The sequence below is a fragment of the Pseudomonas putida genome (assembly GCF_002025705.1).
Taxonomy (GTDB): domain Bacteria; phylum Pseudomonadota; class Gammaproteobacteria; order Pseudomonadales; family Pseudomonadaceae; genus Aquipseudomonas; species Aquipseudomonas putida_J.
Map to the genome: position 1 here is coordinate 543941 of NZ_CP018846.1, position 55569 is coordinate 599509.

A 55569-nucleotide genomic window follows, 5' to 3' on the forward strand; every position below is an offset into this window, starting at 1 on the left:
CGCAGGCCGGGCTCGATATCGTCGAGTGCTTCAAGGCGGCTGCGGTCCAGTGGCTGCAGGCTGCCGGCACGCATCAGCCGTTCAGCCACGGTGTCGCCGGGGAACACCAGGTCATAACCACTTCGCCCGGACATCAGCTTGGCTTCGAGCACCTCGCTGCCGTCCATCACGTCATAGATCACCTGGATACCGGTTTCGGCGGTGAACTGCTTGAGGGTGTCCTCGGCGAAGTAATCGGCCCAGTTGTACAGGCGCAGGGTGGGTTGGTCGGCCTGGGCCTGGCTGGCGCAGATGGCCAGGGCCAGTGCGGCGAATACGTGGCGTTTCATGCTCAGGCCCTCAGGATGTGTGGGTGTTTGCCGTCCAGGGTCAACAACGGCGCGTACATTTCTGGGCGGCGGTCGCGGTAGATGCCCCAGGTCAGGCGGTCTTCGCGCATGCGGGCCAGGTCCAGGTCGTGCAGCCAGATGCCGCTGTTGTCGCGGTCGGCTTCGGCGAGCATGGCGCCCTTGTGGTCGCAGATGAACGACGAGCCATAGAAACGCATGCTCAGGGCTTGGTCGCTGCCTGCGACTTCCACACCGACACGGTTGGCTGCCACCACGGGCAACAGGTTGGCGGCCGCATGACCGCGCATGGCGACCTGCCAATGGTCGCGCGAGTCCAGCTCGGCGCAGCCGGGCTCGGAGCCAATGGCGGTGGGGAACAACAGCACTTCGGCGCCCATCAGCGCCAGGCAGCGGGCCGTTTCCGGAAACCACTGGTCCCAGCAGATGCCGATGCCCAGGCGGCCAAAGGCGGTGTCCCAGACTTTGAAACCGGTGTCGCCTGGGCTGAAATACTCCTTCTCCTGATAGCCGATGGCGTTGGGGATATGGGTTTTGCGATATACGCCCAACAGTTGGCCATCGGCGTCGGCCACGGTCAGCGAGTTGAAGAAGGCATTGCCGGCGCGCTCGTACCAGCTCAGCGGCAACACCACGCCCAGCTCGCCAGCCAAGGCGGCGAAGCGTTGCAGGATCGGGCTGCCCGGGTAGGGCTCGGCCAGCGCCTGGTGCTTGTGGTCCTGCTCGATGCAGAAGTAGGGCGTGGCGAACAGCTCTTGCAGCAGGATTACCTGCGCGCCATCGGCGGCGGCCTGGCGCACCAGTTGCTCGGCGCGGTCGAGGTTGTCTGGCAGGTTCCAGCTGCAGGGCATCTGGGTGGTGGCGATCCGCAGCAGGCTCATGGCTGGACCTCCGGCTGCTGCTGGGTAATGCAATGGATGCCGCCGCCACCGTGGGCGATGGCATCGATACGCACGGGCACGATTTCGCGCCCCGGGAAGGCATGGGCGAGTTGATCGGCGGCGTCCTGGTCGGCGGCGATGCCGTAGGCCGGCATGATGATCGCGCCGTTGGCGATGTAGAAGTTGGTGTAGGAAGCGCAGAACACTTCAGCGTCCTGATCGACTGCGGCGCTGGCCTCGAACAGGTCGAGCAGTTCGAAATGCCGGCCTTGGGCGTCGGTGGCGAGTTCCAGCGCGCGGCGGTTTTCCCGGACGACTTCGGCATAGACCGAGCCGTGCTCATGGGTGGCATCGACCAACAGCACACCCGGGCGGGCGAAGGCGCACACGCCGTCGACATGGCCGTCGGTCATGTCGCCTGTGACGTACTGCGGGTCGCCGGGCAGCCAGATGGTCTTGCTGATGCCCAGGTAGCGGGCGAAGCAGGCTTCGAATTCTGCCTTGTCGATACCTGGGTTGCGGTTGGCGTTGAGCAGCACCGATTCGGTGGTGATCAGCGTGCCTTCGCCATCGACATGAATGGCGCCACCTTCGTTGCACAACGGGGTGCTGAAACCGTCCACGCCCAGCCGGTCGAGGATGCGTCGGCCGAGGCTGCGGTCCTGGCTGTGTTGCGATTTACCGCCCCAGGCATTGAAGCGCCAGCTCAGCCCGGCCAGGCCGTGCTGCGGGTGGCTGATGAAGCTCGGGCCGCTATCTCGGCACCAGCTGTCGTCCACGGCCAGCTCGATCAGTTCGATGTTGGCGCCGCACAGGGCGCGGGCGCTTTGCAGGGCCGATGGATCGACGACCATCTTTACCGGCTCGAAGCGGGCGATGGCAGCTGCCACGCGGGCATAGTCGCGCTGCACATCGGCCAGGCTGACGCGCCAGCCGCTTTCCCACAGTGCCTGGTTGTGAGGCCAGACCATCCAGGTCGCCGCGTGGCGGGCCCATTCGGCAGGCATACGCCAGCCGCTGTCGAGGGACAGGTGCATAGTGAACTCCGATCTATTAAGGATTTTTATCAACGAAGCCCGCCGTCGCGGGTGTTGGTGTCCATGCTATGGCTATGAAGGGGTGGCGACAAACGATAGATTTAGTCGATATCTGATTAGCAGGGCTTATCGATCATGCTCAAACACTGGCCACCGCTCAATGCCCTGAGGGGCTTTGAAGCCGCCGCACGGCTTGGCAGTTTCCACAAGGCCGCCGAGGCCCTGAACCTCACCCAGTCGGCGATCAGCCAGCAGATCCGCAGCCTGGAAACCTACCTGGAACAGCCGCTGTTCCACCGCAGTGGCCGCAGCGTCAGCCTGACCGATGCCGGGCATGATCTGCTCAGCACCACCCAATCGCTGCTGCAGCATCTGGCAGTCGGCATTCGTCGCCTGGACCAGTACCGCAAGCCGAATCAACTGGTGGTCAACACCAGTCCGGCCTTCGCCCGGCACTGGTTGCTGCCGCGCCTGGCCGATTTTCATCAGCGCTGCCCGCAGGTCGATCTGTGGCTGTTCACCAGTTTCGAGGTGCCGGACATGGCCAGCGAAACCATTGACCTGGCCATTCGTGACGACCTCAGTGCCCAGGCCGAGTGCAGCTTTACCGTGCTCCACCAGGACACGCTGTATCCCGCCTGCCATCCTTCGTTGCTGCAGCACCCAGTGCAACAGCGCACCACCTTGCATGGCGAGCGCGAAATGGACTGGAGCCACTGGCAGCTGGAAGGCGGCGAGGATGTGGGGCAGCAGGGCAAGGGGCTGAATTTTTCCGACCCAGGGCTGTTGCTGGATGCCGCGAGCGAGGGGCTGGGCGTTGCCCTGGTCAGCCAGTTGCTGGCGCAGCGGGCGGTGGGAGAGGGGCGTCTGCAGGCACTGTCTGTACAGCGAGTGCGAGGGCCGGTGTGGGCTTGTCTGGTGCACCGGGACAGCCAGGATGATCCGCTGGCCCGGCAGTTTCTGGGGTGGTTGAAAGGGGTTTTGGCTGCGGATACATGACAGCCTGTACCGGGCTCTTCGCGGGCAAGCCCGCTCCTGCAGGTTCTGCACCAGGCTCAGGCTTGATGAGAACCCTGTGGGATCGGGCTGGCCCGCGAAGAGGCCGGTACAGCCGAACTCTGGTTTTGAATCCCTGGGTTCAGCCCTTAATATGTGTCGGATAACCTGCGGGGGTAGTCTCACCCTCTGATCAATCGGAATCGCCCTTGTGGCGCTTCCCCGGCATAAACCTGACGAGGTACAGACATTGGCCATCATTCATCCTAAGGTTCGCGGTTTCATCTGCACCACGACTCACCCGAAGGGCTGCGAGCTCAACGTCCGTGACCAGATCGAAGCCACCCGCAAGCTGGGCGTGCGCGAGGATGGCCCGAAGAAGGTCCTGGTCATCGGCGCTTCCAGCGGCTACGGCCTGGCAGCCCGCATCACCGCTGCCTTCGGCTTCAAGGCCGATACCCTGGGCGTGTTCTTCGAAAAGCCAGGCACCGAGACCAAGGCCGGCACCGCCGGCTGGTACAACTCCGCCGCATTCGACAAGTTCGCCAAGGCCGAGGGCCTGTACAGCAAGTCGATCAACGGTGACGCCTTCTCCGACGAAGCCCGCGCCAAGGTCATCGAGCTGATCAAGAACGAAATGGGCGGCAAGGTCGACCTGGTCATCTACTCGCTGGCTTCGCCTGTGCGCAAGCTGCCGCAGACCGGTGAAGTGATCCGCTCCGCGCTGAAACCGATCGGTGAGCCGTACAAGTCGACCGCCATCGACACCAACAAGGACACCATCATCGAGGCCAGCATCGAGCCGGCCACCGAGCAGGAAATCGCCGACACCGTCACTGTCATGGGTGGTCAGGACTGGCAGCTGTGGATCGACGCCCTGGCTGGCGCCGACGTGCTGGCCGAAGGCGCGCGCACCGTGGCCTTCAGCTACATCGGCAGCGATATCACCTGGCCAATCTACTGGCACGGCGCCCTGGGCCAGGCCAAGCAGGACCTGGACCAGACTGCACTGCGCCTGAACGAGAAGCTGGCCGGTGAAGTGAAGGGCGGCGCCAATGTGGCCGTGCTGAAGTCGGTGGTCACCCAGGCCAGCTCGGCCATCCCGGTGATGCCGCTGTACCTGTCGATGGTCTTCAAGATCATGCAGGAAAAGGGCGTTCATGAAGGCACCCAGGACCAGCTCGACCGCATGTTCCGCGAGCGTATGTTCCGTGCCGATGGCAAGCCTGCCGAAGTGGACGAGAAAGGCCGCCTGCGCCTGGACGACTGGGAACTGCGCGAAGATGTGCAGGGCGCTTGCAAGGCACTGTGGCCAACCGTGACCACCGAGAACCTGTTCGAGCTGACCGACTACGCCGGTTACAAGAAGCAGTTCCTCAACCTGTTCGGCTTCGAGCGCGCTGACGTCAACTATGACGAAGACGTGGCGACCGATGTGAAGTTCGACTGCATCGAGCTGTAATCGCTGCCGGCCTGTACCGGCCTCTTTGCGGGCAAGCCCGCTCCCACAGGTTCTCCACCAGCCTCAGGCTTGATGAGATCCCTGTGGGGGCGGGCTTGCCCGCGAAAGGGCCGGTACAGCCCGGAAATTTTTGCTAGTTTTGGCGCACAACAACAGGAAAGCGCGCCATGAGCAGCCTCACCCAACCCGCCACCGCCTTTCGCCAGGCCACGGCCGATGGCTACAGCCTCGGCGGCTTCTGCTGGCGCCACGCCCAGCCTGATCCTCAACGCCCGTTGGTGATCATCAATGCGGCCACTTCGGTACGCTGTCGCTACTACTCACGCTTTGCCGACTACCTGTTTGCCCAAGGTTGCGACGTGCTCACCTACGATTACCGTGGCATAGGCGAATCGCGCCCGGCGTCGCTGCGTGGCTTCCAGGCTTCCTGGAGTGACTGGGGGCGGCTGGACTTCGAGGCCATGCTGGCGCACGCCGCTGCGCATTTCCCCGGCCAGCCGGTAGATGTTGTGGGCCACAGTTTCGGTGGCTGCGCCGTGGGGCTGGCCCCCTCGGCGGGGCAGGTGCGGCGGGTGGTGATGGTCGGTGCACAGTTTGCCTACTGGCGCGACTATGCCGCAGACCAGCGCTGGCGGCTATTTGGCAAATGGCATGTGGTGATGCCGCTGCTGACCCGTGCCTTCGGCTACTTCCCCGGCAAGCGCCTTGGTTGGCTGGAAGACACCCCGGCCGGTGTGGTGCACGACTGGACCACGCGTACGCCGCTTTATGAACAGCGCCCGAGCGGGCGCGGCCTGGCGACACTGCCTTTTGCCCAGGTACGGGCTGCGACCTTGGCTATCAGCCTGACGGACGACCCGTTTGGCACGGTGGCGGCGACCGAGCGTTTGCTAGGGTATCTGCCTGCGGCGCAGCGGCGGCATCTGCGCATCGCACCTGTGGATATCTCGGTCAGCGAGATTGGCCATTTCGCGTTCTTCCATGATCGCTTCCGCGAAAGCCTGTGGCCGATTGCGTTGCAGTGGTTGCAGGAGGGCGGGCTGGCAGACGGAGTGCCGGGGACAACTATCCGTTGAAATTCTGGGGCTGCTTCACAGCCCTTTCGCGACACAAGGCCGCTCCTACAGAAGAGCGCGTTCCCTGTAGGAGCGGCCTTGTGTCGCGAAAGGGCCGCACAGCGGCCCCGGCAATCTCAAGCCTTGCGCGAAAGCGGCAGCTCTGTGAATTTCACACCGGCCAGCCCGTGCTTGATCAGTGCACGGATATTGCCATGGTCACTGCCCTCAGGCGTGGCCAGCACATCGCGGTAATGCTCGCCGAAGGCCAGCAGCGCTTCCTGGTCGCTCAGGCCTTCCAGCAGGGCCAAGCCCAGGGTCTTGCACGAACCTTCGTTCTGCCCGGCGGCATTCTCCACGCCGCCGTTGTTGAAGGCCTGGGGCTGGTAGCTGTAGTTGCCGGCGATGAACGCCAGGGTATCGGCGAAGACGTGTTGGCCGCTGGCCAGGCTGCTGCGCAGGGTGTTCAGATCAGTCACGAGATTTTCCTTGTTCAAACGCCGCTTGCTGCTCGGCGCTGGCTTCTTTCTGATATTGGGCTTTCCACTCGGCGTAAGGCATGCCATACACCGCTTCGCGGGCGTCATCCAGGCTGATGTCGACCTGGCGCTCGTCGGCGGCGGCCTTGTACCACTTGGACAGGCAGTTGCGGCAGAAGCCGGAGAGGTTCATCAGGTCGATATTCTGCACGTCGGTGCGTTTCTGCAGATGTTCGACCAGGCGCCGGAACGCGGCGGCTTCGAGTTCGAGCTGTTGTTGCTCAGTCATGGCAGTCTCTCAGATGATGCGGTTCTTCAGGTGGCGGCCACCGTTGATGACCACCTGGCTGCCGGTGCTGTACTGGCTGGCGAGCAGGTACTTCACCGTCTCGATCAGTGGCCCGGCGCCGGGTTCGAACTCCAGCAGGGCCTTTTTCAGGGTCTGCTGGCGGTAAGCCTCGTCACCGCCTTCCTTGAGGATCAGCAGGCCCGGCAGGATACCGTTGACGTGCACCTTGGGCGCGTACTTTTCGGCGAACGACAGCACCATGTTCTGCAGCGCGGCCTTGGTCGCGGCGTAGCCGATGTGGCCTTTGCTGCCGCGCGAGGATGTTTCGTCGCAAATGTGGATGATGTCGGCCTTGTCGACCTTGTTCAACAGCTCGCCCAGGGCCAGGTTGAGGTGGTACGGCGCTTCGACGTGCAGGCGGAACATGGTCTCGAGGTTGTCGAGGTCGTCGTCGAGCCACAGCGAGGCGTTGTGGATGATCGCACGCAGGCCGTCGTAGTTGCGCTGCAGGTGGTCGATCAATGCTTCACGGTCGGCCCTGAGGCAGAGGTCGGCCTGGAACTGCACGATGTTCGGGTGCGCGGACTGCGGCTGAAGGCTGCGGCTGGCACTGATCACCGTATGGCCGGCCTGTGCCAGCTCGAGGGCCAGGGCCAGCCCGACGCGCTGGCTGGCGCCGGTGACGAGAATTGGGCTGTTCATGTGCGGGCGGTCAACTTGTCTGTCCTGTCGTTGCCGCCCAGCATACCCGAACTGATCTCGCTTGTATGACCTCGCCTCAGCGGCTGCGCAGTGCTGGGCTGGCGGATGGCGTGGCGTGCAGCCAGTTGGCCAGCAGGCGTGTGGACAGGGGGATGAAGAAGTAGACCATGACAGGCGTCAGGGCCAGCGTGCTGAGCATCACACGGGGCAGCAGCTCGAGTGTGCCAAGCCAATGCCCGAACAAGACGTTGAACAGTAGCGAGACCGGGAAGAAGGCCAGCCAGATCGCCACTGCCTGCTTCCAGCGTGGAGGCTTTTGCACCGTATTGGTGCCAAACCAGTCATCAATACCGCTGACGCGCCTCTCTTTGGGGCGTTCGAACAGGCCGTTTCCGCGAGCCAGCCAGGCCCGCCGCGAGGCGGAGTGCTCCCAGGCATGCAGGGTGGGCTCGTCGCTGAAGCGGAAAATGATCTGGAACTCGTCGCTGTCGCGGGGCGGGGCGAGGATGCCCGAGCCGAGATAGCCGGGGAAGTCGGTGGCCAGCTGTTCGCCTTCGTGCAGCCAGGCCAGAAGGTCCTGGTAGCGGCCATGGGCGGCGCGGCGCGACACCATCAAGGTGACGGGTGGGGTAGACATCGTGTATCTCCTGGCGACGGGGCTGGCGGGTAGCCTGCCCCTTGTCTGCGTGGCCCGGGGTGGTGGGCAACGCAAAATGGCATGCAAGAATCGGGCGCGAAGCATCATGCTGCATTAACAGTTGTTCGCAAACGGTTGCTGGCTTGCGGCCTATAGTGTCGTAGTAGAATGCCCGTTCAACTTCCGCACACAGGTTACGCAGTGCAGATGAACAAACAAGGACGTACCTCGGACATCGAGGCAAGGCTGCAAGAACAGGACTTGTTCCCGATTCGTGAAGTTTCCCGCCTGACTGGTGTCAACGCCGTGACCTTGCGTGCCTGGGAGCGCCGCTATGGGCTGATCCAGCCCACGCGCACCGACAGCGGTCACCGGCTGTATTCCCAGACAGACATCGACGATATCCGACGCATTCTCGGTTGGCTTGAGCGCGGCGTGGCCGTGAGCAAGGTCGGCAGCATCCTGGCCCGTGGCCAGATGCTTGCCCACGGTGTGGTTTTGGCTGACTGTGCGGCACGTTGGCAAGCCCAGGTGCGCGAGGCGGTGCATCGTTTCGATGCCATGGCCCTGGATAGCCTGTTCGACCAGGTGTTTGCGGCACTCAACCAGAACCAGGTATTCACTGAAGTGTTCATGCCCGTCTGGCATGACCTGGCGGCGGGGCAGGGGGCATTTGGCCTGGCCAGCGAGTGGCTGTTCCTCGACCAGTTTTTGCGTGGCCGGGTGTTCGCTCGCTTGCAACTTGCTCGTCTGCCGCGAGGCCACAATGTGTTGCTGGCGCCATTGCCCGGGCCATGTCTGGAACTGGACCTGCTGGTGACCGGCTTGCTATTGGCCAGCGATGAGGTTGGCGTGCACTTGCTCATGCCAGGGCAGGTGTTGGATGAATTGCCGCTGGTGTGTGAGCGGCTCCGGCCGGATGCACTGGTGCTGTTTTCCAATCACCCAGCGAGCGTCGGGCTGGGCAAGCGCCTGATGCGCCTGGCGACAGGGCTGCAGTGCCCGTTGCTGCTGGCCGGCGAAGCAGCTGAAGGTGCCCAGGATGGCTTGGCGGGGAGCCCGGTGGCATGCCTTGGTGCGGAGTTTGAGCTGATGCGGCGGCGCTTGCGCCAGTACTTTGCCGGTCAGCTCGATACCTGATCGTGCAGCTCTGGGTGTGCCTGGCGATGGGCCTGGAGGATGTACTCACGCAGCCGGTCGATTTCGCCTGTGTGGCTGCGGCTCAGATCGTAGGCGGCCAGGTCCGGGCCAATACGCCGACGTAGCCGGCCGTGAAGGCCGATAGGGCTGATGCCGTCTGGGGCGAAATGCAGGTCGAAACGCGAAGGGGCCTTGGCCAGGCCGCGCACTTCAAGTAACGCTCCCTTGAACGAAATCTCCCTGACCAGCAAGCCGCTGGACTTGCCCTGGGCATCCAGCAGTGCGCTGGGCTGCTCCATCGACAAACGCCAAGGGCGCAGCATCGGGCCGTCGTCTTCGTAGATTTCCGGTGAGCCGATCTGCAGGTGTACGGCATGGAACTCGTCTTCCACCAGCTGCAGCGGGAAGCTGATCTGCTGGTTGTTGAACTGTGCCTGCAGCGTTACCTGCTCATTGGCCACCAGGCGGGCAAGCAGGGACTGGATACGGCGGTCGCCATTGACCAGCAGGCTCGACATGGGGTCGGCCAGGTTCAACTGCGGGGAATGCTGCATGTCCTGGATGAAATCCAGTTCGTCCTGAGTCAGGAGCGCGTCTGCTTGCATGATCGAACTCGGTGATGACGATTTCTTCAACGGGAATTGACCGTGCTCAAGGCGCTTGGTTCAGGTGCGTTCGTCGGGATTCCGACGAGCGTGCATTTCTGCCAGCTCGCGCTCAAGTTCGACCTGGCGGCTGACATCTTTCTGAATACCGATGAAGTAGGTGCGCTGATCGGCATCGTGCTTCACCGGGGTAATCGACAGTTCGTTCCAGAACGCGCTGCCATCCTTGCGGTAGTTGCGCAGCACTTCGCGGCAGGGGCGGCCTTCGGACAGGGCCTTGCGAATGCGTGCCCGGCCAAGCTGATCGCGATCATCGGCCTGCAGGAAGCGGCAATCCTGATAGAGGATTTCATCGCGGCTGAAGCCGGTCAGGCGTTCGAAGGCCGCATTCACGTAGATCAGGATGGTGTCGTCGCCTTCCTGTTCGGCGACCACGATCCCGTCGTTGGATGCGTCGACCATTGATTGCAACAGCTGCGCGTTGATCATGTCCGGACCATGGGTAATGAAGGGGACTTTGGTAGAGGCGGCCTTTTGCCAGCGCTGAATGCTAGTATCCTACGTTTTCACTCAGTTTCGGAATCCTCTTCCCGATGAAAGTCGCCATTATTTCCGGCTCGGTGTACGGCACCGCCGAAGAAGTCGCCCGTCATGCCGAGTCTTTGCTCAAGGCTGCCGGTTTTGAAGCCTGGCACGCCGCCCGTGCTACCCAGCAGGATCTGGAAGGTTTTGCCCCACAAGCCTTGCTTGCGGTGACTTCGACCACTGGCATGGGTGAGCTGCCGGATAACCTGATGCCGCTGTACAGCAGCATTCGCGACACCTTGCCAGCGGCCTGGCGCGGGTTGCCGGGTGCGGTGATCGCCCTGGGGGATTCGAGCTATGGCGATACCTACTGTGGCGGTGGCGAGCAGATGCGCGAACTGTTTGCCGAGCTGGGCGTGCGGGAAGTGCTGCCGATGCTGAAGCTCGATGCCAGCGAAACAGTGACCCCGGAGGCGGATGCAGAACCGTGGTTGGCGGAGCTCGCTCAAGCACTGAAAGCCTGAGGCGATTCCTTTGGCCTTTACCGGCCTCTTCGCAGGCAAGCCCGCTCCCACAGGGGCATCACTGACTTGAGGGCGGTGATATACCTGTGGGAGCGGGCTTGCCCGCGAAGAGGCCGGTACAGGTCAGTTCATCTCCCGCAGCAATTCGAGCCAGGCCTGCGCCGCTCGCGACAGATAGGCTCCACGCCGCCAGATGAAGGCAATATCCCAGCGTAGATACGCCGGTGCCTTCAGCGGTAGTCGCACCACCCCAGGGCGCTCCAGCGCTTTTGCCACCACACGGGGCAGCAGCACCACGCCCTGGCCGGCTGCGACCAGCGCCACCAGGAAGTCCGCCTGGCCACTGCGGCCACCTTCTTTCGGGGTAAAGCCCTGCTGCTGGCAAGCCTTGAGCAAGCGGTCGTTGAGCACGAAGCTGCGTTGGTACAGCAGGAAGGGTGTATCCGCCAGCAGCTTCAGGTTGACCTGGTCCAGGTTAGCCAGCGCGTGCCCAGCGGGCAGCAGGGCATCCAGCGGCTCATTGCAGAACGGCTGGTACTCGAACGCCGGGTCGCTGGGTGTGAGGCTGCCGCCCAGCTCCAGCTCGCCGTTTCTCACCGCCTGCTCGACACTTCGGCTGCCGCCCTCAAGCAGCTGAATATCGATGTTCGGATGACGCCTGCGGTATTCGGCGAACAACTTGGCGAACAAGGTATCGCTGCCGAGCATTGGCAAGCCCAGGCGCAGCTCGCCGCGAGCCATCTGGCTGAGGTCGTCGAGCTCACTCAGCAGTTCCTGGCGTTGGCGCAGCAGCGCCTCGCCGCGCTCCAGCACGATGCGCCCGGCCGCGGTCAGATGCAGCTGCGAGGCCTGGCGCTCGAGCAGCGGCTGGCCCACATCTTGCTCCAGCTGGGCGACCTGCTTGCTCACGGCGGACTGGCTGATATGCAGGGTCTGCGCGGCTTGGGTAAAGCCGCCGCGATGGACCACTTCGATGAAGCTGCGCAGTTGTTTGAATTCCATGGTGACGATTCCATTGTGGAATGGCTGCAAGTCTAACAATTCGCTTTTGGCCTAGGCAGCCGAATCTTAAAATGAGGGCCTGTCGAGGACTCCCCCATGAAACCCGCATTACTGAAAAAGCCCCTGCGCCTGTTCGCCGAACTGGCGGTCCTGCTTGCCTTGTTCTTGTCTGGCGGCCAACTGGCCGTTTGGCTGGGCTGGCCGATCCCCGGCGGGGTGATGGGCCTGGGCTTGCTGTTGCTGCTGTTCGCCTGCGGTGTAATCAAGCCGGCAACCTTGCAACTGGGCGCTGGCTGGCTGATGGCGGAAATGCTGCTGTTCTTCATCCCGGCACTGATGAGCCTGCTCGATTACGGCAGCCTGGTGCGCAGCGAAGGCTGGCGCATCTTGCTGGTAATCGCAGTGAGTACCTTGATGGTCATGGTGGTGACCGCCGTGACCGTGGAGCTGGTCTGCCGCTGGAGGTTGCGCCATGAGCCTTGAACCCATGCCGCTGTTCTGGCTGGCGCTGACCTTGGCTTCCTACCTGGCCAGCCGGTGGTTGTATCGGCGCACCGGGCGCTACCTGATGTCGCCACTGATTCTGGTCCCGGCCTTGCTGCTGGCAGTGGCCGTGCCGCTGCACACGGCCTACGCCGAGTATTCGCGCAACACCCATTGGCTGATGAGCGTGCTGGGCCCGGTGACTGTGGCCTTCGCCGTGCCGATCTGGCAACAACGGGCGATGCTGGCACGGCATTGGCCGGCGCTACTTGTAGGTATGGTGGCGGGCAGTGCAGCGTCGATCGCCAGCTCCTGGAGCCTGGCGCACCTGCTGGCGCTGGACGACGCCATCAGCCTGTCGCTGGTGCCGCGTTCGATCACCACGCCATTCGCCATGCCGCTGGCCCATGACCTGGGCGGCGTGCCGGAGCTTACGGCAGTGTTCGTGATGTTCACCGGGGTGCTGGGGGCCATGTTTGGTGGCGTGCTGCTGCGCTGGCTGCCGCTGCGTACCCCCTTGGCGCGGGGCGCACTGTTCGGGGTTGGCGCGCATGGTGCCGGGGTAAGCCGGGCCCAGGAAGTGGGCCGTGAAGAGGGTTCGGTGGCCGGCCTGGTCATGGTGCTCACCGGCCTGCTCAACTTGTTTGCCGCACCGTTGCTGGTGATTCTGCTGTGACCATTCGTGCCTCTGACTCGCTCGGTCATCAAGCTGGCTGGTAACGCAAGTTTCACCTGGCGGGCTGCTGATTACACTCATCCTCGACATAGAGAGCACATGTAAGTGCCGAGGTGACATGCAATGACCGCAGCCTTGCCCTATTCCGTCAACACCCTTGCACCGGGACAAATCTGATGCCTATGGCCGAGATTCCATTGCGCGTCTGGCGTACCCGGGGGCAGAGTTTTTCATTCCGGGGCCAGAGCATCCGCTACTGGACCGCAGGGCAAGGAGAGCCCCTGCTTCTGTTGCATGGATTTCCCACCGCGAGCTGGGACTGGCACTACCTGTGGGCACCGCTGGCCCAACGCTTCCGGGTGATCGCCTGCGACATGCTCGGCTTCGGCGACTCCGCCAAGCCGCTCAACCACCGCTACAGCCTGATGGAGCAAGCGGACCTGCAGCAGGCGCTGCTGACGCATCTGCAGGTTGGGCAGCCGGTGCACCTGTTGGCGCATGACTACGGTGGCAGCGTGGCTCAGGAGTTGTTGTCGCGGCACCACGAGCAGCGTGCGGAGGTTGCCAGTTGCGTGTTTCTCAACAGCGGCCTGTTCCCGGAAAGCTGCCAGGTGCTGCTGGTCCAGAAACTGCTGCTCAGCCGCCTCGGCTGGCTGGTGGGGCGATCGTTTGGGCGCGATGACCTGGTACGCAACGTCACGCAGATCTACGGCCCGTGCACCCATCCCAGCGAAAGTGCACTGGATGACTGCTGGAGCCTGATCGCCGCCAATTCCGGTACACGTATCCTGCACAAGCTGGTGGGCTACCTGCCGGAGCGCAGGGTGCATCGCGAGCGCTGGGTAGGTGCATTGCAGCGTGAAGGGGTGGCACTGCGTTTCATCAACGGCGTGGTCGACCCGGTTTCTGGTGCGCGCATGGTCGAGCGTTACCAACAGCTGGTACCAAACCCTGACATCGTTCAGTTGCAGGGCATCGGCCATTACCCTCACACCGAAGCGCCCGTGCAGGTACTGCGCCACTACCTGGCCTTTCGCGAACAGCTGCTGAGCTACCTGCCGCGGAGCGTCGCCTGGTCCTGAGCCAGCGATCATCGTCTGCCGTTATCGCCTGGCATTCAGCCAGGGTGAGCTTGATTGCCCGCCTGCAAGGGCTGGCGGACACTCGATGCATTCAACCTGACTTGGAGCCATGCCCATGAGCGAGCCGGTAAGCCTGCAAGACCGTGTAGTGATTGTGACCGGAGCCGGTGGCGGCCTGGGCCGTGCCCATGCCCTGCTGTTTGCCGCACGTGGTGCCAAGGTCGTGGTCAACGACCTTGGCGGCTCGACCCACGGTGAGGGTGCCAATGCTTGCGCTGCCGACCAAGTCGTGACGGAAATCCGCGCTGCCGGGGGCACCGCGGTGGCCAACCATGATTCGGTGGGCGACGGTGCGCGCATCGTCGAACAGGCGCTGGACAGTTTCGGCAGAGTCGATGTGCTGGTAAACAACGCCGGCATCTTGCGCGACAGAGCCTTCCACAAGATGGAGGACAGTGATTGGGAGCTGGTCTACAAGGTCCATGTCGAAGGTGCCTACAAAGTCACCCGGGCTGCCTGGCCACACCTGCGCGAGCAGAACTGGGGGCGGGTGATCTTCACCGCATCGACCTCGGGTATATACGGTAACTTCGGCCAGGCCAACTACGGCATGGCCAAGCTGGGGCTGTACGGCCTGACCCGGACCCTGGCCATCGAAGGGCGCAAGCATGGTGTGCTGGTCAACGCCATTGCGCCAACCGGCGGCACGCGCATGACCGAGGGGCTGATACCACCGCAGGTATTCGAGCGGCTCAGGCCGGAATTGATCAGCCCGTTGGTGGTGTACCTGGGCAGCGATCAGTGCCAGGACAGCGGCGAACTGTTCGAGGTGGGCGGTGGCTGGGTGGGCAAGGTGCGCTGGGAGCGTAGCCTAGGTGTCGGCTTCGACCCAGACCAAGGGTTCACCCCGGAGCAGGTCGCGCAAAGCTGGGCGCAGATTGGTGATTTTGCAGGAGCAGTGCACCCGCGGGACACCCTTCAGGCACTGCAGCAGATGATGGCCAACCTGCAGAAATAAAAAAGGCCGCTGCAAGCGCAGCGGCCAATCGAGACGTTAGATCAAGGAGCTTCAAAATCAACGTCGGTGAACCTCGCGGGCCTGAAAGGCGGGGGGTAGAGCCCTTCATGCCGGCCAGTGAGGTAAGAATAAGCGCTTGATCCGGTAGGAAAAATAGCCGCTTATGACATTCACCTTTACGTTTCGGGCAACAGTGCCGGCTGGCCACTTCAAGGCGCTGGCGAGTAGCCCATGCGCCAGCTGGTATCGCGCGACGCGGCCAGCAGGCGCTGTGCTGCCGGGCCGTGTTCATCGGCGTGGAAGATCGAGGTCGGGCCGACCACGGTCATCACCGCCGCGATCTGCCCCATGGCGTTGAACACGGGTGCAGACAACGCATCCACGCCCGGCATCAACAGGCCGTGCACATGGTGCAGGCCTTGTTTGCGGATCCCTGCCAGCAAGCCTTCGTACGCGCTGGCGCTCTGCTTCAACACGGCCAACTCGCGGTCGCGCAGCTCCACGGTCTCTCGTTCGGGCAGATGAGCGGCAAACACCAGGCCAGTGGAGGAACTGAGCAGCGGCAGCACCGAGCCGATCTGAGTCACCACCGTGACCGCCCGCACGGCGGGCTCGATGCTCACCACGGTGGCGCCCTGGTTGCCCCATACCGCGATGAAGCAACTCTCGTTGAGGTCATCGCGCAGTTGCGACAGCGGCAGCGCCGCCACCTTCAGCACGTCGATGCTGCCCAGTGCCGCCAGCCCCACGCGCAACGCCTCGCGCCCCAGCCCGTAGTGGTTGGTGGCGGCATCCTGTTCGGCAAAACCGCTGGCGATCAACGCCTGCAGGTAGCGGTGCACCTTGCTCGCCGGCATCTGCACGTGTTCGGCCAGGCGCGACAGCGAGGTGGACGGCGATAGCTCGGCGAGGGCCTTGAGGATGTCGGTGCCGACCTCCGCCGAACGGACTTTCTGCTTGCCGTTGTCGGCGGGGGAGCTGGCTTTGGGCATGGATTTCGTGGTTCCGGATTGTTCGAGTCGGGCCTTTATAGCTTGACGCCTTGCCCTGAGCAAATTACGTTATTCGTAATCTGATTACGATAAAAACAATGCAGACCCGCTGCCACTCCAGCAGCCAGCTGCCCGCAACGGCTCTGCAAGAGCCCGGAGGCATCGATGAAGCACGACACGTCCCCCGACCTTCAGTACCTGAGCGGCTTTGGCAACGAATTCGCCAGTGAAGCATTACCCGGCGCGTTGCCGGTCGGGCAGAACTCGCCACAGAAAGCCCCCTATGGCCTGTATGCCGAGCTGCTGTCGGGCACGGCGTTCACCATGGCGCGCAGCGAACTGCGTCGCACCTGGCTGTACCGCATTCGTCCGTCGGCCCTGCACCCGCGCTTCGAGCGCTTGCAGCGTCAGCCACTGAGCGGCCCTCTGGGCGCAATCACGCCCAACCGTCTGCGTTGGAGCCCGCAGCCAATCCCCAATGAGCCAACCGATTTCATCGAAGGTTGGTTGCCGATGGTGGCCAACTCGGCCGCTGAAAAGCCAGCCGGGACAAGCATCTACATCTACCGCGCCAACCGTTCCATGGAGCGGGTGTTCTTTAACGCGGACGGTGAGCTGCTGCTGGTGCCGGAGCAGGGTCGCCTGCGCATCGCCAGTGAACTGGGCGTGATGGACGTCGAGCCACTGGAAATCGCCGTGATCCCGCGTGGCATGAAGTTCCGCGTCGAGCTGCTCGATGGCCAGGCCCGCGGCTACATCGCCGAAAACCACGGCGCGCCGCTGCGCCTGCCTGACCTGGGGCCGATCGGCAGCAATGGCCTGGCCAACCCGCGTGACTTCCTCACCCCGGTGGCACGCTACGAAGAAGTCGAGGGCCCGGTGCAGCTGGTGCAGAAGTTCCTCGGTGAACACTGGGCCTGCGAGCTGCAGCACTCACCGCTGGACGTGGTCGCCTGGCACGGCAGCAACGTGCCCTACAAGTACGACCTGCGTCGCTTCAACACGATCGGCACAGTCAGCTTCGACCACCCGGACCCATCGATCTTTACCGTGCTGACTTCGCCGACCAGCGTACACGGCATGGCCAACATGGATTTCGTGATCTTCCCGCCGCGCTGGATGGTGGCCGAGAACACCTTCCGTCCGCCGTGGTTCCACCGCAACCTGATGAACGAGTTCATGGGCCTGATCAGCGGGGCCTACGACGCCAAGGCCGAAGGCTTCCTGCCGGGCGGTGCCTCGCTGCACGGCGTGATGAGCGCCCACGGGCCGGACGCCGAAACCTGCGAGAAGGCCATCGCCGCCGAGCTGGCACCGCACAAGATCGACAACACCATGGCTTTCATGTTCGAGACCAGCCAGGTGCTGCGCCCGAGCCTGCAGGCACTCGAAAGCCCGCAGTTGCAGGCCGACTACGATAGTTGCTGGGCCACCTTGCCGAGCACCTTCAACCCGAACCGGAGATAATCCATGAACCAGACCGCCATTGCCCGTAGCTGGGTCGAGCACGCCAACGGGCACCGCGACTTCCCACTGCAGAACCTGCCGCTGGGCATCTTCAGCCGCCCGGGCGAAGCGCAGCGCTGCGGTGTCGCCATTGGCGATGCCATCCTTGACCTGGAAGCCGTGCTGGCCGCCGGCCTTTTCGCTGGCCAGGCCAAGGTTGCGGTGGAGGCCGCCGGTGGCGGTGCGCTGAACGCCTTTTTCGCACTGGGCCGTGCTGCCCGGGTGGCGCTGCGTGAGCGTCTGCTGGTGCTGTTGGGCGAACACAGCGAACATCAGGCCGCACTCGAGGCTGCGCTGTATCCGGCCAGCGAGTGCCAGCTGCACCTGCCGGCCAAGGTCGGCGACTACACCGACTTCTACGTCGGCATTCAGCACGCCACCAACGTTGGCAAGCTGTTCCGCCCCGACAACCCACTGCTGCCCAACTACAAATACGTGCCGATCGGCTACCACGGCCGCGCTTCGACCTTGCGCCCATCCGGTACCGAGGTCCGTCGCCCGAAAGGCCAGACCCTGCCGGCCGGCCACACCGAGCCGAGTTTTGGCCCCTGCGCACGCCTGGACTACGAGCTGGAGCTGGGCATCTGGATCGGCCAGGGCAACGACATGGGCGAGGCCATCCCGATTGCCGAGGCTGACCAGCATCTGGCCGGTCTGTGCTTGCTCAACGACTGGTCGGCACGGGATATCCAGGCCTGGGAATACCAGCCACTGGGCCCGTTCCTGTCGAAGAGCTTCATCACTTCCATTTCGCCCTGGGTAGTCACCGCCGAAGCGCTGGAGCCCTTCCGCTGCGCCCAACCGGCACGGCCGGATGGCGACCCACAGCCGCTGCCTTATCTGCTCGATCCGCGTGATCAGGCAAACGGCGCTTTCGACATCGAACTGGAAGTGTTGCTGCTCACCGAGCGCATGCGCGAACAGGGCTTGCCGGCTCACCGCCTGGCATTGAGCAACACCTTGAACATGTACTGGACCGTGGCCCAGCTGATCGCCCACCACAGCGTCAACGGCTGCCAGCTGCAGCCCGGCGACCTGTTTGGTTCCGGCACCCTGTCCGGTGCCACGCCAGACGCGTACGGCAGCTTGCTGGAAACCACCGTGGGTGGCAAACAACCGGTGGAACTGGCCAGTGGTGAGGTGCGCAAGTTCCTGGAGGACGGCGACGAGATCATCCTGCGCGCCCGCTGCCAGCGTGATGGCATGGCCAGCATCGGCTTCGGCGAATGCCGCGGCAAGATCATCGCAGCCAACTGAGGGAAGCGGCCATGGAGCTGTATACCTATTACCGTTCCACGTCTTCCTACCGGGTGCGCATCGCCCTGGCGCTGAAGGGCCTGGACTACCAGGCCGTGCCGGTCAACCTGCTCAAGGGCGACCAGCGCGGTAGCGCCTATGTCGCGGTGAATCCGCAAGGCCGGGTGCCGGCCTTGCGCACCGATGACGGTGAAATGCTGGTGCAGTCGCCAGCGATCATCGAGTACCTGGAAGAGGTTCAGCCACAGCCGGCACTGTTGCCGGCGGGGGCGGCAATGCGCGCCAAGGTGCGTGGCGTGGCAGCGATCATCGGTTGCGATGTGCATCCGCTGCACAATGTCAGCGTGCTCAACCAGCTGCGCCAGCTGGGCCATGACGAGGTGCAGGTCAATCAGTGGATCGCGCAGTGGATCGGTCAAGGGCTGGCCGCCGTGGAGCAATTGATTGGCGATCACGGTTATTGCTTTGGCGATGAGCCGGGGCTGGCGGATGTCTACCTGATTCCGCAGCTGTATGCGGCCGAGCGCTTCAACATCGACCTTGGCGGTTATCCGCGGATAGCCCGGGTCGCTGAGCTGGCCAAACAGCATCCGGCGTTCGCCAAGGCACATCCGTCCTGCCAGGTGGACACGCCGGCTCAGTGAATCGAACGGTTGACCGTCGGTAGCTTGCCGATGCGTTCGGACAGCTTCAGGCGCTGGACCGGGTCGTCGGTCAACAGCAAGGCATGCTCCAGGTCGAAACGTTCGGCCTGGGGGCAGTCCAGGTGTTGATACAGCGTCGCGCGGGTCATGTAGTCGCTGACCTGCACCGGGCCCAGTTGCATGACCCGTTCGGCGTCGATCAGCGCGGCCAGGTGGTTGTCGTTGCTGATGTGCAACTGGCGCAGGTTGCGCGAAAGGCGCTGCAGCATCTGCGTGGCGCTGGCACTGCGCAGGTGTTCGGCGGTCAGCGGCAGATGCGGGCCGAACTGGCGCGCCAGCAGCTCGCGGCAATCATTGGGGTACAGGCGCCGGCCACCACAGGGGTCGAGCAGGTGATCGGCACCCGGCACGCGCAGCAGGAAGTGCCCCGGGAATGCCACACCCTCCAGTGGTATGGACAAGCGCGAGGCCAGTTCCAGGGTAATGATCGCCAGTGCCAGGGGCTGGCCACGTCGGCGCTGCAGTACCTTGTCCAGCAGTGCCGCTTGCGGGCGAAGCGGGTGGTATTCGTCCTGTTGGAAACCGAGAGCATTGAGCTGGCGCAGCAACGGTTGAGCCAGCTCGGACAACGGCAGCATCGGCAGGCTGGCACTGATCTGGCCTTGCAGGTTGTGCAGTGCGCCAAGGCAGGCCGCGGGCTCGACCAGTCGATCATGCTCGGCGGCGATCCACAGCGCAGCTTCCAGCAGGGCGACTGGCTCGCGTTCCAGGCAGGCCAGGCAGGCTTGACGTGGCTTCATGGGGGCTCTCCACACACGCTTGAGTATTAGCTGGGGCGCGTGGATTCGTCCAGTGGTCCGCCCACCGTGCCGGTGTCTGGCGCGTGCCTATACTGGTAGGAGCACCTCGTTGGGGAGCCCGTCGATGTTCGCGCTGATGCAAAGCACCCGTACCCAGTCGCTGCACTTGTTCATTGACCCGCCCACCGGCCTCAAGGCCGTGGTGGCGATTCACAGCGAGAAACTGGGCCCCGCGGTGGGCGGTTGTCGCTACCTGCCCTATGCCGATGACGAGAGCGCCATGACCGACGCCATTCGCCTGGCCCAGGGCATGAGCTACAAGGCGGCGCTGGCGGGGTTGCCGTTGGGGGGCGGTAAGGCGGTGATCATGCGCAACCCTCATGTGGAAAACCGTGCGGCACTGTTCGAGGCATTCGGCCGCTTCATCGATACCCTGCAAGGGCGCTTCATCATTGCCGTGGACAGCGGTACTTCGACCCTGGACATGGACTGCATCGCCCAGAGCACACCGCATGTCACCAGTACCACGGCGTCCGGCGACCCATCGCCGCATGCCGCCATGGGCGTGTTCGCTGGCATCCGCGCCACCTCGCAGGCTCGGCTGGGCAGCAGCAACCTTGAAGGGCTGCGCGTGGCCGTGCAGGGGCTGGGCAATGTCGGCTATGCCCTGGCCGAGCAGTTGCATGCGGCGGGCGCGGAGTTGCTGGTCAGCGACCTGGACCCAGGGCGGGTACGCCTTGCTGTGGAACAGTTCGGCGCTCACCCGGTAACCAATGACGCCCTGATCAGCACCCCTTGCGACATCTTCGCGCCCTGTGGCGTAGGGCCTGTGCTCAATGGCCAGACGGTGATGCAGCTGCGATGCGCGGCGGTGGCAGGGGCGGCGAACAATCAGCTGACCACCCTGCAGGTGGCTGACCAGCTGGAGACGCGCGGCATCCTGTATGCCCCCGACTATGTGATCAATGCCGGTGGCCTGATCTACGTGGCGCTAAAGCATCGGGGCGGCGACCTGGGCACCATCACCGCGCACCTGGCGCGGATACCGACGCGGCTGACCGAGGTGTTCGGCCATGCCCAGGCGGAGAAGCGCTCGCCGGCCAGGGTGGCGCAGATGCTGGCCGAACGCTTGCTTTACGGTTGAGGCCGGGCGCTGATTGCTTCAATCATGCATCAGCCACGGCCTCAGGTCCTTGAGGTTGGCTACCACGATCTGTTGCGCTTCAGGGCTTGTCGCCACGTTGCGCGGGTCGATCTGATAACGCTGCAGTACATACTTCACCAGAGCCCTGCGGCTCGGTACTACCAGCTGACCCTGGGTCATGCCGAAGTCGGCTTCGATGATCGCCTTCTGTGCTTCGTTCAAACGCCCGTCAGGCTCGAAGATCACTGGAATCTCGGCATTCCAGTCCTCGTCCTGTTCCTGGGTGTTGGGCGACTCATCCAGCAGGTCCGGCTGCCCACGCAAACGGCTGAGCACAAAGTCGCGGTACTGGCCGTTCTTTTCGCAGTACGCCCGCACATGCCAGCGCATGCCGGTGTAGACCAGTGTGTGCGGCGCTATGAGGCGCACTTCCACGTTCGGCGTATTGAGTGAAACGTACTCGGTTTCCAGGCGCAGGCCTTCACGACAGGCCTTGAGCAGGGGCCGCAGCACCTCCGGCCGAATAGGCCGATCCGGCACTTCCAGTACCTTGGTGTGAGCGTAAGCCAGGGCCAGGCCGTCAATGTGCGGGGCGCGTTCACCGTTCTGATACAGCAGGTGAAGGTAAGCGCTTGCACTGTCTTCGATGAACTTGGGCTTGAACTGTTTGCTGGGTACATAACCCTTGAGCTGTTTGTCATACGCCAGGTTTTTCGGCGCGTGCTCGGTGATGTAGGTATTGATGTCCTTGGACGCCTGCTGCCGGCTGATGCCGAAACTCTGCATCAGATGGCCGGTGGTCAGGCGGCCTTCCCACCAAGCGACGGTCTCGATCAGCTTGTAGCGCAGTGCCAGATCCCAGCGTACCTGCTCGACAGTTTGCTTGCGTTTCATGACCTCTCCTGAGACGGAATGCCTGGGTGGCATTTTGATTTTTGATTATGTGTAAAGTTTAGGGTCATGTCTATCTCATGGTCTTGTCATGATCTTGACTTTTCGAATTTTTCCGGCGGTGCAAGGCATTTGGCCATCAAACGCCTTGCTGCTGGGAAAATGTCATTTCATGGTGATATCAAAAAAGCTACTTAAGGTGCAGTAGCCCTGGCTGATAACCGCTTTATTGAAGCCTTCCAATATGCATGAGTAGTTTACCTGTATAAGTCTACATTCTAGATCTGTCGCTAAACTCTACATATATTTTCCTCGTCTTCAGGGCACATCGGCTCACTCAAGGAAAAGGAAAATGGGTATGTGGGAAGTGATTGCGACAGGTGCAGTTGTAGTGATGGGCATCATTCTGCTGGTGCTGCTGTATCAGAGCTTGAGGCTGCACGAGCTGTGGAAGATGGGGCTTGCCTGCCAGAAGAACGCGCATTGGGCGCAGATCTGGGAGGCAGAGAACCGCGAGTTGCGCTCGGCGCTGCGCGCAGAGCAGGCGCAGATTGAGCAACTGCAGAGGAAGCTGGTGATCTTGCAGGAATTGATCCCGGTGCAAGGTGAAGTCCGGACATGAACAGACTTCAACAGATCAAGGGTTACCTGTCGGGCGGTGCCGTTGGTGGCTCCAGCGCCCTCTTGAGAAGCACGTCAGCCTGTCGCGCGATGTCACCCCAGAGCCTCAGCGGCGTTCACGAGTTACCCAAGATCACAGGGCCACGCAGGCAGCCCCGTGTCATGGGGAAAAGCGAAATTGCCCGTTTATTCAAGAACCATGGGGCTGATCGTGAATTTGTCTATTTCCTCGATGCTCTTGGCGGGTGCCAGTTCGATTGCATTGGGAGCGGTCGCCCGGGCGAAGAGCCGTGAGCCGAAGGCGGCCGCCGGGAAATCCAAACGATACATTTTCAGCTCAGGGTCCCCTTCCGCAATGCCCAGGTGAGAACGTGGGCTGTTGCTGGCATAAAGGTTGAACACCCCCTGCTGCAATGCACCTAGCTCCTGCCATTCGCCGTAGGTCGCGCTGGGCGAGACTATCGCAGCGAAGCTTCCTCGGCGCAGGCGCCCTACAAACCAGGCGAAGGGAGCCTGACCTTCGTGGCGCTCCTGAACATGATCGAGCAGCAAGGTATTTTTCCCCGGCACCAGACGGAGCAGGCCAAGCGCCACGCCAGTCTTGGTAGTGGGGGCGTGGGGATTCTCAGTATCCATCTGCAGGGGCTGGTGCACCACGATGTCCGGCGGGTTGCCGCCAAAAGCTTGCTCCAACAGCTCTGCCCAGTGCTGATTGTCGGTGTCGAACAAGCGCCGAACATGGCGCGAGCGGCTGCCATTACCTGCTAGAAGCACATGGATGGTAGCGCCAGCGGGAAATGCGTCCTTGATTCGCGCAAGTTCCGCCAGGAATGCCTCCACACCCAGGCGCACTCGCGAGGCAAGCAGGTCATCAAGTGCTTCTACCGCCATACCGAGTTCGCATGTTTTCTTGTTGCCGTCAGCGTTGATCAAGTCGAGTTTGAGCTGCGAGACCAGTGCGCAGCTATCGCTCTCGAGGAGCGGACGCAGCTTGGCGGCAAGCATGACGGTGTTGGTTTGTGCGGCTTGAGTTGCAGCGAGGAAAGCTTCGCTACCGGCGAAGGGCTGAGCATCCATCGGTTTGGTGAACTGGATACGCTCATTGCGCAATACATCCAGATTGTCGCGCAAACATTGGTAAACCAGATGTTCCAGTAAATTTTCGCCGCCCAGGAAGTTGTCACCGCTGCTTGCCAGGTGCTCGAACACCTGCTCGTAGCCTTCATACTCTTCTTGCTCGGTAGCCCAACGCAGCAGGCCATAGTCGAAGTCGCTGGTACCGCCGCCAAAATCGAACACGGCATAGGGCACGCCCTCTTCGTTCGGCAGGATTCCCAGGTGCGGCATGGCAGCGGCAGCGTATGCTGCCGGCTCGCTGGCCAGATCATTGACTTCGAATTCGTTGAGCACCTGTGGGTGATGTTCGATGAGCGTGCCTGGCAGGCTGCGCTGCAGCCCACGGCGGAAACTGGCAAGAATGCGTTCCTTGACGTGACGCGGATACTTGACCGGGAAGGACATGTAGTACTTGAGGAAGATACCTCGCCCACGCCAGTTGATCGTCATGCCGAGGTACCAGGCATAGAGTTCGATCGGGTCGAAGGGGTAATCCGCCGATACGCTCAGTGACTGCCCCCGTACCGGGTTGTGCTCAGCGTGTGGGGCCAGTTCCAGTTCATGCCCCTGACGGTCGGTCATACGCATGCGGCGATGTTCGTTCGAGCGTAGCGCCCATTGCTTCAAGCGAGGCAGGATACTGGCCAGGATCCCGGTTTCACCGGGGTTGTCGCGAAAGCTGGCCTGCGCCTCGTGGGCGGCGCGCATCCACTTCCAGTCCAGAGAAGGGCGGTAGGCGCGTTCTGTCCAGGCTTGCTCAAAAGAACTGTAGTCCAGGCATTCAAGTACCGTAGGGTTCTCGAAGTGCTGAGGTTGCACGCTCTGGTAGAAATCACGCACGCCGATGCGCAGGAGCTCACGCCCGCCACTGCTGGTGTCCATGGCCACCACTGTGCTGCTGGTGCCGAAATCTATGGCGACGGCGCGTCGCTGCACGTCCTGGCCGGGGTCTCGAGCGACTTGAGCAAATCGATTGAGCGATTCAGCCGATTCTCCCCACAGTTCCCATATGCCTTTGTCAGGGTCGGTAAGTTGTGTGCTGTCGAGTTTCGGCAGTCGGCAGGGGGTGTGGTCGATGTCTGTCAGCTGAAAATCCACCCAGTGATTGCGTGGGTTGAAAATCAGCTTGTCATAACCCAGGGCGTGCAGCTTCTGGTTTTCCAGAACCAGGTTGGCCAACAGCCTCTCGGCTGGCATGGCTTGCCAGCCTCGATCGGGCCCAAAGGTCTGACCGGACGGTGCCACGAGTTTCCACCCGTGGCTGGCCAGGCTGGCCATCACCTTCGAGAGAGGTGCGTCTGCCCATAGAGTGTGGCAGGCAAAAATGTACCCTAAAGAGTTTGAACCCGTATTCCAGCAACCATTGTCCGTGTCGCAATAGCCTTCTTGTGTCAGCCATTGGTACGTCGTTTCGGTATTCACCGTGTTCATACGGTAGGCCTGCCCCGCACGATGCGGATTTTCTTTGGCAGTGGCAAAGGCCTTCAATTCATCCTTGCCTGGAAGCCGCCAGCCATCGAGGCCAGCCCAACGGCCTTTTTTTAGTACCTGTTGGCCCTCTTCAAAAGGGTAGGATTTGTCGCTGGTCGCATGACTCCACAGCATCTGCTTACTGCTCTGCAGAGTCGCAAGGTTCTGTTCACCGTCAAAGTTCTGCAGATAAACGAACGGGTTTTGATCAAGGAAGGCGCGCAGTGTCGCTTCGCAGGGATACCGTAGCCCGGTTTGCGCATCGAGGATGGCTTGCGCCTTCTCTACCTCATGCTCACGCTGTGGCAGCAGGTACCAGAAGCGACTCTTGGTGAGGCAATCAAGGAAGTCGGCCAGGTTGTCGGCATGGCGCTCTTCGATATTGAACGTGCTGGTGGATCGTTGTTGTGTCGTCATTGGAGTCGGCTTCAATGGGTAATGACCAAGGCCTTGCGGATCGCTCTGCCGCTGCCATCGGCAATACCGGGCAGGTACAGGGCGTCGAGCGATTCGCCACTGCAGGTATGGCGGCTTCGCAGATGCCGTTCAAAGTCGAAGCTGGCACCAGGGCTGGCTAAGATCAGGCTCCACGGGCGGGTGCGCCAGTTGTGGTTGTACCAGCCGAGTGCGTAGGTGAGCAGTGCATGTTCAGCTTCATTGGCACCTCGACGTTGCGCTTCACACCGCTGTTTGAGAAGTTCCCACAACCGCTGCAGGCTTTCAGGCTGCGCCAGGACGGCTACTGCTTGTGCCAACGCGTCGAAGTTGTCGGCGGGCAGCGAGGTCAATCCCATCTGTTCGGCCAGATCCGCATCGTTTCGAAGCAAAGCCAGCGCTGCCGGAGGCTGAGTGGATCGTGCCAGCTCTGCCTGGCTGCTCTGCATGGCCGTTTGCAGCGTTTGCAATTGACGCTTGAGGGAATCATTTTCCAGCATCAGAGCCTGGGTGGCTGTGGTGCATTCGGCCAGGCTCTTGTGCAGCCCCGCGCACTCATCGAGTGTTCGTTGCCGTTCGGCCTGTGCGTGCGCCAATCTTTCTTCGCTTTCCGCTTGCTCGGCTTTGATGGTTTGCTCATGCCCGGTAGCGACTTTGCGAATCAGTGACTGAAACGGCGTGAAATGTTCGAGCAGGAGCTTGAGGTCGGCGAGGCTCAGTTGTTCGCTGCCGGCCGAAGGCAATGCATCCCAGCGCTCTGCAAGCGTTTTCAGGCGTTGCTGATCGTCACTGGCCAATGCGCCATTTTGCAGGTCGTTTGCCATGTGTCAGATCCCTTCAAGTTCGTTGATCAGCGTGCGCATTTCCGGGCGAGCCATTAGCCGTTGCCGCTGTGGAAGATTGGCGACGAAACCAACGATTCGCGCCTGCAGGTAATGTGGTAGGTCCCGGAAGCGCTTTTGCAGAACACGCAGTGTTTCCTCACCGGGCTCTGGATAAGGGTTGGGAACTGGCAACGGTTCGAGCCGCCCGCACAGCAGCGCCAGGTCGATGGGGCCCAGGACCGTGAATACCCGTGGGTAGAGTGCCGGCAGGAAGCTCACCAGGTGTTCGGCATCCACCTGCTGCAATGCCTGGTTCTGGGCTCGCAGTTGCTCGTTTTCCCGTTGCAGGTATGCACGCTCGCTGGCCAGGCGCTCCGCCTGGTCCTGATGGCTACGCTCCAATGCATCCTGGCGTAGCTTGATCTGTTCGCTATCACCGCTTCCAAGCAACCAAGGCAGCACTGCATGGCGCAGTTGCTCCGAGCATGTTGCAAGTTCTTCCTTGGGCAACCCGAAGCGCTCAGCCAGCCATTCCCAAGCCAGTACTTGCCATGCCGGAAGCGCGTCACTGCGTTCCGAGGCAGACATCTGCGCCGATAGCAGGCGCCCGCCAGCGTCCGCCAGCAGGTGGACGAAAGCAGCCGGTTGACCGTCGTCCTGCATGCGCTCGAGAACATCGATCTCTGCGCCGACAAGTGCTCGCGGGTTGTTGACTGGCAGCTGCATCTGCCCTTGAACCGGTATCGGAGAGGCTGACCTGGCTGTGGATACCTGCCATGCAGCTAAACGTCCGCCCACCAGCACCAGAACCAGATGCGGGGCCGCAGGCAATGCCTCAGCATGTTGCGCTTGATTCATCGGCGTTCCTCACCCTGGCCGCGGTTCTCGAGTTGCTTGGCAAGTTCCGCCCATTTGTCTTGTGCGCTGTCGAGAGCGCCGTAAAGCGAACCCCGTTCACCTTCGCTCAAGGTCGTGCCGTTTGGGGTTGTTTCCAGCTTCTTCTCGAAGCTGCGGGCATCGCCACCGGAGAGCCGATTTTCAAGGTAGGCAAGCACGTTCCCGCTCAAGCGCCCGCCGACGATTAGGCTCTGCATCCGCTCAGGGGTGAAGTAGGTTGGGTTGCTGATCGGAAGCAGCCATATGTCGTTGAGGCTGCCACGTTCAAGATTGAACTTGTTTTCCAGGCCGACGGTGCCGATGCTCAGGCCGGCTACCAGCTTTACTGCGTCGCTGCGCTTTTCGCTGACTTCAGGGTCCAGCTCAAAGTTGCGCAATGCATCCAGGTAATCTTCAAAGTCCTCGAACTTGTCCAGGGTGATGTCCTGTTCCGCAGCTTGCATGGCACGTTCACCGAGATCTGCTACTTCGTCCTGCGGCTTGATGATGCCCAATGCCTGGAGCAAGCCGTTGGCGATCTTGCTGACAACTGCCGCAATTGGCTTTATCGCATCGAAAACATTGGCGACGACTGGGGCAATGGTCGTGGCAAAGGATGATACTGCGCTACCGATCTTGCTGATCGTGCTGATACCGCTGGCGATTGCACTGCCGATGTTGCTGACTACGCTGAAAATTGCACCAAATACCATGATGGCGTTCTCTCGTTGGGATATCAGAAAGTCTTGAAACGGGATAAGTGTTTGCAGTGCGTGAACAAGTCCCTGGCATCAGGCAATTGCATCTTTTGCTTGAGCATTGCCAGGTCGGTGCTCTCTCCTAAAAGTCGCAGCAGGACATCGCTTGCTAGTGCAATCGTGTCCCGCTCGGTGTGGTCGAGCAGAGACGGCACTTCTTTTTCGTTGGCATGCACACTTGGGTTCGCATCGAGCATCAATGCCATCCAGGCGGCAGCTAGCAGCGAGTTTGGCCAGGTGAACGTTTGCTGCTCACGCCACTGCACATAACCGGCTTGGCCGCTGACGGCGGCCGCTTGCCAGCGACCGAGCCATTCATTGAGGCGCAAGAACGCGCCGTCAGCACGCTGTGGCCGGGAACCAGGGGCTACCAGTTGAAGGAGCTGGTTGTGGGCCTGGCGAGTTTCGCGCACGAAGCAGGCAAAACGGTGGCTGTCGGCCTGATCCTCGCTCAGCCACCCCAGCTGACAGAAGCGGGGGTAGTAGCGTGCCCGTTCACGCCACAGCTGGTGCTCGCTCCGTTGCTGAAGGTCGAGCACTTGCCGGTTGTCCGTCTGTGCACGGTCATTGCGTATGGCTGCATGTGCCGGACCGTGCCAGCCGCCACAAAAGACAATGGCTTCACCGGTACTCAGATTGGGCAGGAAGGTGCGTTGCTCCTCATCCATCATCATGGCTTCAGCCATTGACCGGCGATCATCTTCGGCGAACAGTCGATGGACGATCTTGCAATGGGTATTCTTGATGACATCGGGGATCAGCTTGGCCGGAATCTGATCGGCGATGATCAGCCCGGTACCGTACTTGCGCACTTCGGCAAGCATCCCGGCGAAAGACTCCACGGCCATGGCGGCCGCCTTGTCACCGTGCTCTGGACGTGAAAGCAAGCGATGGGCTTCTTCGATGAGAGTCAGCTGTCGGAACCCTGGGTCCTGCTCATGCCTCGATCGCATGGTTTCGTTGATGGCACCGAGTAGCAGGGCCATGAGCAGTGCCTTCTCCTCGCCGCCTTGCAACTCCTCAAGTTCCACTACGGCCTTGCGTTGAAGAAGGGCATGGAAGTCGATCGACTGCGGGACGTCCAGCACCCGGCCCAGGGTACCGTCAGTGAGGCTGCGCAAGCGTGAAACCAGCGAGCCTCGGTATTTTTCTTCAAGCTCCCTGCCCAGCCCATAAAGCGGTATCAGCCGGTCTAGCTGGTTGATCATGTCGCTCAGTGTCGGCCAGGCTCGGCTGGCTGGATCGAATGGGTCGTCTCCGGGCAGGAACTCATTCTCATCGACATCCCAGCCTTTATCTTCATAGGCAGCCAGGATGGCCGCCTCGACCATCATGGGCATGGAGGCTTCCATCGGGAAAACCGCAGTGAAGGTGTTTTTCAGGAAGCCTGCGTGACTCTTGATCCGTTGATTCTTGCGAACCAGGGCGAAAGGGTTCAGGCGCAAGCTCTGGTAGTCATCGCCATTCGGACGGTAGTAATCGACATGGCTACCCAAATGTTCTGCCAGCTCCCGGTACTCGGTCTTGGCAGGTTCGATGACCAGAAATGGCAAGCCCGACTCCAGCAACAGGTTCAGGCAGGTCGTGGTTTTACCCGCCCCGGTAACTCCGGTGACGAACACGTGCTTGTTCAGGTCGTTGCGTGACAGACGCACACGATTGTTCGGGTAGCGACGCCCTCGATCAATCACCGTGCCAAGGTCCAGTGCGGCGGTCTGCTCCACGTCAGGCAGGTCAACTGCGAAGTTGACGGTCTTGCGCCGCCGAATGCCTTGCAGTTCCTGTTGTGGCAAGTTGGCGATGATTGCCAGTTCATCTGCCGTCAGCAAGCTGCCGAGGCGGCCATGGCTACCGCCCTGCAGACTATGGAACAGCAACGCTTCCGGGGGGTGCGGGCTGGCCATTACCGGCAAGCGCAGAAACTGGCCATGCGCCTGACGGGGAAGGTCATAAACCTCCAGTGGACTCATCGTGATTTCAGAGCCTTGGTAAGTAGCGCGCAGGGTATTCTTGAGGCGTTGGTAAGTGGTGTTGTCCTCGGCCGCAAAATACAGCGCACTGTGGTAAAGCCCTTTGGTCAGGCCCTTGTGCAGGCGATTGATCAGCTGCTTGTCCAGATAGTCGACCAGGTGCTGAGCTCGCTTGTTGGCTATTTCCTGAGTAATGCCCAGGTTGCTTCCCTCGGTATTCGACAGGCTGTGATTGCTGGAATTGGAGGTAGTAAAGGAGCTGCCACTACCGGTGGTGGTGCTGGTGCTCGTGCCAACATTCTTGCCTAACGACTCGCTAGAGTTACTGCCATTGGAGCTGGACTGCCGATTGCTGCTGGACGATGTTCCTCGGCTCCAGCTTTCCGATGCTCCTTCATTTTTGCTTCGGCTTTCCGAGCGATTGTCGTTCACCCCTTTGGCGTCGCTGGTACCCGAGGACACGCTCTTTTGCTGGCTGGTATTGCCGCTGGCCTGAATGCTGGTACGCACAAGGGCCGCCAGCCTGGAAGACAGCGCATAGGCGGCATCCAGGTGGTGGCGAATTTGTTGGCGTGTCAGAGGTTGGCTGGTGACTGCCAGTTGCCAGTGGCCGTCGTTCTGGTTATCGCTGCGGCTGCCGGATTGCAGCGCTCGCACCAGACGGTCCAGGCCCTGGAAGTTCTGTTCGTCGCTGCTTTCATCGTGAGGCTGGCCGGTTGGAGCGCCCAGCATGACGCCCTGAAAGGCGGCATTGTTGAACTGTTCTACAAGTGCATTGCTGCTTGCTTGCACGACCTTTTCGCCGAAGTTGATACCCGGCAGTTGCCCTTCGAGGGCGCCGCGCAGGTTCTTCATTGCTTCATGGAGGTCAGCATCCGCGCAGTCGCTTGTAACGCCGAAATACAAGGCGATACCAGATGGACTGCCGTCGAGTAGATAAAGCAGCCGAACTGGTTGGGTTGGGTCTAGCGATGCGTACACGTTTGCCAGAGCCTGGCGATAAGCTTGGTGACCTTCGACATTAATTTCATCAAGGCGGATCAGGCGAACACGGGGCTGCGACGCGACCGTAGGGGAAAAACTCAAGGCGGGAGGCTGAATCAGCGCCTGCAGCCAGTCATCCTGTTGAGGCAGCAGCTGAGAAAGGATTTCGGTGGCCAATAGGACATTCCTTCAAGAGCACTTCTGGCGGCTTGAGGGAGTTGGACCGGAACACAGTGGCATGGCAACGTCCTTGTCAAGCGGTGAGTTCTGCTCATTTTGCAGGCTATTCGTCGTGGCTGCTAGCCTTTTGCCATGCGCTTGTGAGGTACAGAACAAGCATCTGCCTGAAAAGTTTACCCATTACGGGTGCCAATGTTTACCAAGGCACGAATATCTGTGCTCTCAGTGTTTGAATCAGCTCTGATTGTTTACCTGTAAAAGGAAACAAGGCGGGACGGTGCTTGTACTTCGCTCAAAAGCCTATGTCAGAAAAATCTTTGCAATAGAAGCCCTCATCGTAACGCTTCATGCCATACGGTGAGCCGTTGGTCTTCTTCACGCATTTACCTGCAGCACCCAGTTTGACGTACATGTCATTGGTGACCGGATGTTTTGTGCGCGGCCCAGTCCAATGACAACAACTTGCGCACATGTGCTTGGTGGTCAATGCACTGATTTTCCGGTGCTTCAGGGTAAAAGTACCGAGGTCCGGCTTTCGCTCCTCCCGCCTGTAATTTTGTGCAGGGCGAACTTGTGGTTCATCGTCGTCTTCCAGTTCGCGTCTTCCCGCGCTACCGGTGCGTTGCACTGGCGTATTCATAAGCGCGTGCACCGACTTCCAGGCAATGAAAACCACGCCGAGAAGCAGCAGTAGCCAAGCGAGAGCCTGCTTTGTTAAAGCCTGAAGCCGGTTTGGCCACGACTCGGCCTCTTCCTTGGCCAGGCGCTGGCGCTCTGCTTCATGGGCTGTTGCCTGCTGAGCTGCGATTTGATTCCAGAGCTGTTCGCTCACTGCATCGAACGCCTGCGGCTGGAATAGAGCACTGCTGCCATCGTTGTTACGTACGGTTATTTCCCTACGGCAACTGACTACTCGGTTATCGAAGGTCGCTCGGCCAGTATTCAGTCTATCCAGTTGAGACACACTGTTTTCCATGCACCGGGCGAACTGCGCCAACTCTGCATTGTGCAGCGACGCCAAGGTAAGTCCATTGGCGGTTACATAGGGTGTCTTGCTGGCCGGGTACCAGCTGAAAGGAGCTTCATCAAGCTCGGCAAAGCGTGAGTTCAGATCATTCGAAACTTGCTCGAATGAATGAGCCGTCAACGGGTTGGCTGCCTGGAACAGCAGGCCGAGTTGCTTGGACAGCAGCTGAACTCGAAGGCTCTTGTCGAAGTCGATCCACCGCTTGCGTGAAGATTGATAGAGCGCGTTCTGGGCACCCGTAAAGGTAACTGCAACATAGTCGCCTTCACGCAAGGCGCGGACTGCCGGGTTCAATGACCGGCAGTTGGCGATGGTTCCGGCTTGCCAGCGGTTGGCAGCGTAAGTGTCCTGGATACAACGAATATAGCCGTCGACATCGGCAGGGGCCTGTTCGATGGGCGGCGGAGCCGCGTATACGACATCTGCAAGGGCCAGTAAGCCAGTACTGAACAGAAGCAGGAACGCATTCATCCGTGATGAGCTCATTGGTGAAAAGCGATCAGTGTATCTAAACGCCTTTGCTCATGCTCGCCGCTCTCTTTCAGACAGCACGGCAATCGTTTCGTCGTTTCTTACTCACTCGTCATGTTTTTCTGACGAATCCAGTTCAGCCAATGCCGCCGCATTGTTCTTGAACGCCGCGGCAAACACGGCCCGGTTCTTGGCCATGAAGATGCTTGCCTCTTCGGCAATGTTTTCATCCAGCCCTGGTACATTTTTCACCAGAACCTGAGTAAGCACCTCTGCCAGTTCCAGCATCTGGTCATGGGCGTCTGCGAGTTTGCGGTCCAAGAACGTGGTCTCCAAATCGCGCGTGCTGCGGTAAAGAATCTCAACAGCCATACGAGGCCTCTCGGTCAGTGGTAGCAGGGCAGCGGTCGTGTGCCTTCTGCTTTGCGGTTCAGTTGCTATCCAGGCAGTCAGGCAGAAGCCGTCACTGAATACTGTATCGATGTACAGTAATGGCAAGACGGTCATTTCGCAACCAGAAATTGTAGCCGTGCTGAAATCGCGTGCCGACCGTGCCTTGCGGCAATCGGTCGCCTTCCAAGGCAGGGGCCTGGCCCTTTAACTGCATGGCACAAGCGTCACAGGGGTGACGCATCATCCTTCATGTCGTATCGGGGAATCGCACATCGTGGACATCAAATGGGCAGAAAAACTGCGCAAGGGCCTGCACGGCTCGGCCGACTCGCTGGGCAACCTGTGTGTGGAAGCGTTCCACTATCTGGCGCTGTTCGGCATTGGCGCAATAACCGCCTATGCGGCGGTGGTGACCTTCCTGGACATGCTCGGCAAGGGCGGGGTCAGCGTCGATGACATCCTGCTGCTGTTCATCTACCTGGAGCTTGGGGCGATGGTCGGTATCTACTTCAAGACCAACCACATGCCGATCCGCTTCCTTCTGTATGTGGCAATCACCGCGCTGACGCGCCTGCTGATCGGTGATGTGTCGCACCACAAGGCGCCGGATGAAGGGCTGCTGTACGTGTGCGGGGGCATTCTGCTGCTGGCGTTCTCGATCCTGGTGGTGCGCTACGCCTCGTATCGCTACCCCTCGACCAAGGCGCTGGATGCCAACGGCAAGGAATTGAAGGAAATGGAGGAGGGCAAGTAGGGGCTAGATATCTGTTGCCAGTGCCTGGCTCTGGCGCGGTTGAATCATCGCAGGCGTCGGCAGGGGAGTCGTGACACGGGGTCGCGAACCAGAGGCGCCAAGCGGGGGATTCACATGAAGCTGAACATCGAAGCGGTCCATGCTCACCTGAAGCAAGCATTCAGGCTTGACCCCGATGCGGTGCATGTCACCGAAGTGGGGGATGTCATCAACCTGGACGTGATCAGAAGCCGCACCCTGGTCGAAGAGTCATTGCACTGGCTCAAGCGGGGCGAAGAGCCGACCTATGATCCGGGCCTGTTCGGCCTGTTTCACCAGCCCGGCACTTTTGACAGCGCACACCGAGTCGGCAGCTGGCGCCTGCAGGACCTGGAGAAGCAGATCGGCAAGCTGTTGCAACTTGTGTGACGGTTAATTGGCCACGCCAGCGGCCGTGAACCAACGGGCATCCTGACGCGGATCACGCGTCAGGGCGGCCAAAACCTGCAACGGGTTCTGCCCCAACTCGATGGCCAGGCCAAGACGGATGCTGTCGATGACCCGCTGCAGGCGCACCGGGTCGTTGCGCTGGGCCTGGCTGATCAGGCGTTTGGCAACCACGCCGGCGTCGTCGGAAAGGGTCAGCATGATGCTGCCGTCCAGCCGTTCGATACTCAGGTTGACCCGGTATTCGGGAGCGAAAGCGGCACTGATCTGTTCGAATGGGTTGTTCATGGTCGGGGTCTGCAATGAAAGGCTGCAGAAGTTGACCGGCTGACCCGCAGGTTGGTTCAGACCCATTGATCGGCGCAAACGAAAACGCCCGGCACAGGCCGGGCGTTGTTGTTCAGGGTGCGGATCAGGCTTCCGGATCACTCAGTTCCAGTGCACCGCGCTTGCTGCGCAGCTTGCCGTAGAAGTGCTCCAGCGCATTGTTCAGCTTGCTGGCGGCACCGTCGACCGCCTGGTCCAGCGAGGTGGCGGTGTGGGTCACGGAAATCGGCTGATGGCCTTTCGGGCGAGCCTCCAACTGGCAGCGTTTGTCATGCGGGCCGGGCTTGGCGCCGTTCTCGTCGCGCAGATGCACCTCGATGCGGGTGAGGTCGTCATCAAAGCGTTCGAGGGTGGCTTCCAGCGTACTGCGGACCCACTCGTTGAGACGGATGTTGCCTTCGATATGGTTGCTGCTGTTGACCTGGATTTGCATGATTCCAATCCTTATTCAGCTTGCTCGCATGGAGGCGTGCCTAGGCCATTGAGGGCCTTGGTATTTCTGCGCCTCTTGACTCTAAGGTCAGGCAACGGCGAAGCGATTACAACCCCTTTTTGAAAATAAATTTCCTGTTGCAAATTCGCCAGCGGGGGGCTGCTTTGCAGCCCATCGCCGGCAAGCGCGGCTCCCATACCTCCGGGCTGTTGCCTCAGAATTCCACCGAGGTCTGCACATACAAGGTGCGCGGCTCACCCACGTACTTGCCCTTGTTGTTGTCGTCGAACGAGCGCGTGTAGTACTCGCGGTTGAACAGGTTCTTCACCCCCACGGCGAGCTTCAGGTTGGACAGCTGCGGGCCGAAGTCGTAGCCGGCGCGGGTGCTGACCAGCATGTAACCCGGGATGCGCCCGGTGCTGCCATCGGCGCTTTCTGCATGGGTGTTGGCGTTGTCGGCGTACTGGCTGCTCTGGAAGCTGCCATCCAGGTTCAACTGCCAGGGCCCTTCGGTGTAACCCACGCCCAGGTTGCCTTTGTGTCGCGACGAGAACGGCACCTGATTGCCCTTGTTCGGGCCATCTTCGCGGATGGTCGCGTCAACGAAGGCATAGCTGGCATGCACGTCGAAACCGGCCAGTGCCGGGCTCAGGCCATCCAGTGCATAGCGTACGCTGGTCTCGACGCCTTGGTGGCGGGTCTCGCCACGGGCGATCACCGAATCGTTGGTCTGGTTGCTCTCGTACTGGTTATCGAAATTGATCAGGAAAACACCGATTTCGGCCTGCAGGTCGCCGCTGTCATAGCGGGTACCGAGCTCCCAGGTGCGTGCTTTTTCCGGTTTCACTTCGCCGCTGCTGACGCGGTTGGGCATCTGGCTGTACTGCACGCTGCCGAACGAGCCTTCGGTGTTGGCATACAGGTTCCACTGGTCGGTCAGGTGGTACATCACGTTCAGCGCTGGCAGGGCGGTGTTGTAGCTGCCTTGGTAGCGTACACCGTTGATCTTGTTGCTCTGCTCGGAGTCGATCATCTCGTAGCGGATGCCCGGGGTAATGGTCCAGCGGCCGATGTCGATGCGGTCGTCCAGGTAGATTGCATGCGCCTCGGTGCTGCCACGGGTGTCGCGGTCGTTGCGGCTGGCGGTGGTCGGCAGGCGGTCGGCGCTGGTCGGTTCGCGGTAGCGCAGTTCGTGCCCGGCTTCGTTGACGTAGCGGTAGCCGATGCCCAGTTCGTGCCAGCTTTCACCCAGGGCGACACCTTGCGAAAAACGGGTCTCGATGCCACGTACCCAGTATTCGCGTGGCGACAGTGAAACGAAGCTGCCCTGGTCCAGGTAGCCGCTGCGCAGGGTCTTGGTGAAGAAGCTGTTGACGCTGAACTGTCGGTCGTCCTGCTTGTAGTCGTAGCCAACGTTGAACAGCGTGCGACGGCCCCAGAACTTGTCCTTCAGGCGAGTCGACTGATACGGGTCGTCGTCGAAATCGGCCGTGCTCAGGCCGCCAGGCATCTGCGCTTCACCCTCGTAGTACTGGGCCATGGCATGCAGGCTGTTGGCTTCGTCCAGTTGCAGCTTGCCCTTGAGGATCAGGTCGTCGATCTGCGTATCGCTGTGCTCGCGCCAGTCACCCCCGCGAACACCGGAGTACAGCAGGGCACCGCCCAGGCCGTTTTGATTGGTGCCACCGACCAGCAGGTTGGCGCTGTTCTTGAAGCCATCATGGCTTGACGAGGGGCTGATCTGGTTCTGCATGGCGGCCTTGAAGGTCGCCTCCTCGGGGATGGCACGGGTGACGAAGTTGACGATGCCGCCGACGTTTTGCGGGCCGTAGCGCACGGCGCCGCCGCCGCGTACCACGTCTACTGCATCCATGTTGCCCATGCTGATGGGCGCCAGTGACAGTTGTGGCTGGCCATACGGCGCGAACGGTACCGGGATGCCGTCCATCAGCACGGTCGAGCGCGATGCCAGGCGCGGGTTGAGGCCGCGAATGCCGAAGTTCAGTGCCAGGTCGTGGCTGCCGGTGCCGTTGTTGTCCGGGGCGTTTACACCGGGGATGCGGTTGAGCACTTCTCGCGCGGTGCTGGCGCCGCTGCGTTCGAACTCCTCGCGGCGCACCACGTCACGCGCGCCGGGGTGCTCGAAGACGTTGTCCTGCTGCGCCTCGCCCAGCCAGTCGCCAACCACGGTCGAGGCGCCGAGCTCCACGGCAGCGCCCGGGGCTGCTGCGGCAATCGGCTGCAGGCTGAAGGCGTTGCCGGTCTCCTGGCGAGCTTGCAGGCCACTGCCACGCAACAGCGCATCGAGGCCTTGGGCGACTTCGTACTGGCCATCCAGCCCTTGGCTGGCGAGGCCCTGGGTGAGCTGCGAGCCGAACGAGATCAACGCGCCGCTCTCGCGGCCGAACTGGTTCAGGGCCTCTTCCAGCGAGCCGGCGGCGATGTGGTAGGTACGCGCTTCGGCGGCGAACAGGGAAGGGCTGGTGAAGCCGAGGCTGGTGACGAGCAGCAGGGCGTGAGCGAGCGGGTGGGGGCGCAGGGGCATCGACATGGGTCCTGTGAGAAGGGGTTCTGCCTTCTCTGTCACGCGAGTGTGTGGAATCGGCTCAGGTGATTGAAAAAATTCTCAACCAAGCCGAGGCTCGACCGTTACCCAGTAGCGGGTGAAGCGCCGCACCCGCACTGGCAGTGCCACTTCCAGCATGTGCAGGATCTGCTCGCTGTCATCCAGCGGATACGAGCCGGAAACCCGCAGATTGGCGACCGTCTCGCTGCAACCCAGTTGCCCCTGGCGATAGCGGCCAAGCTCGGCGAGGAAGTCTGCCAGGCGCATCTGTGCTGCCACCAGCATGCCGTCGACCCAGGCGCCGCTGTTGCGGTCCACTGGCGTGATGGCCTGCCAGCCTTGTGCGGTGAAGCGGGCACGCTGCCCGGCGAGCAGCGCGTGGCCGGCAAAGCTGGCCTTGCCGCTGAATACCGAAACCAGGCTGAAGCCGTCGAACTCACGCACGTTGAAGCGCCCGCTATCCAGGCGCACGGCGCCCTGATCGGTACGCAGCAGTAAGGGGCGTGTGTCATTTGCCACGTCCAGCGCCAGTTCACCCTCGAGCAGCCGTACCTGACGTTGCTGGCCATCGAAGCGCACGTCGGCGGCGCTGCGGGTATTGAGTTGCAGCAGGCTGCCATCGTCCAGCTGCATCCGCCGCCGTTGCCCAAGCGGGCTGCGGTAGTCGGCCATCAGGCCCGGTAGCGGATTGTGCGAATGCAGGCCCAGGCCCGTGGCGCTGGCCACGCCGAACAGCAACAGCGCCTTGAGCGCGCGGCGCCGGGCAGGGGAGTGCGGAGCCTGCAGCGTGGCATGCACCACTGGCGAGGCTACCCCGCGCAGGCGCTGGTTGACCTGCTGGATATGCGCCCAGGCACGCTGATGTTCGTCATTGGACAACAGCCAGCGCTGCAGCGCCTGTTGCTGGCTGTGGTCGAAGTCGTCGCCCTGGGACTCGATCAGCCAGTGCACGGCCTGTTCGGCCACCTGTGGCGAAAACGACGGGTTCACAGGGCGAAGTAGCAGCGCATGGCTGCCTTGTTCAGGTAGCGCTTGACCGTAGCCAGCGAAATGCCCAGCTCGCGGGCAATCTCGGTCTGGCCCAGGCCGTCGACCTGAGCCAGCAGGAACACGCGCTTGACCAGCGCTGGCAGGCCATCGAGCAAGCGGTCCAGCTCCAGCAGGGTCTCGAAGATGATCGCTTTCTGCTCTTCACTCGGGGCGACGCACTCCGGGACCTGGGCCAGCGCTTCGAGGTAGGCGCGCTCCAGTTCCTGACGGCGGAAGTGGTTGCACAGCACGCGCTTGGCCACGGTGGCGAGAAACGCCCGTGGCTCGACCAGTTGCGGGGCTTCGCGCGCCTGCAGCAGGCGCACATAGGTGTCCTGAGCCAGGTCGGCAGCGCTCTGCGGGCAGCCCAGGCGACGGCGCAGCCAGCCCGTCAGCCAGGTGTGATGAGCGTGGTAGAGGCCTTCGACCGTGGAAGAGAGGGCGCTGGACACCGAGGATACTCCGGCGCCGACTAGCGCAACTGGTAGTAAGAATTGTTCGCATTGTAGTGGGAGTGTGCGCTCCTCGGCAATCCTCTGACCGTTGGTGTCTCAGTCTTTGCTTATGAGAATTGAAATCATTACTATTGCAGCCCCATTTCCCGGACAAACGTCATGAAGCGCAGCGCCGCCGGACTCCCTCTCAGCTACCGCATGGCCGTGGTTTCACGCAGCCTGGCCGCATTGCTGGGCGGCTATCTGCTGGCGTCGCTGCTGAGTGTCTGCCTTGCCCTGTTGCTGCCGTTGCCCCAGGTCGACGCCACCCTGACCGGCCTGATGCTCTCGTTCGTGTTCTACCTGCTGGCCTTCATCTGGTGCTTCGCCTGCCGCAGCGCCTGGCGCGCCTGGCTTGGCGTGTTGCTGCCAAGCCTGGTGCTGGGGCTGCTCGGCGGGTTCGCCTACTGGATGAAAAACCCATGAAGGAAGGCTTCCGTCAGGCCATGGCCTGGCTGCACACCTGGACCGGCCTGATCTTTGGCTGGCTGCTGTTCGCCATCTTCCTCACCGGCACCCTGTCTTACTTCAAGGAAGAAGTCAGCCACTGGGCGCAGCCGGAAGTACGCCGCCATGCGCTCGATCCGGTGGCCAGCCTGGGGCTGGCCCAGCGCTATCTGGAAAGCAACGCCGCGCATTCGGGCAGCTGGATGATTCGCCTGCCCAACGAGCGCGACGCTGCCTTGACCGTGGGCTGGCGCGACCCCGAAGGCGGGCGTCGTGGCTTTGTCAGAAAAGACCTGGACGCGCAGAGCGGGCAGCCGGTCGAGGCGCGTGACAGCCGTGGCGGCGAGTTCTTCTACCGCTTCCATTTCGAGCTGCAGATGCCGTACCCATGGGGCCGCTGGCTGTCCACCCTGTGCGCCTTCATCATGTTGCTGGGGCTGGTCACCGGGATCATCACCCACAAGAAGATCTTCAAGGAGTTCTTCACCTTCCGCCCCGGCAAGGGCCAGCGTTCGTGGCTGGACGGCCACAACGCCATCGGCGTGCTGGTGCTGCCGTTCCACCTGATGATCAGCTACAGCAGCCTGGTGCTGTTCATGTACATGGTCATGCCGGCAGGGATCATGGCCAGCTACGGCGATACCAGCGGGTATTTCAATGACCTGTTCGGCCGCGACGAGGCCCCGAAGGTGGCCAATGTGGCTACGCCACTGGTGCCGCTGGCGAGCCTCTATGCCAAGGTCCAGGAGCAGGTGCCGGGCGCACGCATGGGCTTCATCCAGGTGCAGAACGCAGGTGATCGCAATGCTCGTGTCACCTTCTCCCAGTCATCGGCGGACAACGTCCCCTACAAGCGCAGTGCCAACTGGACCTTCGATGGTGCCACCGGCGAGCTGCTGAAACAGGGCGCACCAGAAAGCGCCACGATGATGACCTCGTTCAGTTTTGCCGGCCTGCACATGGGCAACTACGCCGGGCCGTGGCTGCGCTGGTTGTACTTTGCCTTCGGGCTTGGCGGCACTGCGGTGATCGGCACCGGCCTGGTGATGTGGCTGGGCAAGCGCCAGCTCAAACATGCCAAGAGCGAACGCCTGCCGGGCGAGCTGCGCCTGGTCGAAGTGCTGAACATCGCCAGCATGAGTGGCCTGATCCTGGCCGTGGCCGGGTTCTTCTGGGCCAACCGGCTGTTGCCCGTCGCCCTGCAAGGGCGGGCTGACTGGGAAGTGAACACGTTCTTCCTGGTCTGGCTGGCGTCGTTGCTGCATGCCGTGCTGCGCCCGGGGCGCAAGGCCTGGGGTGAGCAACTGGCGCTAGGCGCAGTGGCCTTTGCCTTGTTGCCACTGCTCAACGCCCTGAGCACCGACCAAGGGCTGAACGCCTCTGTGTCTGCTGGTGACTGGGCCATGGCCGGGTTCGACCTCACCGCCCTGGCGTGCGGGCTGTTCCTGGCCTGGGCCGCGAGCAAGATGCTGCGCCCGCCGAAGCCCGCCGCAAAACGCGCACCGAAGGCGGCCAAGGTTTCGTCTGAAATGGTCGAGGTGCAGTGATGCTGAGCATTGCCCTGATCGGTTTCGCAGGTTTCGCCGCGCTGTGCCTGGCGATGGAAAAGCACTTCAGCGAGCTGCTCAAACGCAAGCCTGGCCCGGCCCAGCTGCGCGGGTTGCGCATCGGCGGCTGGCTGTTGCTGATGCTGTCGCTGGTACTCGCCGTTCACTGGCGTGGCTGGGCGCATGGTTTGGTGGAGTGGATCGCCTTGCTGATGGCGGGCGTTACCTTGTGGGTGTTCGGTTTGCCGTACATGCCGCGCCTGTTGTTGGGCCTTGCGGCTGTCAGCCTGGTGCTTGGTCCGCTGTTGGCGGTGCTGGCCGGGTGATGCCTTGACTGAACCCGATAGCGAAGGCACGCGGGCGCGTTTCGTCCAGGTGTTCCTGGCCCAGCGTGCGCGCATGGAGGCCCTGGTCAGCCGCCGGGTAGGCTGCCGTGCCACGGCCTCGGACCTGGTGCAGGAGCTGTTCCTGCGCTTCTGGCGCCGGCCCGACTTCAAGGTCGAAGCGCTCGACACCTATCTGTTGCGCTGTGCCGGTAACCTGGCCATCGACCATTTGCGCAGTGAAGGCAGCCGCGAACGCGTCGCCGAAGCATCACTGCCGGTGGATGAAGATGGCCTGGTCCAGGCGCCAGAGCAGGCCGTTGAAATCGATCATGACTTGCAGCGCATCGAAACCGCCCTGCGTGCCCTGCCCGAGCGTACCCGGCAGATCTTTCTGCTCAATCGTATCCACGGCTGCAAGTACGGCGAAATCGCCAAAGCCATGCAGCTTTCCCAGAGTGCCGTGGAAAAGCATATGATGCGCGCCCTCGAAGCGTGCAAGGCCAGTGTTGCCGAGCCCGCGATCTTCACTCGCAGGCCTGGGAGCGCCCGCCGATGAGCCATCCAGACCTGATCACCGCTGCCCAGTCCGAGGCTGCCTTGCAGTGGTTGATGCGCATCAATGAGCAGCCGGAAGCCGCCAGCAGTGCTGAGTTCAAGCGCTGGTTGCTGGCCGACCCCAGGCATCGCGAAGCCTACGCCGAGGCCCAGTTGCTGTGGCAGCTCAGCGAAGCACCGGCAGCGCGCCTGGCCGAGGAAGAAGATGCGGCCTTGCAACGCTACTTGCTGGCCATGGCCAAGCCACCTGGCCAAGGGCATTGGCGGCGCGCCGGCATGGCGTTGGCAGCCGCGTGCCTGGTGCTGGCTGTCAGTGTGGCGGGCGGCTGGCGGCCGAGCGACTGGTTGCTGGACTTGCAGGCCGACTTCAGCAGCCGTGATGCGCTGCGCCAGGTGACCCTGGCAGACCAGTCGCAGGTGACCCTGGATGCTGGCAGCGCCATCACCGTGGACTTCCAGCAAGGCGAACGCCGCGTGCGCCTGTTGCATGGCGCAGCGTTCTTCCAGGTTACCCACACGGGGCAGCCATTCGTGGTGGAGGCTGCTGGCGGCGAAGTCCGGGTGCTGGGTACGCAGTTCGAAGTGCGTGACCAAGGGCAGGGCGCGCAGGTCATTGTGCGCAGCGGGCGGGTAGCGGTTGTACCGGCGGTGGGGCAGGCAGGCCAGGTACTGACAGCCAACCAGCAGCTGGCCTATGCCGACGGGCATGCCGGCGAGCTGTCGAGTGTGGACAGCGAAAGCCGGCTGGCCTGGCGCCAGGGCTGGCTGAATTATTACCAGGTGCCGCTGGCGCAGGTGGTGGCAGACCTGGGCCGTTACTACCCGGGGCGTATCGTCTTGCTCGACGGCGAGTTGGGGCAGCGCAAGGTCAGCGGTAGCTTCCCGGCGGATGAGCCGCTGCTGGCATTGGATTCGTTGGGCAAAGTGCTCGGGTTTTCTCGACAGACCTTGCTCGGGCGCTTGACCGTCATTCGGTAGTCGCCTGTACCCGAAAGCGGTGCAGAAAAAAAATTGCGAAAGCGGATGAGGTAACAGCAGGTGGCATCCGTGTAATGAGTGGAAGTGCGATTCATTCGCAGTAATAGCCCTCTCACAGGTCAGCGTCCATGAAGTTCACCCCACGTTGCGTTCCCCTCTGGCTCGGCCTTTCAGCGTGCTCGGCCATCACCGCGGCCCCTGGCCTCATGGCTGCCGAGCAACTTCAACTGCACGCATTCGCCCAGCCCAGCCAGCCGCTGGCGCAAGCCCTGAATGCCTTCAGCCGTGCCACTGGTCAGAGCGTCGTCTACACCCTCGAACTGCCCAGTGTGCAGGCCCCGGCCCTCAACGGCTCGTTCAGTGCCGAACAAGCTCTGCAGCAACTGCTGGGCAACACCGGGCTGGCCTGGCGCCGCCTCGACGCGCGCACCCTGACGCTCGAACCCGTGGATACTTCCGGCGCCCTCAACCTGCAGGCCACCACAGTGACCTCGCAAATGGACAGCTACAGCTATCAGCCGCCAGCCAGCGCTTCGATCATGCGCGGTCAGGGGCCGTCCCAGGACATCCCCCAGGCGATCAACGTGGTGCCGGCCCAGGTGATCCGCGACCAGGCCCCGCGCAACCTCGACGACGCCCTGGCCAACGTCAGCGGCATCACCCAAGGCAACAACTTTGGCGGCACCTCAGACACCGTGATGAAGCGCGGCTTTGGTGACAACCGCGATGGCTCGATCATGCGCGATGGCATGCCGCTGGTGCAGGGCCGCAGCCTCAATGCCAGCACCGAGCGGGTCGAAGTGCTCAAGGGCCCGGCCTCGCTGCTGTACGGCATCCAGGACCCGGGCGGGGTCATCAACGTGGTCAGCAAGCGCCCGCAACTGCAGCAGTACAACGCCCTGACCGTGCGCGGCTCCACTTACGGCAGCGGCAAGAACGGCAGCGGTGGCGGGTTCGACAGTACCGGCGCGCTGGGTGACAGCAACTTCGCCTACCGCCTTATCGTCGATCACGAGGACGAGGACTACTGGCGCAACTTCGGCGTGCACCGCGAGTCGCTGGTGGCGCCGTCGCTGGCCTGGCTTGGCGAAGACACCCAGGTGGTGCTGGCCTATGAGCACCGTGAATTCCTTTACCCGTTCGACCGTGGCACGGCGTTCGGCAGCAACGGCCACCCTCTGGACATTCCTGCTACCCGGCGGCTGGACGAGCCGTTCAACGACATGGAAGGGCGTTCCGACCTGTATCGCCTGGAAGTCGATCACCAACTGGCCGACGACTGGAAGCTGCACTTCGGTTACAGCTTCAACCGCGAGACCTACGATGCCAGCCAGGTTCGCGTTACCGGTGTGAACGAAGCCAAGGGCACGTTGACGCGCAGCATCGACGGCACGCACAACGCCATGAGCCGCGACCAGTTCGCCACCCTGAGCCTCAATGGCAATGTCGAACTGGCTGGCATGCAGAACGACCTGCTGTTCGGCATCGACCATGAAGACCGCAAGATCTTTCGCGGCGACCTGATCCGTCAGTCCTCTCGGTCCACCTTCAGCTACGTGAACCCGATCTACGGTCAGGAAGTGGAGGGCACTGCAGTACGTGCCAGCGACAGCGACCAGACCGACAAGCTGCGCACCGATGCCTTGTTCGTGCAGGACGCGTTGCACCTGGACGAGCACTGGATCCTGGTGGCAGGCGCGCGTTATCAGCAATACGACCAGTACGCTGGCCGCGGCCGCCCGTTCAAGGCCAACACCGACGCCAGTGGCCAGGCTTGGGTGCCCCATGCGGGCATCGTCTACAAGGTCGATGACCAGTTGTCGTTCTATGGCAGCTACAGCGAGTCGTTCAAGCCCAATTCCAGCATTGCCCCGCTGACCGGGGGCGTGGTGCTGGATTCGTCGGTGGCGCCGGAAGAGGGCAAGTCCTGGGAACTGGGCGCCAAGCTGGACATGCCGGGCAGCCTCACCGGTACCCTGGCGCTGTTCGACATCACCAAGCGCAACGTGCTGGTCGCCAACTTCGACAGTGGCACCGGTGAGACGGTCTACAGCAACGCAGGTGAAGTCAGCTCGCGCGGTGTCGAACTCGACCTGACCGGGCAGCTTAGCGAGCGTTGGAGCCTGATCGGCAGTTATGCCTTTACCGATGCCAAGGTGACCAAGGATCCCGACCTGCAAGGCAACCGCCTGCAGAACGTGGCCCGGCATACCGGTTCGCTGTCGGCGGTGTATGACTTTGGCAGCCTGTTCGGTGGCGATCGCCTGCGCTTCGGCGCCGGGGCGCGCTATGTGGGGGAACGGCCGGGGAACTCGACCAATACCTTCGACCTGCCGAGCTACACCGTGGCCGATGCGTTCGCCACCTATGAGACCAAGCTGGACGAGCACAACGTGCGCCTGCAGTTGAACGTGAAGAACCTGTTCGACAAGGTCTACTACAGCTCGGCGGTGAACCAGTATTTCGTGGCGATCGGCGATGCGCGGCAGGTGAGCCTGTCCAGCACCTTCGAATTCTAGGCACCAAGGGCTGCAACGCAGCCCCGGTTCACGAATGGAAGGCCAAACGGTACTCGCCAGGTGTTGCGCCCATCGCCTGCCTGAATCGGTTACTGAAATGGCTGGCACTGGCAAACCCGCACAACAGGGCAACTTCCCCCAGCGGCATCACCCCCAGCCGCAACAGCTGGCAAGCCCGGTGTAGCCGCCGGGCCAACAGATACTGGTGTGGAGGCAGCCCGAAACTTGCGCGGAACATGCGCGCAAAGTGGTATTCGGACAGATTGCAGCGCAATGCCAGCTCGCCCAGGGTGATGGGCTGGTCCAGGTGCGCTTCCATGTAATCAACCAGCTGCCGGCGCAGGTTCGGCGCCAGCCCGCCTTTGAGACGCAGGCCATGGCGCAGCCCGACCTGGCCAAGCAGCGCATGGTCGACAATGTCATGCGCCAGGCTGCTGGCCAGCAGGCGCTCGCCGGGCTCGTCCCAGTCCAGCCGAATCAGCTGGCGAAAGCGTGCGGCCTGCTGCGGGTCGTCCAGAAAGGTCGCTTCCTGCAACTGCAGCTCACGTGGTTCCCGGTCGAGCAGGCGCACGCAACCCAAGGCGAACTGCGCCTCGCTGACGTACAGGTGCGCCAGGCGGATTGCACCGTTCACCACCCAGTTCGACTCGTGCCCCGCCGGCATGATGCACAACTTGCCCGGCGCGCCCTTGTCGGCCGGGCGCTGGCGGCGGAAGGTGCCGGTGCCGTCGGCGATGTAGCACGACAGCGTGTGGTGGCTTGGCGCCTGATAGTCGCGGGCGTCGTCGCGGTTGCTCCACAACGCCGCCGCCAGCCCGTCGCCCAGCTGCGCGCTCAGCTCCAGCCGGGCGTTTGGCGAGGCGTGCATGGCGTTGAACACTTGCAACTGGGTGAGTGGGGTCATGGCGCAATCCTCTTGCCAGCCATCCTACTGCCACTTGGGCTGGCTTACAGCTACCCGCGGGACAAAAGCGCAAGTTTGTGCAAGCGGGTAAACACCGATTGGCAGAACACTGGTGATCCCTGTGGGAGCGGGCTTGCCCGCGAAAAGCCAGACACCGATATCGAAAGGCCCAAGGAACCGCCGCCATGAACCTGTCCCTTTACCTGCTCACCGTCCTGATCTGGGGCACCACCTGGATCGCCCTGAAACTGCAATTGGGCGTGGTCGCCATCCCGGTGTCGATCGTCTACCGCTTCGCCCTGGCCGGGTTGATCCTGTTCGCCATGCTCCTGCTCACCCGCCGCCTGCAGCCGATGGGCCGGCGTGGCCACCTGATCTGCCTGGCCCAGGGACTGTGCCTGTTCTGCGTCAACTTCATGTGCTTCCTCACCGCCAGTCAGTGGGTTGCCAGTGGCCTGATCGCCGTGGTGTTCTCGACCGCCACCTTGTGGAATGCCCTCAACGCCCGGATCTTCTTCGGCCAGAAGATCGCCAGCAATGTCCTCGGTGGCGGTGCGCTTGGCTTGCTCGGCCTGGGCCTGCTGTTCTGGCCCGAGCTTTCGCATCACTCGGCCAGCCGTGAAACCCTCTACGGGCTGGGCCTGGCTCTGCTCGGCACGCTGTGCTTCTCGGCCGGCAACATGCTCTCGAGCATGCAGCAGAAGGCCGGGCTCAAGCCCATGACCACCAATGCCTGGGGCATGGTCTATGGTGCGTCGATGCTGGCGGTGTACTGCCTGGTCAGCGGTATCCCGTTCGCCATGGAATGGAACGCCCGCTACATCGGCTCGTTGCTGTACCTGGTCATCCCTGGCTCGGTGATCGGCTTCACCGCCTACCTGACCCTGGTCGGGCGCATGGGGCCGGAGCGGGCGGCATACTGCACCGTGCTGTTTCCGCTGGTGGCGCTGAACGTGTCGGCCTTTGCCGAAGGCTATCAGTGGACGACACCGGCGCTGCTGGGGCTGGTGGCGGTGATGGCGGGGAACGTGCTGGTGTTCCGCAAGCCTCGGCCCAGGCCCGCTACCGCAATGGCATGAGGCAGCCAAAAAATGCCAGGTAGGACGGCGGCGGCTGACTAGACTTTGCCGGGGGAGTCTTTACCCGGGGAAAGGAGATGCCGTCACCGCCGTCATGGGACAAGCCACTTACGCCTGCTCAACTGTGGCTGCTCTGCTGCGGGGCAATGCTTGTGCATATCGTGCCTTTGCTCATGGCCGACATGCCGTTTCTTGACGACTATGCCCGTGAGCATCTGGCGCGCAATGACTGGATGGACGTAGGGCGGCCGTTGATGGTCGCTTTGTTTGCCGCCCTCAGTTTCGCCCCCGGCGCCGTGAACCTCTACCCGTTGCCGCTACTGCTGGCGGTGCTGGTGACCGGGCTAGCGCTGGCTCGGCTGGTGCGCTACTGGTTCGAGCTCCCGACCTTGAGCAATGTGCTGCTGGTGCTGCCATTGTGGTTCCAGCCGTATTTCCTGCAGAACCTTTCCTACCAGTACGACGGCGCCAGCATGGCGTTGTCCCTGGCGGCGGCTGTCTGGGCCATCACGCTGGGCACGCAGCGCTTGCGTGGTGGGCTGGGCGGCGCGTTGCTGGTGGCTGCCGGGGCCGCGCTCTACCAGCCTGGCGTCAACGTGTTTGCCGGGCTCTGTGCGCTGGAGGTGATGCGGCGAGTGATTGCGGGCGACAGGGGGGCTGTTGTCTGTCGGCTGGCTGCGGCACGTGCGGGGCAACTTCTGCTTGGGGCTTTTCTGTACTACGCCACTAGCGCCTGGATGGTGACCTCGACGCGCGCCAGCGTGTTGCCGCTTGATGGGCAATGGCTGGCCGAGGTGTGGTCACGCTTGCGGACCACGACCGAGGTCGTCAGCTTGCTGATCACCCCCGGTAATGCCTGGCTGTTCGTGCTCCTGTTGCTAGGCGCCGTGTTGGCCTTGCTGCGTGAGTTGCAGCGCGTATGGCAACGCCCGGCCGCTGCGGGCGAGCGGCTGGGCTTGATGGCGGCCCTGTTGATGCCGATTTTGCTGGTTTTGCTGTGCGTCCCTGGCTTTATCCTGCTGCTTGCGCAGTTCGAACAGTCGGTTCGTGTGCTGATGGGCCTGGGAGTATTGGTGATGTTGTTGTACGCCCTGGTTCACGAGGCCTTGGCCAGGTGGCCACGTTTGCGTCTATTGATGCTGCTGCTGCCCTTGCTGTTCATGCTGTCGTTTTCGTTTGCTTATGGTCGGGTGCTGGTCTTGCAGAAAGCGTTGCATCAGTCGTTCGCGCAGATGCTGGCCCGTGACCTGTTGTCGCTGGGCGCGGCCGAGCATTACTACGTGCTCGGCTTCTGGCTGAAGCGCCCATGGATTCCTGCGGCGGCGGGCACCTTGCAGGCCATGCCCGCCATGGCAAAGGTCCACGCCTACAACTACATGGTGCTGCCAGAGATGCTGCCCCGGGTGGGCATAGACGACCTGCACACGTTCTACCAGCCACCACCGCTGGATCGGCAGCAGGTGCTGGTGGCCAGCCCGACCCCACAAGTGTCGAACCGTTTCTATGATATCCACCGGGTCGGCGACGACGCCTACGTGCTGGTCAAGCCCCCTGCGGGGTACGGCCAGTGACCTGGCACCATTTTGCCCGTTACGGGTTGATCGGCATTGGCAACACGCTGGTGCACTGGCTGGTGTTCCTCGGCTTGCACCTGGCGCTGGGGCTGAAGCAAGCGCCGAGCAATCTGCTGGCCTTTGCCGTGGCCGCCACCGTGTCTTATCACCTCAATGCCCGCTACACCTTCGCCGTCAGGCCGACTGGTAAGCGCTATCTGCTGTTTCTGCTGGGCATGGGCTGCCTCAGCCTGGCACTGGGAGCCCTTTCCGACCTGGCGGGCCTGTCGCCCTGGTTGACCTTGCTGACGTTCTCGGCAACCAGCCTGGTTGCAGGCTACTGTTTCTCGCACACCGTGGTGTTCAAACGGAGGGGATCGTGAACATTACCCTGATCGTGCCGGTGTACAACGAACAAGACACCCTGGAGCGCTTCCATGACGCGGTGCGCAGCGAGCCGACGCTACAGGGCGTGACGGTTGAGATCCTGTTCGTCAACGACGGCAGCAGCGATGCCAGCGAAGACATCTGCGCCGAGCTGGCAGCGCGGGACGAGTGGGTCACGGTGGTCAATTTTTCGCGCAATTTTGGCAAGGAGTCGGCGCTGTTCGCTGGCCTTGAATATGCCGAAGGCGACGCCGTGGTGCCGATCGATGTCGATCTGCAAGACCCCATCGACGTCATCGCACAGATGCTCGCGCTTTGGCAGGAGGGCGCCGACGTGGTGCTGGCCAAGCGCCGCAGCCGAGCCGCCGATACGCCGCTCAAGCGCTGGAGCGCGCGCTTCTACTACCGCCTGCACAATCGCATCGCCTCGACCCATATCGAAGAAAACGTGGGCGATTTCCGCCTGCTCGACCGCAAGGTGGTGGCCGCGATCCGCCAGTTGCCCGAGCAGCAGCTGTTCATGAAGGGCGTGCTGTCGTGGGTGGGCTTTCGCACCGCGATCGTCGAATACGACCGGCCGGAACGTGCGGCGGGCAACAGCAAATTCAGTTTCTGGCGTTTGTGGAACCTGGCACTGGACGGCATAACCTCGTTCAGCACCGTGCCGTTGCGGCTGTGGAGCTACGTGGGCGCAGGGGTGTCGCTATTCGCCTTTGCCTTTGCCGTGTACATGCTGGTCGACAAGATGCTGCACGGCAATGATGTGCCGGGCTATCCCTCGATGATGACGGCGATCTTGTTTCTTGGCGGGGTGCAGCTGATCGGCATCGGCATACTGGGGGAGTATGTCGGGCGGGTCTACCAGGAAACCAAGCATCGTCCGCGGTATGTGGTGCGCAAGGTACTGGGCAGGCGGCGGCAGCCTAGATGAAATGTGTTGCCTGTACCGGCCGCCCCCACAGGTAGCGCGCGGTCCCTGTAGGAGCGGCTTCAGCCGCGAAGAGGCCGGTACAGGCGCTAGAGCATTGTCAGCCCTTCCACACCTGCGGATTCACCAGGTCCCGCGGCCGCTCACCGAGCAACGCCGCACGCAGGTTTTCCATCGCCCGGTTGGCCATGGCCTCACGGGTTTCGGCCGTTGCCGAGCCGATGTGCGGCAAGGTCAGCGCGTTCGGCAGCTGGAACAGCGGCGATTCGCTCAGCGGCTCTTTCTCGTACACATCAAGGCCGGCGCCACGAATGCTGCCGTTCTGCAACGCTTCGATCAGCGCCGCTTCGTCGACCACCGGGCCCCGGGCGATGTTGATCAGGAACGCGCTCGGTTTCATCAGCTTCAATTCACGGGCGCCGATCAGCTTGCGCGTGGCATCGGACAGCGGCACCACCAGGCAGACGAAGTCGGACTCGGCCAGCAACTGGTCGAGGCTGCGGTATTGGGCGCCCAGCTCCTGCTCCAGCGCAGCCTTGCGGCTGTTGCCGGCATACAGGATCGACATGTTGAAGCCGAAGCGGCCACGCCGTGCGATAGCCGCGCCGATGTTGCCCAGGCCGACGATGCCCAGCGTCTTGCCATGCACATCGCTACCGAAGTGCATCGGTGCGACCGTGGCCTGCCAGTTGCCAGCCTTGGTCCAGGCGTCGAGCTCGGCGGTGCGGCGGGCGCAGCCCATGATCAGCGAGAAGCCCAGGTCGGCGGTGCTTTCGGTGAGTACGTCGGGGGTGTTGGTAAGGGCGATGCCGCGCTCGTTGAAATAGTCGACGTCGTAGTTGTCGTAGCCGACCGAGACGCTGGACACCACTTCGAGCTTGCCCGCGCCTTCGAGCTGCGCGCGGCCGAGCTTGCGACCTGCACCGATCAGGCCATGGGCCTCGGGCAGGGCCTCATTGAACTGGGCGCTGATGTCGCCGAGCTTGGGGTTCGGCACGATCACGTTGAAGTCTTGCTGCAGGCGCTCGGCCATGGCCGGGGTGATGCGGCTGAAGGCCAGGACGGTCTTTTTCATCGGGCAACTTCTCAGGGCGGTGGATGGGGTTGATTGGTTAGCAACCTACCATTGTCCACCGCCGCCGTGCAGCAGCTTTTTCAGTTGGCGATCAGCAGTTCATGGGTTTTCAGGTCGGCTTCATGGGCCGCCAGAATCTCTGGCAACGAGTTGCGCAGGTACTCGACCCAGGTCTTGATCTTGGCATCCAGGTACTGGCGCGAAGGGTAGATGGCATAAAGGTTCAGCTCCTGCAGCCGGTACTCCGGCATCACCCGCACCAGGCTGCCGTCGCGCAAGCCATCGATCACCGAGTAGATCGGCAGCACGCCCATGCCCATGCCACTGCGGATTGCGGTTTTCATCGCATCCGCCGAGTTGACCTGGAACGGCGAGCTGGTGATGTTCACCAGTTCCTGGCCTTCCGGGCCGTCGAACAGCCATTTTTCCAGCGGGATCACCGGGCTGACCATACGCAGGCAGGCGTGCTTGAGCAGGTCGACCGGCTTGTGCGCAAAGCCGTGCTTGGCCACGTACTCGGGCGAGGCGCAGACAATGCTGTAGGTGATGCCCAGGCGCTGCGAGACGAAGCCGGAGTCCGGCAGCTCGGTGGCCAGCACGATGGACACGTCGTAGCCCTCGTCGAGCAGGTCGGGCACACGGTTGGCCATGGTCAGGTCGAAGGTCACATCCGGGTGCGACTCGCGGTAGCGGGCGATGGCATCGACTACGAAGTGCTGGCCGACCCCGGTCATCGAATGCACCTTCAGCTGGCCGGCAGGCCGCGCATGGGCGTCGCTGGCTTCGGCTTCGGCTTCTTCGACGTAGGTGAGGATCTGTTCACAGCGCATCAGGTACCGCTTGCCCGCCTCGGTCAGGGCGATGCGCCGGGTCGTGCGGTTGAGCAGCCGGGTTTGCAGATGGGCTTCCAGGTTGGAGACCGCCCGCGACACGTTCGCGGTGGTCGTATCCAGTTGCGCCGCAGCAGCGGTAAAGCTGCCTAGCTGGGCTACGCAACTGAAAGCACGCATGTTTTGCAGGGTGTCCATGGGTCACTCTCAAGGTAGAGGACAAAATTGTGTCACGAAGTAACGCGAATGTGCGTTCGACCAAAGCCGGATTATCGCTGTTTCGGTAACAAAGATTCGCAGGAATATGCGCTTATCGCCAGTGCGACGGCCCCCTAGAATTGCCCGGCCCCTCCACCTCTTCCTCGGGAAATCGCAGCTGTGCCGCGTCGCATCATCAGAACGCTTCAAGTGTTCAGTGCCTGTGCCCTTAGTCTCACCTTGAGCGGCTGTATCGGAACCTGGGGTATCGCCCCGCAAAGCAAGACCCTGCAAGCCAACACCTTGAGCACCGACGCGGCCATTCGCGAAGCGGCCAGCGACGCGCACTGGCCTGACCAGCGGTGGTGGCATGCCTATGGCGACCCGCAACTTGACCGCTGGATCGACCTGGCCGTAGCCGGTAGCCCAAGCCTGGCCATGGCGGCAGCGCGTGTGCGTGAAGCCAAGGCCATGGCCGGTGTGGTCGAGTCGGCGGAAAAGCTCCAGGTCAATGGTGACGCCACGCTCAAACGGCACAACTGGCCCGAGGATCAGTTCTACGGCCCAGGCGCGCTGTCGGGTGCCAACACCTGGGACAACAATGCCGCCTTCGGCTTCAGCTATGCGCTGGACCTGTGGGGCCGTGAGCGCAATGCCAGCGAGCAGGCAGTGGACCAGGCCCACATGAGCGTGGCCGAGGCCCGCCAGGCCCAGCTGGAACTGCAGAACAACGTGGTGCGTGCCTACATTCAGCTGAGCCTGCATTTCGCCCAGCGCGACATCGTCAAGGCCGAGCTTGAACAGCAAGAGCAAATCCTGGCCTTGGCCAAGCGCCGTCTGGACGGTGGCATCGGCACCCATTTCGAGGTCAGCCAGGCCGAGGCACCGCTGCCCGAAATCCATCGCCAGCTCGACAGCCTCGACGAAGAAATCGCCCTGACCCGCAACCAGCTCGCAGCGCTGGCCGGTAAAGGCCCGGGGGAGGGCGCGCAGTTGCAGCGGCCGACCCTGGCGCTCGCTGCGCCGCTGAAGCTGCCATCGAACCTGCCTGCCGAACTGGTCGGCCAGCGCCCGGACGTGGTCGCCAGCCGCTGGCAGGTCGCGGCCCAGGCGCGTGGCATCGATGTCGCCCACGCCGGGTTCTTCCCCAACGTCGACCTGGTCGGCAGCCTGGGCTTCATGGCCACCGGTGGTGGTCCGCTGGAGTTCCTGACCGGGCGCAAGTTCAACTACAACGTTGGCCCGGCGATCAGCCTGCCGATCTTCGACGGTGGCCGCCTGCGTTCGCAGCTGGGCGTTGCCTCGGCGGGCTATGACGTGGCGGTGGCGCGCTACAACCAGACCGTGGTCGGCGCGCTGAAAAACATTTCCGACCAGCTGATCCGCCGCGAGTCGATGAAGGAACAGTCGCATTTCGCCGCCGAGTCGGTGGCCGCTGCGCAGAAGACCTACGACATCGCCACGGTGGCCTTCCAGCGTGGCCTGACCGATTACCTCAACGTGCTCAATGCGCAGACTTTGCTGTTCCGCCAGCAGCAGGTGCAGCAGCAGGTGCAGGCCGCACGCCTGATCGCCCATGCCGAACTGGTCACCGCCCTGGGCGGCGGCCTGCAGGCCGGCCAGGACGTGCCGAAGGAAGATCGCCAGGCCGCGCCGAAAACCCCGGCCACCCTGGCCATTTTCGACAAGAAGCCGGATAACGCCGAATGAGCACTTCCAGTTTGCCCGTGCGCTGGCTGCAAAGCCTCGAATGGCGCCGGGGCTTCTTCGCCTGGGCGCGTACCGACGGGGTCACCTGGGTCTACATCTTCAAGGTGCTGGCAGCAGCGTTCATCACCCTGTGGCTGGCCATGCGCCTGGAACTGCCGCAACCGCGTACGGCGATGATCACCGTGTTCATCGTCATGCAGCCGCAGAGCGGCCATGTGTTCGCCAAGAGTTTCTATCGTGTGCTCGGCACCCTGGCTGGCTCGGCGATGATGGTCGCGCTGATCGCGATCTTCCCGCAGAACACCGAGCTGTTCCTGCCCAGCCTGGCGGTGTGGGTCGGCCTTTGCTCGGCCGGTGCCATGCGCTATCGCACCTTCCGCGCCTATGGCTTCGTACTTGCCGGCTACACCGCGGCAATGATCGGCCTGCCTGTGCTGCAGCACCCTGACCAGGCGTTCATGGCGGCTGTCTGGCGCGTGCTGGAAATTGCCCTGGGCATTCTGGTGTCGACGTTCGTCAGCGCCGCGATCCTGCCGCAGTCGGCCAGTGCCGCCATGCGCAACGCCTTGTACCAGCGCTTCGGGGTGTTTGCCGGGGTGGTGGTGGAAGCCCTGCGCGGCGATAGCCAGCGCGACCGTTTCGAGACCAGCAACGTGCGCTTCGTCGCCGAAGCGGTGGGGCTGGAGAGCCTGCGTAACGTCACCGCCTTCGAAGACCCGCACATGCGTCGACGCTCCGGCCGCCTGGTGCGCATGAACAGCGAGTTCATGGCCATCACCACGCGCTTCAACGCCCTGCATCGCCTGCTGGAGCGCCTTCGCGCCCGCGGCCCGCTGCAGATCGTCGGCGCCATCGAGCCGGGCCTGAACACCTTGGTGGAGCTGTTGCAGCCCTATGTGGGCCGGGCGCTGACCGATGCCGATGCGCTGCGCCTGACCCTGGAACTGGCGGCCTACAAAGAGGGCCTGCAAGCGCAGGTGCGTGGCCTGCGTGCCGACTATGTAGCAACCGGCCCCAGCGAATCCGATCTGCTCGATTTCCATACCGCGTTCGAGCTGCTCTACCGCTTCGTCGACGAGATGTACAGCTACGCCGAAACCCACGCTTCGCTGGCCGCGCACAAGCACGAGCGCGAGCAGTGGGACGAGCCCTATGTGGCGCAGACCAGCTGGCTGGTGTCGCTGGCCGCCGGTGTGCGGGCGTCG

Annotated in this window: 56 protein-coding genes (2 of these 56 only partly in view); 28 read left to right on the forward strand and 28 right to left on the reverse strand. The window is 62.4% G+C overall.

All coding sequences use genetic code 11. From position 1 onward, the window contains the following. The 3 genes in view from BUQ73_RS02540 to BUQ73_RS02550 are tightly spaced (at most 2 nt apart) and all read right to left on the reverse strand, a layout consistent with a single transcriptional unit that may run on beyond the window. On the reverse strand, positions 1 to 329 hold the 5' portion of the coding sequence (locus tag BUQ73_RS02540) for an extracellular solute-binding protein (protein ID WP_079226536.1). 757 nt of this gene lie to the left of the window's left edge; the window shows 329 of its 1086 coding nt (coding positions 1–329); it begins with the start codon at positions 327 to 329; its stop codon lies off the left edge, out of view. Between the two features lie 2 nt (positions 330 to 331). Then, positions 332 to 1228: an N-carbamoylputrescine amidase gene (aguB, locus tag BUQ73_RS02545; protein WP_079226537.1), complete on the reverse strand. Its 897-nt coding sequence runs from the start codon at positions 1226 to 1228 to the stop codon at positions 332 to 334. Next, positions 1225 to 2265 (reverse strand): agmatine deiminase family protein, encoded by a 1041-nt coding sequence (locus tag BUQ73_RS02550; RefSeq protein WP_079226538.1) that lies wholly within the window; start codon positions 2263 to 2265, stop codon positions 1225 to 1227. Before BUQ73_RS02550 ends, aguB begins: the two co-directional genes overlap by 4 nt. 135 nt (positions 2266 to 2400) lie before the next feature. Here BUQ73_RS02550 and BUQ73_RS02555 point away from each other — a divergent pair, with 135 nt between their 5' ends. From BUQ73_RS02555 to BUQ73_RS02565, 3 genes are all read left to right on the forward strand, one after another. Next, complete coding sequence (locus BUQ73_RS02555; RefSeq protein WP_079226539.1) at positions 2401 to 3264, forward strand: LysR substrate-binding domain-containing protein; 864 nt, start codon at positions 2401 to 2403, stop codon at positions 3262 to 3264. Positions 3265 to 3511: 247 nt separating this feature from the next. Further along, a complete protein-coding gene (gene fabV / locus BUQ73_RS02560) occupies positions 3512 to 4723 on the forward strand; it encodes an enoyl-ACP reductase FabV (protein WP_079226540.1) in 1212 nt (403 codons plus the stop codon). A 167-nt stretch (positions 4724 to 4890) separates the two neighbouring features. Beyond that, positions 4891 to 5799 (forward strand): alpha/beta fold hydrolase, encoded by a 909-nt coding sequence (locus BUQ73_RS02565; protein ID WP_079226541.1) that lies wholly within the window; start codon positions 4891 to 4893, stop codon positions 5797 to 5799. 116 nt (positions 5800 to 5915) lie between these two features. Here BUQ73_RS02565 and BUQ73_RS02570 read toward each other — a convergent pair whose 3' ends face one another. The 4 genes from BUQ73_RS02570 to BUQ73_RS02585 all read right to left on the reverse strand — a co-directional run bounded on the left by BUQ73_RS02570 (position 5916) and on the right by BUQ73_RS02585 (position 7885). Then, entirely contained in the window at positions 5916 to 6257 is a 342-nt protein-coding gene (locus BUQ73_RS02570) for a HopJ type III effector protein (protein WP_079226542.1), read from the reverse strand. Beyond that, positions 6250 to 6546, reverse strand: coding sequence for a DUF1244 domain-containing protein (locus BUQ73_RS02575; RefSeq protein ID WP_079226543.1), 297 nt, complete (start codon positions 6544 to 6546; stop codon positions 6250 to 6252). The genes BUQ73_RS02570 and BUQ73_RS02575 overlap by 8 nt, the downstream gene beginning before the upstream one ends. Before the next feature lie 9 nt (positions 6547 to 6555). Beyond that, positions 6556 to 7248: a dihydromonapterin reductase gene (gene folM, locus BUQ73_RS02580; protein ID WP_079226544.1), complete on the reverse strand. Its 693-nt coding sequence runs from the start codon at positions 7246 to 7248 to the stop codon at positions 6556 to 6558. A 76-nt stretch (positions 7249 to 7324) separates the two neighbouring features. Next, positions 7325 to 7885, reverse strand: a complete 561-nt coding sequence (locus BUQ73_RS02585; RefSeq protein WP_079226545.1) for an antibiotic biosynthesis monooxygenase — start codon at positions 7883 to 7885, stop codon at positions 7325 to 7327. Between the two features lie 207 nt (positions 7886 to 8092). Between BUQ73_RS02585 and BUQ73_RS02590 the strand changes: the two genes are divergently transcribed. Further along, positions 8093 to 9025, forward strand: a complete 933-nt coding sequence (locus BUQ73_RS02590) for a MerR family transcriptional regulator (protein WP_079226546.1) — start codon at positions 8093 to 8095, stop codon at positions 9023 to 9025. Here the strand turns inward: BUQ73_RS02590 and BUQ73_RS02595 are convergent. Then, positions 9010 to 9630 (reverse strand): hypothetical protein, encoded by a 621-nt coding sequence (locus tag BUQ73_RS02595; RefSeq protein ID WP_079226547.1) that lies wholly within the window; start codon positions 9628 to 9630, stop codon positions 9010 to 9012. The two genes, BUQ73_RS02590 and BUQ73_RS02595, sit on opposite strands and share 16 nt — an antisense overlap. A 60-nt stretch (positions 9631 to 9690) precedes the next feature. Further along, positions 9691 to 10119, reverse strand: coding sequence for a PAS domain S-box protein (locus BUQ73_RS02600; protein WP_079226548.1), 429 nt, complete (start codon positions 10117 to 10119; stop codon positions 9691 to 9693). 104 nt (positions 10120 to 10223) lie between these two features. On the opposite strand from BUQ73_RS02600, the gene BUQ73_RS02605 reads away from it, so the two are divergent. Next, complete coding sequence (locus BUQ73_RS02605) at positions 10224 to 10679, forward strand: flavodoxin (RefSeq protein ID WP_079226549.1); 456 nt, start codon at positions 10224 to 10226, stop codon at positions 10677 to 10679. A gap of 123 nt (positions 10680 to 10802) precedes the next feature. Here BUQ73_RS02605 and BUQ73_RS02610 read toward each other — a convergent pair whose 3' ends face one another. After that, positions 10803 to 11681, reverse strand: a complete 879-nt coding sequence (locus tag BUQ73_RS02610; RefSeq protein ID WP_079226550.1) for a LysR family transcriptional regulator — start codon at positions 11679 to 11681, stop codon at positions 10803 to 10805. A gap of 96 nt (positions 11682 to 11777) precedes the next feature. On the opposite strand from BUQ73_RS02610, the gene BUQ73_RS02615 reads away from it, so the two are divergent. From BUQ73_RS02615 to BUQ73_RS02630, 4 genes are all read left to right on the forward strand, one after another. Then, entirely contained in the window at positions 11778 to 12164 is a 387-nt protein-coding gene (locus tag BUQ73_RS02615; protein WP_079226551.1) for a CidA/LrgA family protein, read from the forward strand. Further along, on the forward strand, positions 12154 to 12840 hold the full coding sequence (locus BUQ73_RS02620; protein WP_079226552.1) for an LrgB family protein: 687 nt from the start codon (positions 12154 to 12156) through the stop codon (positions 12838 to 12840). Before BUQ73_RS02615 ends, BUQ73_RS02620 begins: the two co-directional genes overlap by 11 nt. Positions 12841 to 13016: 176 nt before the next feature. After that, entirely contained in the window at positions 13017 to 13922 is a 906-nt protein-coding gene (locus tag BUQ73_RS02625; protein ID WP_079226553.1) for an alpha/beta fold hydrolase, read from the forward strand. Positions 13923 to 14037: 115 nt separating this feature from the next. Beyond that, complete coding sequence (locus BUQ73_RS02630) at positions 14038 to 14940, forward strand: SDR family oxidoreductase (protein ID WP_079226554.1); 903 nt, start codon at positions 14038 to 14040, stop codon at positions 14938 to 14940. Positions 14941 to 15149: 209 nt separating this feature from the next. Here the strand turns inward: BUQ73_RS02630 and BUQ73_RS02635 are convergent, their stop codons facing one another. Beyond that, positions 15150 to 15932 carry an IclR family transcriptional regulator gene (locus tag BUQ73_RS02635; protein ID WP_079226555.1) on the reverse strand — a complete coding sequence of 261 codons (783 nt, stop codon included), beginning with the start codon at positions 15930 to 15932 and terminating at the stop codon, positions 15150 to 15152. A 165-nt stretch (positions 15933 to 16097) separates the two neighbouring features. Between BUQ73_RS02635 and hmgA the strand changes: the two genes are divergently transcribed. The 3 genes from hmgA to maiA are packed head-to-tail and all read left to right on the forward strand — an operon-like array spanning position 16098 to position 19339. Then, the gene (gene hmgA, locus BUQ73_RS02640; protein WP_079226556.1) at positions 16098 to 17399 is read left to right on the forward strand and encodes a homogentisate 1,2-dioxygenase; all 1302 of its coding nucleotides are present in this window, start codon (positions 16098 to 16100) and stop codon (positions 17397 to 17399) included. Between the two features lie 3 nt (positions 17400 to 17402). Further along, positions 17403 to 18695 carry a fumarylacetoacetase gene (gene fahA / locus BUQ73_RS02645; RefSeq protein ID WP_079226557.1) on the forward strand — a complete coding sequence of 431 codons (1293 nt, stop codon included), beginning with the start codon at positions 17403 to 17405 and terminating at the stop codon, positions 18693 to 18695. 11 nt (positions 18696 to 18706) lie between these two features. Next, positions 18707 to 19339: a maleylacetoacetate isomerase gene (gene maiA / locus BUQ73_RS02650; protein WP_079226558.1), complete on the forward strand. Its 633-nt coding sequence runs from the start codon at positions 18707 to 18709 to the stop codon at positions 19337 to 19339. Here the strand turns inward: maiA and BUQ73_RS02655 are convergent. Then, positions 19333 to 20139, reverse strand: a complete 807-nt coding sequence (locus BUQ73_RS02655) for a SirB1 family protein (protein WP_079226559.1) — start codon at positions 20137 to 20139, stop codon at positions 19333 to 19335. The two genes, maiA and BUQ73_RS02655, sit on opposite strands and share 7 nt — an antisense overlap. 124 nt (positions 20140 to 20263) lie before the next feature. On the opposite strand from BUQ73_RS02655, the gene BUQ73_RS02660 reads away from it, so the two are divergent. Next, a complete protein-coding gene (locus tag BUQ73_RS02660) occupies positions 20264 to 21283 on the forward strand; it encodes a Leu/Phe/Val dehydrogenase (RefSeq protein WP_079226560.1) in 1020 nt (339 codons plus the stop codon). 18 nt (positions 21284 to 21301) lie between these two features. On the opposite strand, the gene BUQ73_RS02665 is transcribed toward BUQ73_RS02660, so the two are convergent. Further along, positions 21302 to 22177, reverse strand: a complete 876-nt coding sequence (locus tag BUQ73_RS02665; protein ID WP_027918443.1) for a WYL domain-containing protein — start codon at positions 22175 to 22177, stop codon at positions 21302 to 21304. A gap of 349 nt (positions 22178 to 22526) precedes the next feature. Between BUQ73_RS02665 and BUQ73_RS02670 the strand changes: the two genes are divergently transcribed. Beyond that, complete coding sequence (locus tag BUQ73_RS02670; RefSeq protein WP_079226561.1) at positions 22527 to 22796, forward strand: hypothetical protein; 270 nt, start codon at positions 22527 to 22529, stop codon at positions 22794 to 22796. Positions 22797 to 22981: 185 nt separating this feature from the next. Here the strand turns inward: BUQ73_RS02670 and BUQ73_RS02675 are convergent, their stop codons facing one another. From BUQ73_RS02675 to BUQ73_RS02705, 7 genes are all read right to left on the reverse strand, one after another. Further along, entirely contained in the window at positions 22982 to 25798 is a 2817-nt protein-coding gene (locus tag BUQ73_RS02675; RefSeq protein WP_079226562.1) for a hypothetical protein, read from the reverse strand. Between the two features lie 11 nt (positions 25799 to 25809). Next, on the reverse strand, positions 25810 to 26640 hold the full coding sequence (locus BUQ73_RS02680; protein ID WP_079226563.1) for a hypothetical protein: 831 nt from the start codon (positions 26638 to 26640) through the stop codon (positions 25810 to 25812). A gap of 3 nt (positions 26641 to 26643) precedes the next feature. After that, positions 26644 to 27366, reverse strand: coding sequence for a hypothetical protein (locus BUQ73_RS02685; protein WP_079226564.1), 723 nt, complete (start codon positions 27364 to 27366; stop codon positions 26644 to 26646). A gap of 128 nt (positions 27367 to 27494) precedes the next feature. After that, positions 27495 to 28229, reverse strand: a complete 735-nt coding sequence (locus tag BUQ73_RS02690; RefSeq protein WP_079226565.1) for a hypothetical protein — start codon at positions 28227 to 28229, stop codon at positions 27495 to 27497. A gap of 23 nt (positions 28230 to 28252) precedes the next feature. Continuing rightward, a complete protein-coding gene (locus tag BUQ73_RS02695) occupies positions 28253 to 31405 on the reverse strand; it encodes an ATP-binding protein (protein ID WP_152031500.1) in 3153 nt (1050 codons plus the stop codon). 295 nt (positions 31406 to 31700) lie between these two features. Beyond that, on the reverse strand, positions 31701 to 32906 hold the full coding sequence (locus BUQ73_RS02700; protein ID WP_079226567.1) for a hypothetical protein: 1206 nt from the start codon (positions 32904 to 32906) through the stop codon (positions 31701 to 31703). A 105-nt stretch (positions 32907 to 33011) separates the two neighbouring features. Continuing rightward, complete coding sequence (locus tag BUQ73_RS02705) at positions 33012 to 33278, reverse strand: YebG family protein (RefSeq protein ID WP_079226568.1); 267 nt, start codon at positions 33276 to 33278, stop codon at positions 33012 to 33014. 295 nt (positions 33279 to 33573) lie between these two features. Here BUQ73_RS02705 and BUQ73_RS02710 point away from each other — a divergent pair, with 295 nt between their 5' ends. Continuing rightward, the gene (locus BUQ73_RS02710; RefSeq protein ID WP_027918446.1) at positions 33574 to 34053 is read left to right on the forward strand and encodes a phosphate-starvation-inducible protein PsiE; all 480 of its coding nucleotides are present in this window, start codon (positions 33574 to 33576) and stop codon (positions 34051 to 34053) included. 114 nt (positions 34054 to 34167) lie between these two features. Further along, positions 34168 to 34461 (forward strand): hypothetical protein, encoded by a 294-nt coding sequence (locus BUQ73_RS02715; protein WP_079226569.1) that lies wholly within the window; start codon positions 34168 to 34170, stop codon positions 34459 to 34461. A 3-nt stretch (positions 34462 to 34464) separates the two neighbouring features. Here the strand turns inward: BUQ73_RS02715 and BUQ73_RS02720 are convergent, their stop codons facing one another. The 5 genes from BUQ73_RS02720 to BUQ73_RS02740 form a co-directional block, all read right to left on the reverse strand. Further along, positions 34465 to 34767 (reverse strand): DUF3509 domain-containing protein, encoded by a 303-nt coding sequence (locus tag BUQ73_RS02720; RefSeq protein WP_079230470.1) that lies wholly within the window; start codon positions 34765 to 34767, stop codon positions 34465 to 34467. Between the two features lie 124 nt (positions 34768 to 34891). Beyond that, a complete protein-coding gene (locus BUQ73_RS02725; RefSeq protein ID WP_027918449.1) occupies positions 34892 to 35239 on the reverse strand; it encodes an HPF/RaiA family ribosome-associated protein in 348 nt (115 codons plus the stop codon). A gap of 214 nt (positions 35240 to 35453) precedes the next feature. Next, complete coding sequence (gene fecA / locus BUQ73_RS02730; RefSeq protein WP_079226570.1) at positions 35454 to 37784, reverse strand: TonB-dependent Fe(3+) dicitrate receptor FecA; 2331 nt, start codon at positions 37782 to 37784, stop codon at positions 35454 to 35456. Positions 37785 to 37865: 81 nt separating this feature from the next. Beyond that, the gene (locus tag BUQ73_RS02735; RefSeq protein WP_079226571.1) at positions 37866 to 38795 is read right to left on the reverse strand and encodes a FecR domain-containing protein; all 930 of its coding nucleotides are present in this window, start codon (positions 38793 to 38795) and stop codon (positions 37866 to 37868) included. Next, on the reverse strand, positions 38792 to 39286 hold the full coding sequence (locus BUQ73_RS02740) for a sigma-70 family RNA polymerase sigma factor (protein ID WP_079226572.1): 495 nt from the start codon (positions 39284 to 39286) through the stop codon (positions 38792 to 38794). Before BUQ73_RS02740 ends, BUQ73_RS02735 begins: the two co-directional genes overlap by 4 nt. Before the next feature lie 162 nt (positions 39287 to 39448). Here BUQ73_RS02740 and BUQ73_RS02745 point away from each other — a divergent pair, with 162 nt between their 5' ends. The 6 genes from BUQ73_RS02745 (at position 39449) to BUQ73_RS02770 (ending at position 45700) form a co-directional block, all read left to right on the forward strand. Next, a complete protein-coding gene (locus tag BUQ73_RS02745; RefSeq protein ID WP_079226573.1) occupies positions 39449 to 39754 on the forward strand; it encodes a DUF3649 domain-containing protein in 306 nt (101 codons plus the stop codon). Then, on the forward strand, positions 39751 to 41322 hold the full coding sequence (locus BUQ73_RS02750; RefSeq protein ID WP_079226574.1) for a PepSY-associated TM helix domain-containing protein: 1572 nt from the start codon (positions 39751 to 39753) through the stop codon (positions 41320 to 41322). The genes BUQ73_RS02745 and BUQ73_RS02750 overlap by 4 nt, the downstream gene beginning before the upstream one ends. Then, a complete protein-coding gene (locus BUQ73_RS02755) occupies positions 41322 to 41648 on the forward strand; it encodes a DUF3325 domain-containing protein (protein WP_079226575.1) in 327 nt (108 codons plus the stop codon). The genes BUQ73_RS02750 and BUQ73_RS02755 overlap by 1 nt, the downstream gene beginning before the upstream one ends. Before the next feature lie 4 nt (positions 41649 to 41652). Further along, a complete protein-coding gene (locus BUQ73_RS02760; RefSeq protein WP_152031501.1) occupies positions 41653 to 42204 on the forward strand; it encodes an RNA polymerase sigma factor in 552 nt (183 codons plus the stop codon). Further along, complete coding sequence (locus BUQ73_RS02765; protein ID WP_079226577.1) at positions 42201 to 43181, forward strand: FecR family protein; 981 nt, start codon at positions 42201 to 42203, stop codon at positions 43179 to 43181. The genes BUQ73_RS02760 and BUQ73_RS02765 overlap by 4 nt, the downstream gene beginning before the upstream one ends. A gap of 128 nt (positions 43182 to 43309) precedes the next feature. Then, on the forward strand, positions 43310 to 45700 hold the full coding sequence (locus tag BUQ73_RS02770; protein WP_079226578.1) for a TonB-dependent siderophore receptor: 2391 nt from the start codon (positions 43310 to 43312) through the stop codon (positions 45698 to 45700). A gap of 28 nt (positions 45701 to 45728) precedes the next feature. On the opposite strand, the gene BUQ73_RS02775 is transcribed toward BUQ73_RS02770, so the two are convergent. After that, entirely contained in the window at positions 45729 to 46604 is an 876-nt protein-coding gene (locus tag BUQ73_RS02775) for a helix-turn-helix domain-containing protein (protein WP_079226579.1), read from the reverse strand. Positions 46605 to 46789: 185 nt separating this feature from the next. Here BUQ73_RS02775 and BUQ73_RS02780 point away from each other — a divergent pair, with 185 nt between their 5' ends. From BUQ73_RS02780 to BUQ73_RS02795, 4 genes are all read left to right on the forward strand, one after another. Continuing rightward, entirely contained in the window at positions 46790 to 47683 is an 894-nt protein-coding gene (locus BUQ73_RS02780; protein WP_079226580.1) for a DMT family transporter, read from the forward strand. Between the two features lie 146 nt (positions 47684 to 47829). Beyond that, positions 47830 to 49254: a glucosyltransferase domain-containing protein gene (locus tag BUQ73_RS02785; RefSeq protein ID WP_161492829.1), complete on the forward strand. Its 1425-nt coding sequence runs from the start codon at positions 47830 to 47832 to the stop codon at positions 49252 to 49254. Continuing rightward, positions 49251 to 49619 (forward strand): GtrA family protein, encoded by a 369-nt coding sequence (locus BUQ73_RS02790; RefSeq protein ID WP_079226582.1) that lies wholly within the window; start codon positions 49251 to 49253, stop codon positions 49617 to 49619. The genes BUQ73_RS02785 and BUQ73_RS02790 overlap by 4 nt, the downstream gene beginning before the upstream one ends. Then, positions 49616 to 50554 carry a glycosyltransferase family 2 protein gene (locus BUQ73_RS02795; protein ID WP_079226583.1) on the forward strand — a complete coding sequence of 313 codons (939 nt, stop codon included), beginning with the start codon at positions 49616 to 49618 and terminating at the stop codon, positions 50552 to 50554. Before BUQ73_RS02790 ends, BUQ73_RS02795 begins: the two co-directional genes overlap by 4 nt. 97 nt (positions 50555 to 50651) lie before the next feature. On the opposite strand, the gene BUQ73_RS02800 is transcribed toward BUQ73_RS02795, so the two are convergent. After that, positions 50652 to 51626 (reverse strand): 2-hydroxyacid dehydrogenase, encoded by a 975-nt coding sequence (locus BUQ73_RS02800; protein ID WP_079226584.1) that lies wholly within the window; start codon positions 51624 to 51626, stop codon positions 50652 to 50654. Between the two features lie 80 nt (positions 51627 to 51706). Then, positions 51707 to 52654 (reverse strand): LysR family transcriptional regulator, encoded by a 948-nt coding sequence (locus tag BUQ73_RS02805; protein WP_027918463.1) that lies wholly within the window; start codon positions 52652 to 52654, stop codon positions 51707 to 51709. Between the two features lie 180 nt (positions 52655 to 52834). On the opposite strand from BUQ73_RS02805, the gene BUQ73_RS02810 reads away from it, so the two are divergent. Beyond that, a complete protein-coding gene (locus tag BUQ73_RS02810; RefSeq protein ID WP_079226585.1) occupies positions 52835 to 54364 on the forward strand; it encodes an efflux transporter outer membrane subunit in 1530 nt (509 codons plus the stop codon). Continuing rightward, on the forward strand, positions 54361 to 55569 hold the 5' portion of the coding sequence (locus tag BUQ73_RS02815) for an FUSC family protein (RefSeq protein ID WP_079226586.1). It continues 969 nt past the right edge of the window; the window shows 1209 of its 2178 coding nt (coding positions 1–1209); its start codon is at positions 54361 to 54363; its stop codon lies off the right edge, out of view. Before BUQ73_RS02810 ends, BUQ73_RS02815 begins: the two co-directional genes overlap by 4 nt.

Bases quoted from the DNA above. Each gene is read 5' to 3' on its own strand.
- BUQ73_RS02630 (WP_079226554.1), top strand. From the start codon at position 14,038: ATGAGCGAGCCGGTAAGCCTGCAAGACCGTGTAGTGATTGTGACCGGA.
- BUQ73_RS02715 (WP_079226569.1), top strand. From the start codon at position 34,168: ATGAAGCTGAACATCGAAGCGGTCCATGCTCACCTGAAGCAAGCATTC.
- maiA (WP_079226558.1), top strand. From the start codon at position 18,707: ATGGAGCTGTATACCTATTACCGTTCCACGTCTTCCTACCGGGTGCGC.
- BUQ73_RS02665 (WP_027918443.1), bottom strand. From the start codon at position 22,177: ATGAAACGCAAGCAAACTGTCGAGCAGGTACGCTGGGATCTGGCACTG.
- BUQ73_RS02625 (WP_079226553.1), top strand. From the start codon at position 13,017: ATGCCTATGGCCGAGATTCCATTGCGCGTCTGGCGTACCCGGGGGCAG.
- BUQ73_RS02585 (WP_079226545.1), bottom strand. From the start codon at position 7,885: ATGTCTACCCCACCCGTCACCTTGATGGTGTCGCGCCGCGCCGCCCAT.
- BUQ73_RS02690 (WP_079226565.1), bottom strand. From the start codon at position 28,229: ATGGTATTTGGTGCAATTTTCAGCGTAGTCAGCAACATCGGCAGTGCA.
- BUQ73_RS02565 (WP_079226541.1), top strand. From the start codon at position 4,891: ATGAGCAGCCTCACCCAACCCGCCACCGCCTTTCGCCAGGCCACGGCC.
- hmgA (WP_079226556.1), top strand. From the start codon at position 16,098: ATGAAGCACGACACGTCCCCCGACCTTCAGTACCTGAGCGGCTTTGGC.
- BUQ73_RS02620 (WP_079226552.1), top strand. From the start codon at position 12,154: ATGAGCCTTGAACCCATGCCGCTGTTCTGGCTGGCGCTGACCTTGGCT.
- BUQ73_RS02670 (WP_079226561.1), top strand. From the start codon at position 22,527: ATGGGTATGTGGGAAGTGATTGCGACAGGTGCAGTTGTAGTGATGGGC.
- BUQ73_RS02605 (WP_079226549.1), top strand. From the start codon at position 10,224: ATGAAAGTCGCCATTATTTCCGGCTCGGTGTACGGCACCGCCGAAGAA.
- BUQ73_RS02775 (WP_079226579.1), bottom strand. From the start codon at position 46,604: ATGACCCCACTCACCCAGTTGCAAGTGTTCAACGCCATGCACGCCTCG.
- BUQ73_RS02595 (WP_079226547.1), bottom strand. From the start codon at position 9,630: ATGCAAGCAGACGCGCTCCTGACTCAGGACGAACTGGATTTCATCCAG.
- BUQ73_RS02800 (WP_079226584.1), bottom strand. From the start codon at position 51,626: ATGAAAAAGACCGTCCTGGCCTTCAGCCGCATCACCCCGGCCATGGCC.
- BUQ73_RS02805 (WP_027918463.1), bottom strand. From the start codon at position 52,654: ATGGACACCCTGCAAAACATGCGTGCTTTCAGTTGCGTAGCCCAGCTA.
- BUQ73_RS02655 (WP_079226559.1), bottom strand. From the start codon at position 20,139: ATGAAGCCACGTCAAGCCTGCCTGGCCTGCCTGGAACGCGAGCCAGTC.
- BUQ73_RS02780 (WP_079226580.1), top strand. From the start codon at position 46,790: ATGAACCTGTCCCTTTACCTGCTCACCGTCCTGATCTGGGGCACCACC.
- BUQ73_RS02590 (WP_079226546.1), top strand. From the start codon at position 8,093: ATGAACAAACAAGGACGTACCTCGGACATCGAGGCAAGGCTGCAAGAA.
- folM (WP_079226544.1), bottom strand. From the start codon at position 7,248: ATGAACAGCCCAATTCTCGTCACCGGCGCCAGCCAGCGCGTCGGGCTG.
- BUQ73_RS02610 (WP_079226550.1), bottom strand. From the start codon at position 11,681: ATGGAATTCAAACAACTGCGCAGCTTCATCGAAGTGGTCCATCGCGGC.
- BUQ73_RS02555 (WP_079226539.1), top strand. From the start codon at position 2,401: ATGCTCAAACACTGGCCACCGCTCAATGCCCTGAGGGGCTTTGAAGCC.
- BUQ73_RS02705 (WP_079226568.1), bottom strand. From the start codon at position 33,278: ATGGCTGTTGAGATTCTTTACCGCAGCACGCGCGATTTGGAGACCACG.
- aguB (WP_079226537.1), bottom strand. From the start codon at position 1,228: ATGAGCCTGCTGCGGATCGCCACCACCCAGATGCCCTGCAGCTGGAAC.
- fecA (WP_079226570.1), bottom strand. From the start codon at position 37,784: ATGCCCCTGCGCCCCCACCCGCTCGCTCACGCCCTGCTGCTCGTCACC.
- BUQ73_RS02600 (WP_079226548.1), bottom strand. From the start codon at position 10,119: ATGATCAACGCGCAGCTGTTGCAATCAATGGTCGACGCATCCAACGAC.
- BUQ73_RS02745 (WP_079226573.1), top strand. From the start codon at position 39,449: ATGAAGCGCAGCGCCGCCGGACTCCCTCTCAGCTACCGCATGGCCGTG.
- BUQ73_RS02750 (WP_079226574.1), top strand. From the start codon at position 39,751: ATGAAGGAAGGCTTCCGTCAGGCCATGGCCTGGCTGCACACCTGGACC.
- BUQ73_RS02680 (WP_079226563.1), bottom strand. From the start codon at position 26,640: ATGGCAAACGACCTGCAAAATGGCGCATTGGCCAGTGACGATCAGCAA.
- BUQ73_RS02785 (WP_161492829.1), top strand. From the start codon at position 47,830: ATGCTTGTGCATATCGTGCCTTTGCTCATGGCCGACATGCCGTTTCTT.
- BUQ73_RS02660 (WP_079226560.1), top strand. From the start codon at position 20,264: ATGTTCGCGCTGATGCAAAGCACCCGTACCCAGTCGCTGCACTTGTTC.
- BUQ73_RS02755 (WP_079226575.1), top strand. From the start codon at position 41,322: ATGCTGAGCATTGCCCTGATCGGTTTCGCAGGTTTCGCCGCGCTGTGC.
- BUQ73_RS02765 (WP_079226577.1), top strand. From the start codon at position 42,201: ATGAGCCATCCAGACCTGATCACCGCTGCCCAGTCCGAGGCTGCCTTG.
- BUQ73_RS02635 (WP_079226555.1), bottom strand. From the start codon at position 15,932: ATGCCCAAAGCCAGCTCCCCCGCCGACAACGGCAAGCAGAAAGTCCGT.
- BUQ73_RS02550 (WP_079226538.1), bottom strand. From the start codon at position 2,265: ATGCACCTGTCCCTCGACAGCGGCTGGCGTATGCCTGCCGAATGGGCC.
- BUQ73_RS02615 (WP_079226551.1), top strand. From the start codon at position 11,778: ATGAAACCCGCATTACTGAAAAAGCCCCTGCGCCTGTTCGCCGAACTG.
- BUQ73_RS02575 (WP_079226543.1), bottom strand. From the start codon at position 6,546: ATGACTGAGCAACAACAGCTCGAACTCGAAGCCGCCGCGTTCCGGCGC.
- BUQ73_RS02700 (WP_079226567.1), bottom strand. From the start codon at position 32,906: ATGAATGCGTTCCTGCTTCTGTTCAGTACTGGCTTACTGGCCCTTGCA.
- BUQ73_RS02720 (WP_079230470.1), bottom strand. From the start codon at position 34,767: ATGAACAACCCATTCGAACAGATCAGTGCCGCTTTCGCTCCCGAATAC.
- BUQ73_RS02685 (WP_079226564.1), bottom strand. From the start codon at position 27,366: ATGCAGCTGCCAGTCAACAACCCGCGAGCACTTGTCGGCGCAGAGATC.
- BUQ73_RS02675 (WP_079226562.1), bottom strand. From the start codon at position 25,798: ATGACGACACAACAACGATCCACCAGCACGTTCAATATCGAAGAGCGC.
- BUQ73_RS02725 (WP_027918449.1), bottom strand. From the start codon at position 35,239: ATGCAAATCCAGGTCAACAGCAGCAACCATATCGAAGGCAACATCCGT.
- BUQ73_RS02770 (WP_079226578.1), top strand. From the start codon at position 43,310: ATGAAGTTCACCCCACGTTGCGTTCCCCTCTGGCTCGGCCTTTCAGCG.
- fahA (WP_079226557.1), top strand. From the start codon at position 17,403: ATGAACCAGACCGCCATTGCCCGTAGCTGGGTCGAGCACGCCAACGGG.